We start from the raw sequence: 55,963 nt of genomic DNA, 5'->3' as shown, positions 1-55,963 counted from the left end.
GATCTTCGTGAAGGGCGAGGTCATCAAGACCGTCCCCGAGTCGAAGATCGTCGAGACCCTCATCGAGGAGGCCATGAAGCTGGCCGAGCAGATGGAGGCGGCGGGCCTTCCGTCCGGCGAACCGTCGGTGTCCGTCGCGGGCTGACGGGGGTCGTACCGGACGGGAACGCCCGGCCCGTCCGGTAGCACGCCCACGGGGGAGAGTTCCGAGGACGAGTCCCGTTCGGGCCCGGAGCGGCGGTCCGGGGCGGCAGCCCCCGCAAGCACGCCTCCGCCCGGCCCACGGAGCCCACGGTCACGGTGGACGAACGCCGAGCGAACGCAGGGCGGCATCGCAAAGCTTCCGAGGGTACAGTGCGGAGATCAGCAGACCTGAGTGTGAGGCCCCGCGCGTGTTGACCCAGACCACCTCCCGGGTCCTCGAACCGAGCGACCTGGACGCCGCGCTCGCCGTCCTCGACCGCGAGCCGGTCGCCAACGCCTTCGTGACCGCCCGCGTACAGGTCGCGGGCCTCGACCCGTGGCGGCTCGGCGGCGAGATGTGGGGCTGGTACGAGGACGGCATGCTGACCTCCCTGTGCTACGCGGGCGCCAACCTCGTCCCGATCTGCGCCACCCCGCGCGCGGTACGGGCCTTCGCCGACCGCGCCCGTCGTGCCGGCCGCCGCTGCTCCTCGATCGTCGGCCCCACCGAGCCGACGACCCGGCTGTGGCGCCTCCTCGAACCCCACTGGGGCCCGGCCCGCGAGGTCCGCGCCCACCAGCCCCTCATGATCACCGACCGTATGCCCGGCGACATCGCCCCGGACCCCTACGTCCGCCGCATCCGCAAGGACGAGATGGACACGATCATGCCGGCCTGCGTGGCGATGTTCACCGAGGAGGTCGGCGTCTCCCCGATGGCCGGCGACGGCGGACTCCTCTACCAGGCCCGGGTCGCCGAACTCGTCGGCTCCGGCCGCTCGTTCGCCCGTCTCGACGACCGGGGCAGGGTCGCCTTCAAGGCGGAGATCGGCGCGGCCACGTCCCGGGCCTGCCAGATCCAGGGCGTGTGGGTGGCCCCCGAATACCGCGGACAGGGCCTGGCGGCCCCCGGCATGGCGGCGGTCCTGCGCTACGCCCTGGCGGACGTGGCCCCCGTGGTGAGTCTCTATGTGAACGACTTCAACACCGCGGCGAGGCGGACGTACCGCAGGGTCGGCTTCCGGGAGGTCGGCGCCTTCACCAGCGTGCTCTTCTGACGCCCCTGTAGGCTCCCCGCCATGGACCTCGTCATCGGCCCCCTGGACCTTCCCGCCCACGTGGACGAGGCCCTGGCCGTCCAGGCCGTCGCCTTCGGGCTCGGCCCCGACGAGGTGGCCGTCAGACGCCAGATCGTGCTGCGCCACATGACGAACCCGGGCGCGCGCGCCTTCGGCGCGACGACGTCCGAGGGCCGGCTCATCGGCTTCGTCTACGGCATGCCCAACGACCGCGCCCACTGGTGGTCCACCGTCGTCCAGCCCTATCTGCGGGCCCAGCACCACGAGCACTGGCTGGACGACTCCTTCGTCATCACCGAGCTCCACGTCCATCCCGCGTACCAGAACCGCGGCGCGGGCCGGGCGCTGATCACCACGATCACCGACACCGCGACCGAGCCCCGCTCGATCCTCTCCGCGATCGACACGGAGAGCCCCGCCCGGGCCCTCTACCGCTCCCTCGGCTACCACGACCTGGCCCGCCGCGTCCTCTTCCCCAGCGCCCCCCGCCCCTATGCGGTGATGGGCGCCACGCTTCCCCTCCTGCGCCCGGAATAACGGATTTCCGGGCACGCCGCGCTCCCGGCTAACCTCCTAGCCATCACCTTCTCCCGCTCTCGGCCTCGTTCGAGCGGGGGTACCCCATCGGCAGGAGTACGACAACCATGGCCAACGCACCGGTCCAGCGCATGTCCCAGTTGATGGCGAAGACGCTGCGCGACGACCCGGCGGACGCCGAGGTCCTCAGCCACAAGCTCCTCGTCCGTGCCGGCTACGTCCGCCGCACCGCCGCCGGCATCTGGTCCTGGCTGCCCCTCGGCAAGAAGGTCCTCGCCAACGTCGAGCGCATCGTCCGCGAGGAGATGGACGCGATCGGCGCCCAGGAGGTGCTGCTCCCCGCCATCCTGCCCCGGGAGCCGTACGAGGCGACCGGCCGCTGGGAGGAGTACGGCGCCGAGCTGTTCCGCCTTCAGGACCGCAAGGGCGGCGACTACCTCCTCGGCCCGACCCACGAGGAGATCTTCACCCTGCTGGTGAAGGACCAGGCGTCCTCCTACAAGGACCTGCCGGTCATCCTCTACCAGATCCAGAACAAGTACCGCGACGAGGCCCGCCCGCGCGCCGGCATCCTGCGCGGCCGCGAGTTCCTCATGAAGGACTCCTACTCCTTCGACACCGAGGACGAGGGCCTCGCCCACTCCTACGCCCTGCACCGCCAGGCCTACCAGCGCGTCTTCGAGCGTCTCGGCCTCGACTACCGCATCTGCGCCGCGACCGCGGGCGCGATGGGCGGCTCGAAGTCGGAGGAGTTCCTCGCCCCGGCGGAGGCCGGCGAGGACACCTTCGCGGACTGCCCGAACTGCGACTTCGCGGCGAACACCGAGGCGATCACGTACGAGCTGAAGCCGGTGGACGCCGACGGCGTCGCCGCGCTCGAGGAGATCCCCACCCCGGACACCCCGACCATCGAGACCCTCGCCGCCCACCTCGGCGTCCCGGCCTCCGCCACCCTCAAGAACCTGCTGGTCAAGGTCGACGGCGAGATCATGGCCGTCGGCGTGCCCGGCGACCGCGAGGTGGACCTCGGCAAGGTCGAGGCGCACTTCGCCCCCGCCGCCGTCGAACTGGTCACCGCCGAGGACTTCGTCGGCCGCCCCGACCTGGTGCGCGGCTACGTCGGTCCGCAGGGCCTCGGGGACAAGGTCGCCTACATCGCCGACCCGCGGGTGGCTCCCGGCACCTCCTGGATCACCGGCGCCAACAAGGCGGGCACGCACGCGAAGAACGTCGTCGCGGGCCGTGACTTCGAGGTCGGCGCGTACGTCGACGTCGTCGTCGTGCAGGAGGGCGACCCCTGCCCGAAGTGCGGCACCGGCCTGAAGCTGGACCGCGCCATCGAGATCGGCCACATCTTCCAGCTGGGCCGCAAGTACGCCGACGCCCTCAAGCTCGACGTCCTCGGCCAGAACGGCAAGCCGGTCCGCGTGACCATGGGCTCCTACGGCATCGGCGTCTCCCGCGCGGTCGCCGCCCTCGCCGAGCAGACCGCCGACGACAAGGGCCTGTGCTGGCCCGCCGAGGTCGCCCCGGCCGACGTGCACGTGGTCGCCGCCGGCAAGGCGCTGCAGACCGAGCTGGCGCTGGAGGTCTCCGAGAAGCTGCGCGCGGCCGGACTGCGCGTCCTGGTCGACGACCGGGCCGGCGTCTCCCCGGGCGTGAAGTTCACCGACTCCGAGCTGATCGGCGTGCCGCAGATCCTGGTGGCGGGCCGTCGCTCCGCCGAAGGCGTCCTGGAGCTGAAGGACCGCAGGACCGGCGAGCGCGAGGAGCTCACGGTGGACGAGGCGATCGCCCGCCTCACCGCCTGACGCAGGAGCCGTCCCGGAGGGGGCCGAGGGGGCGCACGGCCGCCGCACGGACCTCGCTCGGGCCGTTCCCCGACGGTGCGGCGTGGCAGTACGCCGCCGCGGAGGGGAACGGTCACGGCGACCGGCGGGTTCGCCCCGGCGCCCTCGGGCACGCGGACGACACCGCGACGGCGCCGTCCGCACGGCCCGCGGCGCCCCGGCGACCCGCGCCGTCGACGGTCCCGCCCCGGGCCGCGCATCGACGTCAGCCGGACGTCCCGCCGGGTGCCACGGGTGGCTCCGGGGGCTCGAAGCAGTCCCTCAGAGCCACCCGGCGAACTCCAGCAGCAACTCGGCGTCCCGGGGCCGTCCGACCCGCAGCGCCCGCACCCCCGACTCCACCGCCCGGAAGAGCGTCCACCCCCGCACCCGCTCGGCGTCCAGCTCCAGCGACTCGGCCAGCTTGCGCACCCGCCGCCGCGTGGTCGCCGCCCCCGAGGGGGAGCCGATCAGATCCTCCACCCGGTCACGCACCAGCCGCGCCAGATCGAACGCGCACTCACCGACCACCGGATCCGGACCCACCGCCAGCCACGGCGACCGCTCGGCCGCCAGCACCTTGCTCTGCCGGAACGTGCCGTGCAGCAACCGCACCTCCGGCGCCGTTCCCACCAGCTCCTCCCGGGCGGCGAGCGCCGCGTCCACCAGCCCGGCCGCCGCCACCTCGGAGCCGACGGCAGTGCTCCGCATCGCCTCGGCCTGACGGCCGGTCCGCTCGGCCACCGTCTCGAAGACCCGGCCGGCCGGCGGTTCCACCCACAGCCGCCGCAGCGTCCCCGCCGCCTCCAGCAACGCCTTCGCCTCCGGCAGCGAGCGCACGGACACATCGGGATGCAGCCGTTCCAGGAGCAGGGCCCCCGCCGTCTCCGGCCCGTCCAGCGGTTGCACGGCGCCCAGTCCGTCCCAGTGCACCAGCGCGGCCCGCTCCGCCTCGGGGCGGAACCGGGGCGGGGCCAGCTTCAGCACGGCCGGCGTCCCGTCCGCCCGGCGCACCAGCACGACGAGGCTGGACCGGCCGCCCGGCACCTGGATCCGGTCGACGGTCAACTCGCGCAGCGCGACGGCCTGTCGGAGCGTGTCCGGCAGTCTCTCCAACCAGCCGTCCCCGTCCGGCGCCGTCTCACCGAGCGCCTTGACCAGACGCTGCGGCGGTGCGAAAACCATGCGCGAGTCGTCCCCTTTCCGTGCTCCCGGCCGAACCGGCGGTCACCCCGTGGCCGTGGCGGACGGCGCTGCCGCCGGGGGCGCGGCGGGCGCCGCCGTCGTGGCGGGCGCCGAGCCCGTGGCCGGATCCGTACCGTCCCGCTCCGCGAGACCAGGGAAGGCTACGCTGCTGCCGCGCCAGCGCACCGCGCGCACCGCCGCTTCCCGCAGTGCCGCCGCCGCCTCCCGGCGTCGTGCGTCACCGGCTGCCCGCACCAGGTCCGAGTACACCCCGGCCACGCGTCCCTCGAGCTCGGCGGCGAGCCGCACCGCCGCGGCGGAGTCCGGCACCGGGAACGGCAGCGCGTATCCGGCGCTCGCCGCGACCGGCTCGGCGCCCAGGCCCCGCACCTCGCGCACCAGCGCGTCACGGCGGGCCCGGTGCGTGTCGTAGGCCGCCCGGGCCTCGACGAGCCGTTCCCCGCCGATGCGCCCGCCCACCACCCCGTAGCCGTAGACGGCGGCATGCTCGGCGGCCAGCGCCGCCTGCAGCGCCGTCAGCTCCGCGCTCGTCTCCTCGCTCATCGGGTCCCCTCCGTCAGCAGATAGGCGTGAGCCGCGCCGGCCGCCGCCACCGAGGCCAGCAGCCGGGCCGGTTCACCGGGCAGGCCCACCAGCTCCGCGGCCCTGCGGTCGGCCAGCGCCCGCTCGGCGGCGGCCAGCTGGGCCAGGGCGTCCTTCTCGAGCACCGGAGCCGGGGACGGCCCGGACGCGGGCGGCGGCGCCGAGGCGGAGCCCGAGGGCGGGCCGGCTGGTGAACCGGTGGGGGACGCGGATCGCGACGGGGGCGTCCCGCGGACGCCGCCGAACGCGTCCACGTGCCGGACGACCTCCGCCCGCAGCGGTCCCAGCAGCCCCGCCAGCCCCGGATGCACGGCCAGGACGGCGTCGTACCTCGCCACCAGCCCGCCGCTGTCCGCGGCCGCACGCGCGCGTGCCCGCTCGGCGGCCGCCGGGCTGCCGCTCGCATCCGCGCCGCCCTCCCCGCCGCCGTCGGCGCCCGGGGAGCAGCCGGCCAGGAGCGCCGCTCCCGCGGCGGACGCGAGCAGGGATCTTCTGCGCGGTCCCGACGGGGTGCGCGAGGGGAGGGGGAACGGCACGGCAGACGTCCTCGGAAACTCGTACGAAGGAACACCAAGAAGGGCGACGGGCCCGTGATCACCGTACCCGCGCGTACGCCGCCCACCACTCAGCGGCACCGTGCGCGCGATGCCCGGCCACCCTCCGTGCGCAGGTGGACGGCAACACTCCCTGCGACCGGATACCCTTTGACCAGACACGCGCACCGTCCCACAACAGCACACGCGGCCGAGGAGTCACCCGGATGAGCACCACCCAGAGCGAGAGGCTGCGAGAGCTCCTGGAACCGCTCGTCGCCTCCCAGGGACTGGATCTCGAAGAGATCACCGTGGACTCCGTCGGACGCAAGCGGGTGCTGAGCGTGGTCGTCGACTCCGACACCGGAGCGGACCTGGACAGAATCGCCGATGTGAGCCGCGCGCTCTCGGCGAAGCTCGACGAGACGGACGCGATGGGCGAGGGCGAGTACACCCTCGAGGTCGGCACCCCGGGCGCGGAGCGCGCCCTCACCGAGCACCGGCACTACGTGCGCGCCACGGACCGGCTGGTGAGGTTCCAGCTGACCGAGGGCGGCGAACTGGTCGCCCGGATCGTCGGGGTCGACGACGAGGGGCTCGACGTCGAGGTGCCGGGCGTGAAGGGCCGCAGGGCCACCGCCCGCAGACTCGCCTTCGGCGACGTCGACAAGGCGCGCGTGCAGGTCGAGTTCAACCGCAAGGACAAGAACGACAACAACGAGAAGGAAGAGGAGGCGTAGCCGTGGACATCGACATGAGCGCCCTGCGGGGCTTGGTACGGGAGAAGGAGATCTCCTTCGACCTGCTGGTCGAGGCGATCGAGTCGGCCCTCCTCATCGCCTACCACCGCACCGAGGGAAGCCGCCGTCACGCGCGCGTGGAGCTCGACCGGCAGAGCGGGCATGTGACCGTGTGGGCGAAGGAGGACCCCGACGACCTCGAGGAGGGGCAGGAGCCCCGCACGTTCGACGACACCCCGTCGGACTTCGGCCGCATCGCCGCGACCACGGCCAAGCAGGTCATCCTGCAGCGCCTGCGCGACGCCGAGGACGACGCGACGCTCGGCGAGTACGCAGGCCGTGAGGGCGACATCGTCACCGGCGTGGTCCAGCAGGGCCGCGACCCGAAGAACGTGCTCGTGGACATCGGCAAGCTCGAGGCCATCCTGCCGGTGCAGGAGCAGGTCCCCGGTGAGACGTACACGCACGGCCTGCGCCTGCGGTCGTACGTCGTCCGGGTGGCGAAGGGCGTGCGCGGCCCCTCCGTGACGCTCTCGCGGACCCACCCCGCTCTGGTGAAGAAGCTCTTCGCCCTGGAGGTGCCGGAGATCGCCGACGGCTCGGTCGAGATCGCCGCCATCGCACGCGAGGCCGGTCATCGTACGAAGATCGCCGTCAGGTCCACCCGTTCGGGTCTGAACGCCAAGGGCGCCTGCATCGGCCCCATGGGCGGCCGGGTGCGCAACGTGATGGGCGAGCTGAACGGTGAGAAGATCGACATCGTCGACTGGTCCGACGACCCGGCCGAGATGGTGGCCAACGCGCTCTCCCCGGCCCGGGTCTCCAAGGTCGAGGTCGTCGACCTCGCGGCCCGCTCGGCGCGCGTGACCGTGCCGGACTACCAGCTGTCCCTGGCGATCGGCAAGGAAGGGCAGAACGCCCGGCTCGCCGCCCGTCTGACCGGCTGGCGGATCGACATCCGTCCGGACACCGAGCAGCCGGAGGAATAGATCTCGGCCTGTGGTGGCTGAGATCACGTCAGAGTTCTGCGCGGCAACTGTTCGATTCTGGCCCCAAAGGGGTGAGGTCGGTGCGGGGAGGTAGACTTAGCTGTGTCTGGCCGGACGCCAACCGGAGCATGCCCTGAACGCACCTGTGTGGGGTGCCGGAAGCGAGCGGCCAAGACGGAGCTGCTGCGCATCGTGGCGATCAAGGACGCATGCGTCCCCGATCCACGCGGTACGCTGCCCGGCCGGGGTGCGTATGTGCACCCCGCCCCGGTCTGTCTCGACCAGGCGGTACGCCGCCGGGCGTTCACGAGGGCGTTGCGAGCCCCGGGAGCGCTCGACACGAACGCGTTGCGCCAGTACGTCGAGCAGACGAACGTCGCCGAACAGGCGACACCGTAAGAAGGCGTCGCACGGAACCTCCGTGCGGCTCTGGTACCCCGCGAGTTGGAAGTAGGTCGAGATTGCGATGAGCACTCGATGAGCACGCGATGAGTACGCCCATGAAGTAGCGACGGTCCGGACACACCCGGACCTAAAAGGAGCGAAGTGGCTAAGGTCCGGGTATACGAACTCGCCAAGGAGTTCGGGGTGGAGAGCAAGGTCGTCATGGCCAAGCTCCAGGAACTCGGTGAATTCGTCCGTTCGGCGTCTTCGACCATCGAAGCGCCCGTTGTCCGCAAACTGACTGACGCCTTCCAGGGCGGTGGCAGCGGCAGGTCCGCGAAGCCCGCCCCGCGCAAGGCTGCCCCCAGGCCCGGTGCGCCCTCTCCGGCGCAGGCGGCCCGTCCGGGCCCGGCCGCTCCGCGGCCGCCCGCCCCCAAGCCCGCCGCGGCGCAGACGCCCGCGGCTCCGGCCGCGCCGGCCGCCTCGTCGGCCCCCGCGCCGGCCGCCTCCGGCCCGCGTCCGATGCCGGGCCCCAAGCCCGCACCGCGTCCGGCCCCGGCCGCCCCGGAGTTCACCGCTCCGCCGGCCGCTCCGGCCCAGTCGGCCCCGGCCCCGTCGGGTCCGGCGCAGTCCGCCCCCCGCCCGGCCTCCCAGGGTCCGCGCCCCGGCGCGCCCCGTCCCGGCCGTCCCGCGCCCGGCCAGGACCGTGGCGACCGCGGTGACCGCGGTGACCGCGGTCAGCGTCCGGCCGCGGCCCAGGGTCCGCGTCCCGGCGGTTCCGGCGCCCCCCGTCCGGGCGGTGCCCGTCCGGCCGGTCCGCGTCCGGGCAACAACCCCTTCACGTCCGGCGGCAACGCCGGCATGGCGCGCCCGCAGGCGCCCCGTCCGCAGGGCGCCCCGCGTCCCGGCGGCCCGGGTGCTCCCGGCGCCGGTCCCCGTCCCCAGGCCCCCGGCGGCCAGGGCGGCGGTCCGCGTCCGCAGTCTCCGGGCGGCGCACGTCCGAGCCCGGGCGGCATGCCCCGTCCCCAGGGCGCAGGCCCCGGCGGTCCGCGTCCCGGCGGCGGTCCGCGTCCCAACCCCGGCATGATGCCGCAGCGTCCCGCTGCCGGCCCGCGTCCCGGCGGCGGCCCCGGCGGCCGCGGTCCCGGCGGTGCGGGTCGTCCCGGCGGCGGCGGTCGTCCCGGTGGTGGCGGCGGCTTCGCCGGCCGTCCCGCCGGTCCCGGCGCCGGCGGCGCCCGTCCGGGCGGTGGCGGCGGCTTCGCCGGTCGTCCCGGCGGTCCCGGCGGTGGCGGCGGCTTCGGCGGCGGCGGTGGCCGTCCCGGTTTCGGCGGTCGTCCCGGCGGCCCCGGTGGCCGTGGTGGCACGCAGGGCGCCTTCGGCCGTCCCGGCGGTCCCGCGCGTCGCGGTCGCAAGTCGAAGCGGCAGAGGCGCCAGGAGTACGAGGCCATGCAGGCCCCGTCGGTCGGCGGCGTGATGCTGCCTCGCGGCAACGGCGAGACCATTCGCCTGTCGCGCGGTGCCTCCCTCACCGACTTCGCCGAGAAGATCAACGCCAACCCGGCGTCACTCGTCGCGGTGATGATGAACCTCGGTGAGATGGTCACGGCCACGCAGTCCGTCTCCGACGAGACGCTGCACCTCCTCGCCGGCGAGATGAACTACACGGTTCAGATCGTCAGCCCCGAGGAGGAGGACCGCGAGCTGCTCGAGTCCTTCGACATCGAGTTCGGCGAGGACGAGGGCGACGACGAGGACCTGGTGGTCCGTCCGCCGGTCGTCACCGTCATGGGTCACGTCGACCACGGAAAGACCCGACTGCTCGACGCCATCCGCAAGACGAACGTCATCGCGGGCGAGGCAGGCGGCATCACCCAGCACATCGGTGCCTACCAGGTCTCGACCCAGGTCAACGACGAGGACCGCGCGATCACCTTCATCGACACCCCGGGTCACGAGGCGTTCACCGCCATGCGTGCCCGTGGTGCCCGGTCGACGGACATCGCGATCCTGGTCGTCGCGGCCAACGACGGCGTCATGCCGCAGACGGTCGAGGCGCTCAACCACGCCAAGGCGGCCGAGGTCCCGATCGTCGTCGCGGTCAACAAGATCGACGTCGAGGGCGCCGACCCGACCAAGGTGCGCGGTCAGCTCACCGAGTTCGGTCTGGTGGCCGAGGAGTACGGCGGCGACACGATGTTCGTCGACATCTCCGCGAAGCAGGGTCTGAACATCGACTCCCTGCTGGAGGCCGTGATCCTCACCGCCGACGCCTCGCTCGACCTGCGGGCCAACCCCGGCCAGGACGCGCAGGGCATCTCGATCGAGTCCCGTCTCGACCGCGGCCGCGGCGCCGTGGCGACGGTCCTCGTCCAGCGAGGCACCCTGCGGGTCGGCGACACGATGGTCGTGGGCGACGCCTACGGTCGTGTCCGCGCCATGCTCGACGACAACGGCAACAACGTCGCCGAGGCCGGCCCGTCGACGCCGGTCCAGGTCCTGGGCCTGACCAACGTCCCGGGTGCGGGCGACAACTTCCTCGTCGTCGACGAGGACCGCACCGCCCGCCAGATCGCCGAGAAGCGTGCCGCCCGCGAGCGGAACGCCGCCTTCGCCAAGCGCACGCGCAGGTTCTCCCTGGAGAACCTGGACGCCGCCCTGAAGGCCGGCGAGGTCCAGCAGCTGAACCTGATCATCAAGGGTGACGCTTCCGGTTCGGTGGAGGCCCTCGAGTCCTCCCTGCTCCAGCTGGACGTCGGCGAAGAGGTCGACATCCGCGTCCTGCACCGCGGCGTCGGTGCGGTCACGGAGTCCGACATCGACCTGGCGATGGGCTCGGACGCCATCGTGATCGGCTTCAACGTCCGCGCGGCCGGCCGCGCGGCGCAGATGGCCGAGCGCGAGGGCGTGGACGTCCGGTACTACTCGGTCATCTACCAGGCGATCGAGGAGATCGAGGCGGCCCTGAAGGGCATGCTGAAGCCGGAGTACGAGGAGGTCGAGCTCGGCACGGCGGAGATCCGCGAGGTCTTCAAGTCGTCCAAGCTGGGCAACATCGCCGGTGTCCTGGTCCGCTCGGGCGAGGTCAAGCGCAACACCAAGGCGCGCCTCATCCGCGACGGCAAGGTCATCGCGGAGAACCTCAACATCGAGGGCCTGCGTCGCTTCAAGGACGACGTCACCGAGATCCGCGAAGGCTACGAGGGCGGTATCAACCTCGGAAACTTCAACGACATCAAGATCGACGACGTCATCGCGACGTACGAGATGCGGGAGAAGCCGCGGGTGTAGGCAACCGTGGTCCGCACCGGCCGGCGGGGATCGATCCCCGCCGGCCGGTGCGGCGTCCGGCGGACGCACGAGCGGGGAAAACCCCTTCGGGCGGCCGCCGTGAACGTTGTACCGTTCTCGATGTCCCTGTCCCATGGCGGCAGGGCCATCGATCCCGTACCGGCGGGTGAACCGGATACACATGTACGTGGGGACTCTGTCCTTCGACCTCCTCCTCGGCGACGTACATTCGCTGAAGGAGAAGCGCTCCGTCGTCCGTCCGATCGTCGCCGAGCTCCAGCGCAGGTTCGCGGTGAGCGTGGCCGAAGTGGACGACCAGGACCTTCACCGCAGGGCCAGGATCGGCCTCGCCGCGGTCTCGGGTGACGCGGAGCACCTGACCGGTGTACTGGACCGGTGCGAACGGCTGGTCGCCGGGCGCCCCGAGGTGGAGCTGCTGTCGGTCAGACGCCGCTTCCACGGCGAAGACGACTGACCGACCGACCGACCACGCAAACGCAAGAAGAAGAAAGAACGGGAGACGGACCAGTGGCCGACAACGCGCGCGCCAAGAGGCTGGCGGACCTCATCCAGCAGGTGGTGGCCCAGAAGCTGCAGCGCGGGATCAAGGACCCGCGGCTCGGCTCCCACGTCACCATCACGGACACCCGGGTCACGGGTGACCTCAGGGAGGCGACCGTCTTCTACACGGTGTACGGGGACGACGAGGAGCGGGCGGCCGCGGCCGCCGGCCTGGAGAGCGCCAAGGGCGTCCTGCGCTCCGAGGTGGGCCGCGCGGCCGGCGTGAAGTTCACGCCGACGCTGGCCTTCGTCGCCGACGCCCTGCCGGACAACGCCCGCACCATCGACGACCTCCTCGACAAGGCGCGCGCCGCCGACGAGAAGGTCCGCGAGGTGTCCGCGGGCGCCGGCTACGCGGGCGACGCCGACCCGTACAAGAAGCCCGGTGACGAGGACGAGACGGACGACTCCGCCTGATGAACCGCAAGCCGACCCCGCCCGACGGCCTTGTCATCGTCGACAAGCCGTCGGGCTTCACTTCGCACGACGTCGTGGCCAAGATGCGGGGCATCGCGGGGACCCGCCGCGTCGGCCACGCCGGCACGCTCGACCCGATGGCGACGGGCGTCCTCGTCCTCGGCATCGAGAAGGCGACCAAGCTCCTCGGGCACCTCGCGCTCACCGAGAAGGAGTACGTGGGCACGATCCGGCTCGGCCAGACGACCCTCACCGACGACGCCGAGGGCGAGATCACGGGGTCCACGGACGCCTCGAAGGTCACCCGGGACGCGATCGACGCGGGCGTCGCCAAGCTGAGCGGCCGCATCATGCAGGTGCCGTCCAAGGTCAGCGCCATCAAGATCAACGGCGTCCGCTCCTACAAGCGGGCCCGCGACGGCGAGGACTTCGAGATCCCGGCCCGCCCGGTCACCGTCTCGTCCTTCTCGGTGTACGACGTCCGCGACGCCGTCGCCGAGGGGTCCCCCGGGACGGAGTCCGGGGGAGGCACCCCCGTCCTGGACCTGGTCGTCTCCGTCGTCTGCTCCTCCGGCACTTACATCCGCGCCCTCGCCCGCGACCTGGGCGCCGATCTCGGCGTCGGCGGCCATCTCACCGCCCTGCGCCGCACCCGCGTCGGCCCCTACAAGCTGGACTCGGCGAAGACGCTCGACCAACTCCAGCAGGAGTTGAGCGTGATGCCGATCGCCGACGCGGCCGCCGCCGCGTTCCCCCGCTGGAACGTGGACGCCAAGAGGGCCCGGCTGCTCCTCAACGGCGTTCGGCTCGAGATGCCCGACGAGTACGCGGGCGCGGGCGCCGTGGCCGTCTTCGACCCCGAGGGCCGCTTCCTGGCGCTGGTGGAGGAACAGAAGGGCAAGGCGAAGAGCCTCGCCGTACTCGGCTGAGGCGCTCCCGTCCGGCCCGTGGAGCGGCGAACACGGGGTGCTGCTGCGCCGCCGCTCCACGGTCCCCCCACCGTTCCCCCACTTCCAGGGTGTATCCGGCGACCGCCCTTCATTCACCCGTCCGGGCGGGCGCTCGGAGTGAACCGAGGGGGCGCAGGGGGGCGCTTTCGCTCAGCGATCTGTCCCGCTGATCACCTCGCCCGTACCGTCGGACGCAGCACACAAGCGGGTGCGGCGGGAGGTACGACGATGGCGGGACGGGGCCCGCGGGCACCGTGGCACGACTCCTTGCGGAGCGCGCCGCAGGACCCCCCGGCGGACGCCTTCCGCGCCGCCCCGGACGCCGACCCCCGTCTCGTCCGCATCCGGGACCTCGCCGGGCGGCCACGGGGCGCCGGCTTCGTCGCCGACCACCACGGCACGGTGGTCACCAGCCATGAGGCGGTCGACGGCCTGCACCGGCTCGTGCTGTACGCCGCCGGCGACCGCAGCTGCGTCGTGACGGCGGACGCGGTCACCCCGCTGCCCGAACTCGACCTGGCGCTCGTGCGCACCGAGGGCCTCGGCGCGGAGCCGCTGCCGGTGACCGTGCGGGAGGGCGTCGAGCCCGGCAGATACGTGCGGCTGGCCGCCGGCTGCTGGCGCGAGGCGCGGGTGCTGGCCGGGACGACGGCGACGTACACGGCCACGGACCGTACCCACCTCCTCGACGGCGTTCTGGAGCTGGCGATCGGCACGGCGGGCCGGGACGCGCTGCGGCCGGGCGGAGGCGCGGCGGGCGGACCTGTCCTCGACGCCAGGACCGGCGCGGTCGTCGCCGTCCTCGGCACCGCGCTCCACCGCGATCAGCGCGACACCGGCTTCGCCGTGCCACTGCGCCCCCGCACCCTCACCGCGACGACCGGTGAGCGGCCGGGCGAGCACGCGGACCGGGCGACCGCGGGTTTCCCGACGGCGGCGACGGTCCGGGGCGACGGCCGGGCGGCGGAGCAGTTCCTCGTGCCGCCGGGGGGCGCGGCTCCTGCCGACCGCGCAGGAGCTGCGGGGGCGGCGGGCACGGAGAGGGTGCCGGGCCTGGTGGCCTCGGCGGGCTCCGGGGCGACGAGGGGAACCGCGACGGCGGTGGGGGCGACGGGCCGCCCCGTAGTGATGGCGGGCCGTGTGGGGATGGCGGGGCCGGTGGGGATCGCGGGGCCGGTAGGCATGGCGGGCCGTGTGGGGATGGCGGGGCCGGTGGGGATCACCACGAGTGCGGGGGCGCGGGAAACCGGCGGGGCTGCGGGGACGGGGGCCGAAGGGCCCCTCGGCGAGCTGCTCGCCCGCAACGCGGCCACCGTGCCCGCCTACGGCGCCGACCTCAACCTGGCGGCGGTCCTGGAGCTCACGGCCACGTCCGTCGGCTCGGACGGCCCGCCGGGCGCGCTGCACCACTCCCTCGACCGCGCCGGGAACGGGTCCAGGACCGCCGCTTCGGAACCCGTCGAACGGGCTCTCCCCGCCAGGGAGTTCGCACGGTTCGCGGCGAGCCGGGCGGCGGTTCTCGGCCTGGTCGGCGCTCCGGGCAGCGGCCGCACGACGGAACTCGCGGCCCTCGCCGCCCGCCGCACCCGGGGAGAGCGGCCCGCTCCCACCCTGTGGCTGCGCGGCGCCGACCTGGAGGACGAGGACGAGTCGCTCGCCGACGCCGCGCGCCGCACCCTGGCCAGGGCCGCTCGCATCGTGGCGGCTTCGCGGCCGGGCCGGGCGACGGCCCCCGTCCCGGCAGACGGCCCCGCCGGCTCCGGCCTCGGCGACGTCACCCCCGAGCGGCTCGCCCGGCTCGCACTAACCGTCGGACGCCCGCTGCTGCTCCTCCTGGACGGCCCCGAGGAGATGCCCCCGGTCCTCGCGCACCGGCTCGCCGCGTGGACCGAGGGCACGGCGCGCTGGCTGCGGGAGACGGGAGCGCGGCTCGTCGTGGCGTGCCGGAGCGAGTACTGGGAGCACGCCGGAGCCCGGTTCCCGCCGGAGATGCTGTACGGAGCCGTCGCCGCGGGGGACCCCCTCCCGCCCTGCGTCCGCCTGGGCGACTTCACCCCCGACGAGGCGCGCGAGGCCCGCGCCCGCTACGGCCTGCCCGAGACCGCGCTCTCCTCCCCGGACGCCCGTCACCCCCTCACCCTGCGCCTTCTCTCGGAGGTCCGCGCCGCCCTCCCCGGTCCGCCCGAGCAGGTCCCCGTCGACCGGGACGACGTCCTCGCCGCCCACCTCGACCTGATGTGCCTGCGCGTCGCGGTCCGCCTCGCCGCCGGGAACGGGCTGCGCGGCGCCGCCGTACGACGCCTCGCGGCGAAGGTCGCCGGCCAGGTGCACGAAGCCGCCCGGCGCAGTCTCGGGCCCGGACAGGGCGGCCTCGACCGGGCGTCGTTCGAGGCGGTCTTCCCGTGGGGGCCCGCGCCCGCCCGTCTCGGCGGCGGAGCCGGCTGGGCGTCCGCCGTCCTCGCCGAGGGCCTCCTCGTGCCGGCCGGCAGCGGCTACCGCTTCGCCCACGAGGAACTCGCCGACTGGATCCAGGGCGCGCACCTCGACCTGGACGAGGCCCTGAACACCCTCGTCCACCGCCCCGGCGTCCTCGAGGACGGCCGTCCGCTGCCCGTCCCGCACCACCGCATCGGCCCCGTCGTCCAGGCCCTGCTGCTCCTCGCCCGCCAGCAGGGCGCGCACCGACTCGCCGCCCGGCTGCGCGAGTTGGCGCACGCCCTCGAAGCCGACCCAGACTCGTGGTGGGCCGCCCGCCTGCTCGCCGAGACCCTGCTGCGCGTGCCGGACGCCACGCCCTACACGGCCGTCCTGCGCCTGATCGCGGACCGGATCGCCGCCGGCACCGCGGGCGCCGACCGGATCGTGGACCTCGGCCCCGGCTTCTGGACGCGGCTCGCCCTCCCGCCCGACGCCCGGCTCGACCTGCTGCGCCGGCTCGTCCTCGCCGACGGCGCCCCGCACGACGCGGACGCCCCCCGCTACCTCGACGCCGTCGCCGGGATCCTCGCCGCCGACCCCTCTGCCGTCCAGCCGTACCTCACGCACTGGTTCGACGACGAGCGACCGCTGCCCGCGACCCCGCACGCCACCGTGGCGACGGCGGCGCAGGCGCTGCTGCACACCCACCGCCACCGGGCGCCCGACGACCTCACCGAGGCGCTCGTCGACTGTGCCCATGTGCGCGGCGACGAACTGCTCGCGGTGCTGGCGGAGGAGGAACCGTCGGCGCTGTGCCGGGCCGTCGAGCGATGGGCGCACGACGAACGGCCCGACCGGCGGGCGGCGGCGGTGACGCACGGGCTGCGCGCCGCACCGCACGTCCGGACGGAGGCCGACCGCCTGCTGCTGCGCCAGGCCGCCCGCACCCTCCTCGCCCGTCCGGCCGACCGCACCCTGCACGGCGGCGCCCTCGCCCTCCTCCTCCGGGACCCCGAGACCCGCTCCCGCCACCTCGACCAGGCCCTGGAGCACTTCGCGGCGGGCGACCGGCAACTGCCGCCGGAGGCCCTGCTCACCGCCCTGAGCACCCACCCCGAGCCGGTCCTGAACGCCTTCCGAACCCGGCTGCACGGCCCCGGCAGGACGGTCCCCGATCGGAGAGACCCCGATCGGAGAGACCCCGATCGGAGAGACCCCGATCGGAGAGACCCCGATCGGGGAGACCGCGGCCGGGTGGATCTCGATCGGGTGGATCTCGATCGGAGGGAGCTCGGCCGGGTGGATCTCGATCGGGTGGACCCTGGCCGGGAGGACACGGACGACGTCCTGCACGCTCTCGCCGACGCCGCCACCCCTGCCCTCGCCCACCGGATCGCAGCCCTCCTGCGGGAGGCGCTGCAACGGCGGCCGGAGGGCGCCGGTCGCCTGGCCGCGTCCGTCGGCCGTCGCCTGGACGACGGGTCCACCGCGCATGCCGCCGTCCTCCCACTGGTCAGGGGCCTGTTGGACGACGACTGCCCGGAGCAGGCACGGGCCGCCCTGGCCGGCGTGCTGGCCGCTCCCGGGGCTCCGGAGTCCGCCCCCCTCCGTCGCGAACTCCTGGACCACCTCCTCGCACACGAACGCGCCCCCGCGGTCCTGGCCGCCGTCCTGTACGGAGCCGCCGGACGCGGCGGTGAGGACCTGCGTGCACTCGTCCACCGTGTCGGCCTGCTCCTCGTCCGCACCACGGACGGCGCGACCCGCTTCGACCGCGGGCTGGTCGACCTCGGGCGTCATGTGCCGGGGTTCGCCGCGCAGGTGCTGGACTGGCTCGCCCGGAGTCCGGGGGAGTGGGCCGCGGTCGTCGGCCCCAGCGCCCGCCGGACGCTCGAGACCCTGGCGGGAGTGCGCGTGCCCGTATGACGTACACGGTTCGGTGTGGGTCCGGTGTGGGTCTGCCGCCGGTCCGCTGCCGTCTCCCGCGAGTCTCTTCCGGCTCGGCTCAGTGGGCCGGGTCACAGCCTCCATGCCGATGCGGGCCCGAAGCACCCGGCATGGCACCCTTAGACCTGCGTGAGAGACAACAGTGGATACGGACACGGGTTCGAGGAGCGGTCACAGTGCAGCGCTGGCGTGGCTTGGAGGACATCCCCGAGGACTGGGGACGCAGCGTCGTCACCATCGGGTCCTACGACGGGGTCCACCGCGGGCACCAGCTGATCATCCAGCATGCCGTGGACCGCGCCCGCGAGCTGGACGTTCCCGCGGTCGTCGTCACCTTCGACCCGCACCCCAGCGAGGTCGTCCGCCCCGGCAGCCACCCCCCGCTGCTCGCCCCGCACCACCGCCGCGCCGAACTGATGGCGGAACTGGGGGTGGACGCGGTCCTGGTCCTGCCCTTCACGCCGGAGTTCTCGAAGCTCTCGCCCGCCGACTTCGTGGTGAAGGTCCTGGTCGACAGGCTGCACGCGAGGGCGGTCGTCGAGGGCCCGAACTTCCGCTTCGGCCACAAGGCGGCCGGGAACGTCGACTTCCTCGCGGAGCAGGGCAAGGTCTACGACTTCGACGTCGAGGTCGTCGACCTGGTGCTGTGCGGTGCGGCGGGCGGCGGTCAGCCGTTCTCCTCGACGCTGACCCGGCGACTGGTCGCCGAGGGCGATCTCGCGGGCGCCGGTGAGATCCTCGGCCGCCCGCACCGGGTCGAGGGCGTCGTGGTGCGCGGAGCCCAGCGGGGCCGGGAACTCGGCTTCCCCACCGCGAACGTCGAGACGCTCCCGCACACCGCGATCCCGGCGGACGGCGTGTACGCGGGCTGGCTGCACGCGGCCGGCGAGGCGATGCCCGCCGCGATCTCCGTCGGCACGAACCCGCAGTTCGACGGCACGGAGCGCACGGTGGAGGCGTACGCCATCGACCGCGTCGGCCTCGACCTCTACGGTCTGCACGTCGCCGTCGACTTCCTCGCCTTCGTGCGAGGCCAGGCCAAGTTCGATTCGCTGGAAGGCCTGCTGGAGCAGATGGCGCGGGACGTGACGCGCTGCCGGGAGCTGGTGGCGGCGCAGCGGTAACCGCGCCACGGGCCCGGCCGTGAACGGCCGAAGGGCGGCCGGTGTCCCACGACACCGGCCGCCCTTCGGCGTTCGTCACTGCTGCGGAGGCTGCCCGGGCTGCGGGGCCTGAGGTTGGTGAGGGTGCTGGGGGTGCTGGGGATAGCCGTAGCCGGGCGGGGGGTACTCCGGGTGCGGCTGCTGGGGTTGCGGCTGCTGTTGCGGATAGGGCTGACCAGGGGACTGCGGATAGGGCCCGCCCTGCGGGGGGTACGGCCGGCCAGGGCCGGGCTGGGGAGCCTGCGGGTACGGTTGGCCGGTCTGCGGCGGATACGGCTGACCCACCGGCTGACCCGGCATCGGCTGACCCGGCATCGGCTGACCCACCGGCTGACCCGGCATCGGCGGGGCGGCCACCGGGGGCGGGTTGCCGTCGCTGGTCCACAGCCCCTGCCGCTGCTGGTGACGGATGAAGTCCTCCGCGACCAGAGCCGTGAGGTTGAAGTACGCCTCGCGCACCTTGGGCCGCATCATGTCGAGGTCGACCTCGGCGCCTGCCGCCAGGTGCTCGTCGAACGGCACGACGACGACACCGCGGCAACGGGTCTCGAAGTGCGCCACGATGTCGTCGACCTTGATCATCTTGCCGGTCTCACGCACCCCGGAGATGACGGTGAGGGACCGCGAGACCAGCTCGGCGTACCCGTGCGCGGACAGCCAGTCCAGCGTCGTGCTGGCGCTGCTCGCACCGTCCACGGACGGGGTGGAGATGATGATGAGCTGGTCGGCGAGGTCGAGCACCCCGCGCATGGCGCTGTAGAGCAGACCGGTGCCCGAGTCGGTGAGGATGATCGGGTACTGGTTGCCGAGCACCTCGATCGCGCGCCGGTAGTCCTCGTCGTTGAACGCCGTCGACACGGCCGGGTCGACGTCGTTGGCGATGATCTCCAGGCCGGAAGGCGCCTGGGAGGTGAACCGCCGGATGTCCATGTACGAGTTGAGGTACGGGATCGCCTGGACGAGGTCCCGGATCGTCGCCCCGGTCTCGCGACGCACCCGCCGGCCGAGCGTGCCGGCGTCCGGGTTGGCGTCGATGGCGAGGATCTTGTCCTGCCGCTCGGTGGCCAGCGTCGCTCCGAGGGCGGTGGTGGTCGTCGTCTTTCCCACGCCGCCCTTGAGGCTGATGACGGCGATCCGGTAGCACGACAGCACCGGCGTGCGGATCAACTCCAGCTTGCGCTGCCGCTCGGCCTCCTCCTTCTTCCCGCCGAGCCTGAAACGGGAGGAACCGACGGTGGGCCGGCCGCTCTTGGCCTTCTGCTTCTTGTTGTTGAGCAGCCGGTCCGACGACAGCTCCACGGCGGCCGTGTAACCCAGGGGCGCCGCACCGGGATTGACCGGCTGCCGCTGGTCGTGCTGGATCGGCTGCGGCCACGCGGCCCCGGACCGGGGGTCGACGGGCTGCTGGGGAAACTGCGGGGCCGTCTGGTGAAATGATGACGGAGCGTCAGGAACGTTACCGGGAGCGGGACCTGGTGCGGGTGCGGGTGTGGGTGTGGGTGCCTGAGGCGTGTACGCGGCCGGCTGCGGGGGCTGCTGCGGGACCTGTCCGGGGAAACCCTGTGGGTGACCGTGAGGATCAGCCGCCGGGAAGGGTCCGTCCGACTGCTGCGGAATGGCGGCCTGGACGCCCGGCTGGGGGAACCCGGCCTGCGGCAGCGGCTGCGCAGTCTGAGGAGCCTGGGGCTCGGCCTGGGGCTGGGGCGCGGGCGGTTGGGGGAAGCCGTAGCCGTGCGGGGCGGGCGGCACGGGCGGTTGGGGGAAGCCGTAACCGTGCGGGGCGGGCGGCACGGGCGGTTGGGGGAAGCCGTAACCGTGCGGGGCGGGCGGCACGGGCGGTTGAGGGAAGCCGTAACCGCCGGGCGCGGCCGGTGGGGTGGGCGCCGGGGCCCCGCCGGGCTGGGGGAAGCCGTAGCCCGGCTGTGGGGCCGGGGGCTGTTGAGCCGCGGGCCCGGGCGCGGGGGCCGGGGCCGGGGCCGGGGGCGGCGGGAAGCCGTAGCCCGGCTGCGGTGCGGACGGCGAGGGCTCCGGGACAGGAGGGTTCCAGCCGGCCGGCGCGGGCGGAGGCGCCTGCGGCTGGACCGGGGGCTGCGGTGCGGGCGAGGACTCGGGAGCCGCGGCACCGGCCGGCTGCGGCTGGGCAGGCCACTGAGCGGCCGGAGCCGGAGCGGCGGGCTGGTACGACGGCGGCAGCGGCGGCAGGCCGCCCTGTTGCACGGGCGGGGGAGTCCAGACCGGTTGTCCCGTGGGCGGAGCCTCCTGCGCGCTCTCCTGGGAGCCGGGGGTGTGCGGGGGAGTGGCGTCCGACGGAGCCTCGGCGGCGGCCTGCTCGGGAGCCGCGTCCCCGACCGCGGGCTGCCCCTCGAGCTCCGGCTGCTCCGAGGCCGCCCCGGCCTCGGCGTGCTGAGCCGCCGCGTCCTCGGAGAGGCCGGGCCCGGCCTCACCTGCCTTCGCCTCCGCCTCCGCCTTTGCCTCCGCCTCCATCTCGCCGGCCAGGGCCGGCTCCGTCTCCGCGACGGCGGGCTCAGCTACGGCGGGGACTGGGCCGTCGGCGGTCCCCGAACCGTCCGCCGGGCTCTCCGCCCCGTCCTCGGACTCGTCGGCTGCGGCGACGGCCCCGTCACCCTCCCGGGCGACGGGGGCAGCTTCCTCCGGCGGGCCCTCCGGCTCTGCCGCGGCGGCGTTCTCCGCGATCTCCCGCTTGACGGCGACCGCCGAGAAACGCATGGTGGCGCCGCTCTCCAGGTCCCCGTTTCTGGAACCGCCGTCCTCCTCGGCCGCCTGCGCGGCCTGGGCGGCCGGAGCCGTCGCAGGACCCGGTACGGGTGCTGGGGCCGGTGCCGGTGTCGGTGCTTGAGCCGGAGCCAGCGGGCGCTGGAGCTCGAATCCGCTGTCCGCCGGAAGGCCGGGCACGGCACCCTGCTGCGGGGTGGACGCGACGGGAGCCACGGGAGCCACCGGAGCCGTCGGCGGCGCGGGCGGCGCCTCGGCCGTCGGGGCGGGCGGCGTCACCGGCATGCCTGGAGCGGAAGTCGGAGCGGAGGGTGCGGGAGCAGCGGCGGTGGGAGCAGCGGGCGCCTCAGGCACGGGTGCGAACGGCGCGGGCGGCGCCGGCGGGGCGACAGGAGTCTCCGGCGCGAAAGGCGCCGGCGGAGCGGCCGGAACGAACGGCGCACCGGTCGCACCGGTCGCACTCGGCACACCTGCCGCGCCGGGCATGCCAGGTGCCGCGGGCGCACGGGGCGCAGGGCCCGTAGCTCCGGCTGCGGGTCCGGCCGCACCGGCAGGACCGACGGGCGGCCCCGCAGCCGGCCCCGCGGGAGCCGGCGCGCCCGGGTTCGCGCCTGTCGGCCCTGCCGCACCCCCGCCCGTGTTCTGCGTGTACCAGGCCGGCGGCGCGTAGTCGATGGTGAACTCGCCCGTCGCCTCGACGGAGGACTCCGCGTCGGGCTGGTCATCGCCGGGTGTGGCCCAGCCCCCGCGGATCCCGTCCCGATCGCTGCTCACAATTCCTCCTGATGTGGTCGAACACCCTCATGCCGTGGCGGGGCGACCGTTCTTCTCGTCGTCCGAAGTGATGCGAGGCGGTCTGAGGTCGTCCGATGCGCCGGCCCTCCCCCAGAGGCGTGGACACCCTTCCCACGGTTTCCGGTACCGCGCCCCCGCACCAGCCTAATCATCGGAAGCACGGCGCAGGCAGGCCCGCCCGCCCCACGGCACCAGTCCATCACGTCGCCGACTCCGCGACCACGCCGGTGACTCCACGACGAAGCGGTCCTCGTACTTCGCGTCGCTCGACCAACCGGGCAAATGACCCCAAGTGTCGCACGAGGAGCGGGAAGCCCCGACGAAGCCTGCGGGGAAGCCTCCGCGGAAGCTCCTGAGGACGCTGCGAGGGAAGCCCGCGAGGAGGCCCACGAAGCGCCGGTGACGCCTCGGTTCAGTCCATGCGACTCAGTCCATGCGACGGGGCGTGCCCAGCAACCCGATCTCCGCATCCGTGGGTTGCGTCATCACGTACTGCCGGTCACGGTCGCCGCACCACAGGGTGAAGCCGTCGGCGAGGGTGGGAAGGGCATCCACGTCCCCCTGCGACAGTGTCAACGCGCGGCCCAGTTCCGCGGCTTCGTCCGGCGAGATGCGCTGCACGCCGACCAGCCGGGCCTGCCGGACCAGACGCGGGGCGACCGGGCTGAGATACGGCAGCAGTGTCAGCACGGCCTGCCAGGGCCCGGAGGCGACGCGTCCGCGCGGCGGGCGCATCCCGCAGTCCCGCACCACCAGCACCGGCGTTCCCGCCGAAGCGCCCTGCGGAGGCACCCGGCCGACTTCGTGCACCGCCAGCCCGTTCTGCCCGCCCCCCATCGCGTGCAGCATCTGCGCCCAGGCCTGCGGACGGCCCGTCTCCACGGCGACCCGCGCACCGGTCGCCGCCGCCCTGAGCGCCAGTACCTGCGCCGTCCACAACCCCCCGATCAGGACGACGTCGTACGCCGTGGGCCGGTTGAGCCCCAGCACGGCCGGCCGGCCCTCGGCGTCGACGCCGATGACGACGCCGTCGTCCCCGATGGGCAGTGCGAGCGCCGCCAGTTGGTCGACCGACACCGAGTGCCGTCCGTGCCGCGGTCCGATCAGACCGAATCCGCTGCGCGGCGAGCGGCGTCCGGACCGTCGGGCGGACGGCTCCGGTTCGTCGGAAGCGGTGGCGCCGTGCGCCGTCGTCGCCGTCATCGGGCGCCTCCGAGGGGCAGCGTCGCGAGCATGCCCGGCACCTGCTCCCGGTCGAGACGGGCGAGCCCCGCACCGGTGTGCCGGGCCGCACCCTGCAACGCCCGCCGGGCCGCCACGAGTTCGTCGTCGCTGCGCCCCGTCACCCGGACGTGTGCCGACAGGGAGACCTCCTGGCGGTCACCGCGCGCGAGGGCGACACTGAACGTGGTGGCGAGGGCGGGCACCGCCGTGACCAGGGCGACGAACTGCGGCAGGGACGGGCCGTCGTCGCCCAACGCGGGCCACCGGTGCAACCAGTACGTGGTGTGGCGCCGGTTGTCGCACCGCCAGCTCCTGCCGGTCTCCTCGGTGCGCCGGCCCACCTGCCCGGTCCGCCCGGCCTCCGCCGTCACCAGCGGGTTGGCACAGGCCGACGTGGCGATGGCAGCCGTCAGCTCCTCCTCGTCCAGGACGGTCGCCCGAAACCCGGCGCCGGTCAGCCGGCTCGCGAGGTGGTCCGCCGCCCGCACGGCGCACCTCTGCGCCCCGATCAGACCGCCCCCGCGGACGGCCACGGCCTCCGGGCACCGTTCCGGATCCAGTTTCAGCGCGATCCAGGTGATGCGTACCGCCGGGGCTCCGGTCTGCTCCTGCAGCGGCTGGTAGTTGGCCACGGCCACGGACTGCGGAGGCAGATGCAGCGCGGGCGCGGGCTGGGTGTGCAGCACGATCTGCGCGGACTCCAGACGGATGCCGTCCACCTCGAGGGCGTCCCGCACCAGGGCGAGCGGCAGCGGCTGTCTGTCGCGTTCCGCCCGCAACGCCGTAGCGTCCGCCTCCACCTGGAGCACGGCCGTGACGAAGGTCCCGTCCCCCACGAGCCCGACGGGCCGCCGGTCGCGACCGCCGTACACGCAGGTCCGCAGCCCGGGATCGCACTCCACGGCCGGCCCGAACCCCGGTTCCGTCCCGGGCGGTATCTCCAGCCGGGCCGCAAGCCGCCGCCGGGCCTTCAACTCCCGTGCCGTGGCGAGCCACTCCGGCAGCGAGCGGCCCCGGCGACGAACGAAGGCGAGGGCCACCAGCGCGACGGCGAGGATCCCCGCCGCCGGCAGCGCCGCGGGACCGCTCACCCAGCCGACGAGCAGGACCGCGGCCGCGATCTCCACCAGCACGAGCCGTTGCAGGCGGAATGACCGGCCCCGCCCCGGGCCTGCCTTGAGCCGGAGCGTGCCCGGAGCCGACGGCCGCCCGGCCGGCAGCGGGCCGACGGCCGAGGAGCTCCTGGTCCGTGACCGGCCGGCGGAACGCACGCCTGTTCCCGAAGCCATCACCAGATCCCCGTTCCGTTCACGATTCCCCCGTGTTCCAGCACCGCACCGGGCACTTGACGGCCCGGGAACCCTACCCGCTCCGCACGACCCCTCGGTCACCAGGCATAGTAGGTGGCCGCTCTGACATCGAGGACGGGGTACCGGGGCACCGTGCCGAGGCTCGCGCGGATCGGCCGGAAAACGGGGAGAGACGGGCACAGATGGCATCTCGGCGGGACCAGCTCAACGCCTACACCTTCGCGAAGCGCCGGATGCTGGCGGCGTTCCTGCAGTCCTCGCCCGACGGATCGGAGGAGGGCGCGCCACGACCGCTGCGAGCGATCCTGCCGGGCATCGTCGTCGGGGTCGTCGTCATGGCCGTCTTCGGGGCATGGGGCATGTTCAAGCCGACCGCCCCCAAGGGCTGGGACGTGCCCAACGCCAAGGTGATCGTGGCGAGCAAGTCGACCACCCGGTACGTCGTCCTGAAGACCGGCACGCAGGTCCAGCTGCACCCCGTCCTGAACATGGCCTCCGCCAGACTCCTCCTCGACGAGGGGCAGGGCGAGGTGGTGACCGTCTCGGAGTCCGTCCTGGACAGCGGCACGATCCCGCACGGGGTCACCGTCGGCATCCCGTACGCACCCGACCGGCTGCCGCCGGCCTCCGAGGCGGGCACCGCGAAGCGCTGGGCGGTCTGCGAGCGGCCGGGCGCGGGCGGCGCCTCCGTGCAGCGGGCCGCGCTGGTCCTGGCCTCCCGTGAGAAGGACGCGACCGAGGGCGCGAACCGCCTGCACGGCGGCCAGCTGCTCTACGTGGAGGACCCGGCCGGCACACGCTACGTCGTGGACGCGGCCGGCACGGCGTACCAGGTCGACAAGCGCGACGAGTTGCTGCTGCGGGCCGTGGTCGGGTCCGGCCGGGAGCCCCAGCGGGTGTCCACGCAATGGCTGGCGACCCTGCACCGGGGCGACCCGATCACCTTCCCGGACATCCCCGGCCGGCCGGGCACGACCGCCGGCGCGCCGGGCCAACTGGACGGGTCGGCCGACAAGATCGGCACGGTCCTCAAGGCGTTCGACAACAACACCCAGCAGCACTACGTCGTGTTGGCCGACCGTGTCGCTCCCGTGTCCGCCTTCGTCGCCCAACTCCTGCTGTTCAGCAAGGAACTGGCGACTCTCGGTCAGGCCGGTCACGCCCGCGAGATCAGTCCCGGCGCGATCGTGCCGGGCCGGGCGTTCGGCACCGAGCACCGCTGGCCCACGGGGGACCCCGTGCCGGTCAACGAGGCGTCGCGAGACGCCGGCGGCCGCAGCACGGTCTGCAACGTCCTGCGCGGCGTGGACGCCCGGTCGGGCGCCACGACCCTGAGCACCTGGGCGGGCTCCGACTTCCCGGCCAAGCTGCCGACCGGTTCCTCCAGCGCCTACGTCACGCCGGGTTCCGGTCAGCTCTACCGTCAGTTCCAGGGCGGGGAGACCACGGTCGGCCCGGTCTTCCTCGTCACGGACACGGGCCTGCGGTACGTCCTGCAGTCCAACGGCGACAGCGCGACGGACGACGCGGGCATCGGCACGACCGCGAAGAAGCGTGAGCAGCTCCAGCAGGAGGCCAGGCAGGCCCAGACTCTGCTGGGTTACAAGGACGTCGACGCGGCGCCGATCCCGGTCGCCTGGTCGGAGTTCCTGCCCACCGGCCCACGTCTGTCGACGGCGGCGGCCCGCCAGCCCCAGGGCTCCTGAGTGGAAGGGACGACGGTGCCGCGTACGCCGATGCCGCGTCGTGCGGTCATGACGCCAGGCCGGACCGGGACGCCGCGGATCACGCTCGCCGCGGCCGCCACCCTTCTCACGGCCGCCACATTTCTCACGACGGCCACGGTCCTCGCGCCCCCGGCTGCAGCGGCGGGCAAGCCGCCCTACTCGGACCGGTGCACGTTCCCCAACGGCGCGTACCCCGGCCGCCCCTGGGCCCTGCAACGCGTCCTCCTCGACGAACTGTGGAGCCGCTCCAAGGGCGAGGGCGTCCGCGTGGCCGTCATCGACACGGGCGTGGACGTGAAGAACCCGCAGCTCACCGCAGCGGTCGACGTCAAGGCCGGCCGCAACCTCCTGCCGAAGAACCTCAAGGACGACCGGGGCGACCCCGTCGAGCGGGGCGACGAGAACGGCACGACGGACACCGTCGGCCACGGCACCAAGGTCGCCGGCATCATCGCGGCCCGCCCCCTCGACGGCACCGGCTTCGTGGGGCTGGCCCCCGAGGCGACCGTCATCCCGATCCAGCAGAACGACGCGGAGGGCCACGGCGACACCAAGTCGCTGGCCGGGGCGATCCGTTACGCCGTACAGGCCGGGGCCGGCGTCATCAACATCTCCCAGGACACGTCCAACGCGGTCAGGCCCTCCGACGACCTGGAGCGGGCCGTCGACGAGGCGCTGGCCCGCAACGTCGTGGTCGTGGCGTCGGCGGGCAACGACGGCGTCGGCGGCAACGTCAAGAAGACCTACCCCGCGTCCTACGCCGGCGTCCTGGCCGTCGCGGCCTCGGACCGGAACAACGAGCGCGCCTCCTTCTCCCAGTCCGGCGACTTCGTCGGCGTGGCGGCCCCGGGCGTCGACATCGTCTCCACGGTGCCCGGGGGCGGCCACTGCTCCGACAACGGGACGAGCTTCTCGGCACCGTACGTGGCGGGCGTGGCGGCACTGCTCAAGGCGCGGCACCCGGACTGGACCGCACGCGAGATCGTCGCCCAGATCGAACAGACCGCGGAACGCACGATCGCGGGCCGCGACCGCCTGGTCGGCTGGGGCGTCGTCGACCCGGTCCAGGCCCTCACGGACGACGACCGGCCCGTCGAGTCCCCGAGCCCGCAAGGCGGCCCGGGCGAGGCCGAGGCGCCGTCCCCCGCGAAGTTCCGGACCGGCGAGACCCCCGACGAGCGCAACGCCCGCCTCGCCACCTACGTGGTGGTGGCGGCCGCGGCCCTGGTCGCGGGCCTCGGCGGCACGGCGGTGGCGGTCAGGGACGCACGGAGGCGGGCGCGGCGGATCGCCGGGGCGCGATAGGGCGACCCGTGCCGGCCTCGCACTCGTGCGCTGAGATCGGCAGCAAGGTTGTTGCACAGTGCAGTTGGGACTGTCGGTGGGAGTCACTACAGTGGTCGTGTCGCAATCATGAACACTTGAAAGGCGCGGTTGAGCTGCTCGGGACGGGCAGCAGAAAACGGGGAGATGGACTGCTGTGATTCCTGCGGACCTGGGTGGGGGTGCCGCCGACGTTCGGCGTGGCTACATGGCGCTCTCGACGTTCAAGAAGCGGGTGGACGACCTGCTCACGGCCTTCGAGAAGTCCGCGGGCGGCTCGGCGAAGGTCGGGGACCACGAGCTGTCGGAGGCCACGTTCGCCGCGGGGCACTTCCCGGAGGCAAAGGCGCTTCACCTCCAGTACGCGCGTGTGCATGAGCGCATCACGGCGCTCTCCAAGTCGCTGGGTCTCCAGCTGGAGGCGATGCAGATCGCCGTGCACGGCGTGGACGTCACCTTCGACAACCTCGAAGAGGACCTCCGGTACCGGTTCCACGAGATCCGCACCGAGGTGAACCGGGACCGGGAGGAGACGCTGAACAAGCAGATCCAGCGGACCAACGACGCCGACCACACCGACGCGGGGTACTGATGAGCGGCGACAAGAAGAAGCCGGACCACTACCAGGCGGAACGCCGGGACGCCGCCCAGCAGAACACGGGCGTGGACGACGCCGTGAACAAGGCCGCGGTGGTCAGTCCCCCGCCGGCCGGCAGCCCCGGTGGCTTCGGCAGCACCAGCTTCGAGGGCTACGACCTCAACACCATGATCGACATGGTCGAGTCGGCGAGCCCGGAGACACTGGAGAGCGCTGCCAAGGCCCTCGTCGACGCCCGGGACGCCATCAGCGACGCCGCCGACGAACTCAGCCGCAACCTGGGCGAGGTCGACTGGGAGGGCGAGGCCCACACCGCCTTCTACACCTGGGGCATGAACCTGACCACCACGGCCCTGGCGCTCGCCGGCTACACCGACGAGGTCGGCACCCAGGTCCTGGCGGCAAGCTCCGGCCTGGCCTCCGTACGCAAGTCGATGCCGCCGCGTGACGGACGCGTCGTCCCCAAGAAGGTCGACGACATTCCGACGCCCCAACGGGTGGCAGGCAACGAGGAGTACATGGCGGCCGTCACGGCGGAGAAACACCGTCAGGAAGCCATCAACCAGATGTACCGGCTGGCGTCGTTCTACACGGTGTCGAGCGGAATGATGGAACTGGCGGAGGAACCGGTGTTCCCGGAGATGCCCAGCGTGGGGGTGCCGGCGCCGACCGGTGGCATGGAGGTAGAACCTCCTCCGGGGCAGACACCTGACGGTGCTGGCGCGGACGGCTCGAACAGTGTGCGTCATCATTCGGTCAGTGCTTCCATCGAGCGGCCGCAGTCACATGCCTCTATGCCGTCCGCGAGAGGGCTGGAGGATGTCCGCCGGGACCACCCCATCGGTACGGAGATCGACAGCGTCAGCGCTTTGCCATTGCAGGACTCCGCGAAGCCGACGACCGTTGTGCCGCCTTCGACGACAAGTCCCACCGCAACGCCATCGGGGCTTCCTACCTTTGCCCCCACTGGCGTTCCGCCCACATTTCGAGGGCCGGCCGGACGCGCCTCAGGGTCCGGCGGCGTACCGGGAAGCAGAGTTCCCAGCTCAGCGCAGGGGCGCGTCGGCGGTGTGCCCGGTGGCACTGCAGCGGGGCGTACGGGAACCGGCCCGACGGGTGGTACCGCTGGGACGGGGAGGACGAGCGGCCGCACCAATGGTCCCATGGGGCGAGGCGTGGTTGCCGGAGCACCGAAGGCCAGTGAGCAGGCGGTGGGACGTAGTGGCGGTGTCCCACGAGGTCCCGTCACCGGCGCGGGCGCACAGAACGCTGGACGTCTGGGTGCTGGACGTACTGGTGCCGCACGTACGGGCGATGGCGTTGTCGGCGGGAGGCCTGTCACCGGAGGCGCCCCCGGATCCAACGGTTCCAGGTTGCCGCGCGGCACGGTCGTCGGTGGTGAGGGTGCACCCACGTCGCGCGCAACGGGCGAAAGGCCCGGGCAGCGTGGGGCGGTCGGGGTGCCGCGTTCGACGGCGGGTCCGGCCGCAGCACAGGTGGCTCGCCGGTCCGGCGGCATTCATGACGGTGTGGTCGGAACGCCGAAGGGACGAGTCTCCGGAAGCAGTAACAACGGAAACACCCCCGGCGTCCCGGGTGCAGCGCGCGGGTCTGGGCGCAACCAGGTTTCAGACAAGAAACGTTCGCGCCGTGAAGAGCGGCGCGATGACGCGTCGGCGACCGACTGACCGGACAAGAGCGAGGGCAGACAGAGCATGGTGGCAAGGATCAGCCGACGTGTCGGGCGGAGCGCGGCTTTCGCGGGACGAAACAGGAGACGGGCTTCCACGGTCTGTTCAGCGCTCGGTGCCTTGGTCATTCTTTCGGTTGGTCTGGCTCCGAGTTTGGCAGCAGCTGACGTGCAATCCCAACAGTGGTACCTGTCGGCCATGAAAGCCGACGAGATGTGGAAAGTGAGTACGGGCAAGGGAGTCAAAGTTGCTGTCATTGACTCAGGCGTCAACCCTGCAACTTCCTCTCTGAAGGGGCAGGTACTTCTCGACGAGGTTCCCGCAGCCGTCGCCTACGGCGCCACAAAGGACTACACGGGCCACGGGACGACCATGGCGGAACTGATCGTTGGTACGGGTGCTGACGGCGACCTGAAAGGTCTTGCCCCCGGAGCGAAGATCGTCCCGTACCGGATCGCGTACGACGATCTCAAAGACAAGGCTGAGAGGAAGAAGACCGCGAGTTCGGCGCAAGCGATCAGGGCCGCCGCTGACAGTGACGCCAAAATCATCAACATGTCCTACGGCAGTCCTGGTGACAATGCGGAGGAGGAGGCGGCGATCAATTACGCCCAATCCAAGGGTAAGTTGATGTTTGCTGCCGTTGGCAACAACGGGGAGAATAAGGGCGAAATCGGTTATCCAGCCGCATACCCCTATGTCGTCGGCGTGGCGGCCTCGGACGAGAACGGAACCGTCGCGAAGTTCTCTGATCACGGCAATTACGTTGACCTGGCTTCTCCCGGACTTGACGTACCAGGTTGGTGCGACAAGACCTTTCATTCGTACTGTACTCGCAAGGGAACCAGCCAAGCCGCAGCCATCGCGTCCGCCTCCGCCGCCCTCATCTGGTCCGCCCACCCCAAGTGGACGGCCAATCAGGTCCTCGCCAGCCTGATCGACACCGCCGGGCGCGACTGGGCGAAGGACAACCCGAGCACGTATCTGGGCTACGGGCTGATCCGCCCCCGTAAGGTGCTGGAGAAGAGCGATTTCAACCCCGGGCCGGCAAACACGGACCCCCTCGCGAAGGAAAACGCCGCGGGCGTCACGGGCGACGAATCGGCCTCAGCAGCTCCTTCCGCATCGACTTCGTCGCAGCCTCCGAAAAATGCGGTGGAAACAAGCGCGAACTCTTCCTCCGAGAACGACACCCAGTTGTACAGCATCCTCGGCGCAGTCCTCGTCGCGGCGATCGGCGGCGGTGTGTTCGCGGTGGTACGCAGGAGGCGCGCCGCCTGACCGCCGACTGGGCGACGATATGAGAAGACCTGATCAGCAGCGAATATCACGAAGGGACGTCCCGACATGGCAGATGGGCAGCGACTCAATGACGGCCAGGTAATCAAGCTCGAGAAGGAGATCGTCGAGCGGTACGAGTCCATCAAGAGCCAACTCAGCAGCCTCCAGGGCACTCTGGACACGATGGAGACGCACTGGAAGGGCGTCGGCGCCGGTGCCTTCAACGCGAAGCAGACCGAGATCAACGAGCGGGTCAGGCACATCGGCGGGCTGCTGGCCTGGTTCCTGGAGAACATCAACGAGACCCGCAAGCTCTCGTCGCACACCGATGACGAGGTGCTCGCCACCATGAAGAGCATCGACGTCCAGTACGGCGGGGCGCATTCGGCTCTCAACAGCTACTGATCCGCGTCGTCGGTCAACTGGGCCGTCACGGCCCGCACTCCAACGAAGAGATGAGTAATCATGGTCAACGTGCACTATGACGAGCTCGCCGTGAAGTACGGCGGTCTCGACGCGATCACCACCGAGCTGGGCAACCAGGCCAAGAAGCTCGAAGACGACCTGGCGGCCCTGAAGGCCGCCGTGCAGCAGGTCGCTGCGGGCTGGGAAGGCGAAGCCGCGGGCGCCTTCCAGACCAAGATGGCCGAGTGGGACAAGGACGCCGCGGCCATCCATGCCGCGCTCCTCGCCATCGGCCACCGGGTCACCGAGGCCAGCGGTGACTACCGCGGCGGCGACCTCAAGGCGGCCGGCTACTTCCTCTGAGGCCGCACGGGGGCGACAACACAGCACAGGGTGGGCACGCACGGGAGGTGCCCACCCTGTGCTGTGCCGCGTCGCCAGGGACGCGTGCAATCGCGAGCGCCCCCGCTTGAAATGGTCACCTGCTCGTCAGCCGTCAGCCGTCAGCCGTCAGCCGTCAGCCGTCGGTCTTGTCGTTCTCGGGCGGGTCTGCAGGCACGGCGATGACGAACACGCCCTTGCCCTGGACCCCTTGAACGATTCCCTCGGCCTGCAGAGCCTCGATGGCGGACTGCCGGACGAGTTGTGGGAGCTGTTCCAGCGGGTGGTGCCGGAGGCGCCCTCGCGGCCTCAGGGCGGTGGCCGGCGTCGGCACGGCGACCGCGAAGTGCTGGCCGCGATCGTGTTCGTGGCGACCTCTGGCTGCACGTGGCAGCAGTTGCCGACGGCGTCATTCGGGCCGTCCGGCGCGACAGCTCACCGACGATTCACCGAGTGGACGAAGGCCCGTGTGTGGGCCAAGCTCCACCGCCTGGTCCTCGATGAACTGGGATCCCGCGGCGAGCTGGACTGGTCCCGGTGCGCGATCGACTCGGTCAACATGCGGGCCTTGAAAAGGGAGAGCTGACAGGCCCGAATCCTGTAGACCGGGGTAAGTACGGGTCAAAGATCCACTTGATCACGGAGTGGACCGGCCTGCCCCTGTCCATCGGCATTTCGGGCGCCAACACGCACGACAGCCAGGCACTGATCCCCCTGGTGAAAGGCATACCGCCGATCCGCTCCCGCCGAGGACGCCGACGGCGCAGGCCCCACAAACTCCACGCCGACAAAGGCTACGACTACAACCACCTGCGGCGTTGGCTGTCCAGCGGGGGCATCGAGACCTCGCAGCGACTCGGCCGACACCGTTGGACCATCGAACGCACCATGGCCTGGCTCGCCGGATGCCGACGTCTGCACCGCCGCTACGAGCGCAAAGCCGACCACTTCCTCGCCTTCACCAGCATCGCCTGCACCCTGATCTGCTACCGCAGACTCACCAAATGAGATGACTTCTAAGCGGCTTGAGGGCGAGACTGTCTTGCATGCTCGCACCTGACACGGCGACGGCGAGCGGGACGCCCTGGACATCGGACAGCACGTGCAGTCTGCTGCCCTTCATGCCGCGATCGACCGGGTTCGGCCCCGTCAGCGAACCCCCTTTTTTTTTGGCGCGAATGGAGGCGGCGTCGACGATCGCCGAGGTCCAGTCCACCTCACCCCGGGCCCCGAGTTCGTCCAACATCGCCCGATGCAGCCGACGGGCCGACCCCGGTCCATACCGTGAGCGGCGATGCGCGGTGGCGGAGGACGTGCCGAACGTCGGCGGCAGATGCCGCCAAGCACAGCCGCTGGTCAGCACGTACACCACTGCGGTGAACACGGCCCGCTCGTCACGCGGAGCGGTCCCGCCACCTTGCGGTCGAGCCGCGAACGACGGCAGTAACGGGGCGACCAGCTCCCAGAGCTCATCAGGAACCAGACGCTTCGACAGATCAGCACTCACGGCCGGCATCATGCCGCTCGAACATCAAGTCACGTGGGACACCCTCAGCCCTTGCCTGATGCGGCCAATCTGGCGGCCTGCTCGATCTTCGCGCGGTAGGCGGCGCGGGCTTCTTCATCGATCTGCATCTCGTGTTCGGGGCGCATCCCGGTTCGGCCGTCGATGCCTTCGCGCAGAATGTCGGCGTGCCCGGCATGCCGGTTGGTCTCGCCGAGGACGTGGACCAGGATGGCGAACAGGTTCGTGTTGGGATAAGGCTCCGGCCACCACGGCACGTGGCCGGGGGCATCAAGAGCAAGCTCGTCGATCGTCGCGTCTGAGTGCTCCCACGTGCGCCGGTAGGACTCGATGATCTGATCGCGCGCCTCGTCCTCAGTCGCCCACAGATCGCTGCCGTCGTGGTCCTGCCACCGGGGCAGCGGGTCCGGGGACGGCCGATCCAAGACTTCACCGAAGTACCTGGCCTCGACGCTGGCCACGTGTTTGACCAGGCCGAGGAGGTTGGTCCCGGTCGCCGTCAAAGGTCGGCGGGCGTCGTATTCGGACAGGCCGTCGAGTTTCCAGAGCAGCGCCTTGCGGTCCCGCCGCAGTCTCCCGTGCAGGTTGCCCTTCGCGAAGTCATCGATCATGCGGCATAAGCCTGCCATGGGCTACTCGTGGCCTCAAGATCCCGTACGTGAACCGCAGCGACCGGCAAAGCCGAAGCCCGGCCAAGGCCACCGCCCTGAGCTGCTACAAGTAACTCGCGGAACTTGCCACGTGAGACAACCTTAAGCCTGCGACGCCTCATCTGTCTTGCTTCCGCTGGGAACGAATGGAAGGTAGAAGCTGGCGAAATCCCCCCTGGGAAGGGCGTGAATCCCACTTGAAGGAGTCTGCTCCATTGTTCTCTTTGATTTCACATTTCACACGCCGGGGTGAGATGGAACTCCAGGGATGAAACTCTTGAAAAAATCCGACTGTCCCCGCCGCCGGACCCGGAGGCCAGCGGTGGGACGTACCAGTAGCTCAGCCCTGCTCTGAGTCATTCGTCGACCGGAAGCACCTTGAGTACAGGCTTACCTCAATCAGCGGCTCGTGGCCGTCAAGTCCCTTGAGCCAGGTGATTTCAGCCTGGCTGAGCGTCTTTTCGTGGACAGCCAAGATTTGCATATTCTTGTTGCTGCTGCCATCGTTACCGACTTTCTCGATCTTCCAGCCCTGCTTCGGGAGTCCCTGGCGCAGATTGGCCATGCCTTTCTCCATGGCGTCGTTCCCCGCCCCGTATGCCGACCAGGGGTGCCGGATCCTGTACACCTTCCCCGAGTTGGCGTCATCAGAGTCACAGGGCTGCACATCGGGCCCCGGTTTCGTGACCTTGCTCTTGATGCTCATGACATCGAAGAGTCGACTGGACAGCTCCGAGATTTCGGCCTGTACCGTCTCGGTAGACCGGGACTTCGGCTCGTAGTCCAACGGATTTTCACTCCCTTGAGTAGATGAACAGCCCGTGGTCAGTACGAGAGTAGACAGAACGATCAGTGATCCCGTACCGATGGAAATCCTCTTGCGGAGCTGGGGGCTCTTAGTCCTCCAGAACGACATCTCCGTACCTTCCTGTGATCACTCGGGCCTGGTTCTCCAGGCTGAGCGATGCCTTGTGGCCGTCCGAATCCCAAAATCCGCTGTGCCCGTCCGAGTCGCTCTTCATGATGTTGCCGCCAAACGATTCATCGGTGGGAATGGTCAGGTTGTCGCCGAGTCCCATCACACGACCGCCCTGGCGTACGACCTGGTCGTCCCCGGGGCCGCCCATCGCCCAGACATGATCAGCGCCGACGCCCAGGTCGGCCGCATGATCTGCCTGGACGCCCGGGCTGCCTGCGAACATGTAGTCGTCGACGGCTTCAGAGTCGTTCCAACTCCCGGACTGCGCGGAGACACCGACAACCGTGCTTCCATAGCTGTGCCCGATGACCGTTGTGTGGGCGGCGTTCCCGGAGGCATCCTCATGAGCTGCCCTACTTCCCTGGAGAAAGTCGTACAGGCGCGGACCGCCCTCCTCCGCGCGGGACCCGCTGGTCGCCTCGGGAACGAGGTGGTCAGGAGTGTTGTAGTCGAGCCAGGTGATGGTGGACACCTTCTGGCTCGGAGCCAGCTTGGAGCTTTCCGCCCACAACGTCTCCCCACGGCCGAGGTCTCCGTGGGTGTCGTTCTCCCCGATTTTCTCGAGGCCGGCGTACGTGCCGGGGACATACACGGCCACGTGATCTGCAAAATCCGGATTTCCGTTGGCCATGATGATTTTTCCGTCGTCCAGTCCCACGGGGTCGAAACCGAGCAGGTAGGCCTCGGGTAGACCGCCTTCACCAGTCCGGTCGAAGCGGTCCTGGATGTACTGCATGCCTTTGAGGTGCTGTGTCAGCTGCTCGGAGCGATCCCCGTATTCTCTGCTCCAGTCCATCCACTCATCGGTGTGAACTTTGGACGGGTAGCCACCGACAGTGATCCAGGTCCACTCATTTGCCGGCGGCTTCGGGATCGAGTCCAACTCCGTCTGCATTGTGGCTCGCGTTTCATCGAACACGATGCGGTTGGCCTCGTCCCGGACCGCGGCGGGCAGTCCATCGAGCGCGCCCACGGAATCAGGGCGCATGGAGATCCACGCCGCCTGCTGCTCCGCGTCGAGCCCCATCCACCACTCCGCGTTCTCCTCAGGACTGCCGTCCTTGGGCGGGTGCGGCAGCGAGTCGAGGTACTTCTTGCCCGCCTCCTTCACTCCGCTCGTGTCCGAAGACGTGTCGGCCCAGTCCTCGTCGGAGACTGTCAGGTCGTCGTCAGCCTTCAGCGCACGCAGTTTCGGCGCCCACTTCTCGTCGGCCTCCGTGGCCTCCTTGAGCGCCGCGGCGATCTGGTCGGCGTAGTCCTGGGCCAGGCGGTGGTTGGGGTTGGGGTCGAAGTTGGCCGACTGGCGGCCGATCGCGGCGGCCGTGCCGTCCGTCAGGCCGCTCACCGTTCCGCCGTCAGGGATCTTGCCGTCCTCGGCCTTCTCACCCCCTGCCGGATAGGTGATCGAGCCGTCGGCGTTCACGGTGAGCTGTGCGGCCCGTGCGCCCCCCAGCGCCGCGTCGAGCTTGCTCTTGGCGGCTCCCACCTCGTAGGAGAAGGCTTCGAGAGCCGTGCTGACCAGACCGCATTCCACCTGGATGTAGTGAAAGTTCTTGCTCAGTTCCGTCAGTTGGTTGATCGCGGCGGTCGCGGCTTCGCCCTTCAACGAGTTCCGCATCGCTACGGCGATCTGGTTCTCGATGCGGTCCTTGGCCGCGCTCGCCATGTCAGAGGTGCTGCGGTATCCGTCGGCTGCTTCCGAGTACTCGGTGGGCTTGAGGGCCTTGAGCGTCGCGAGGTCCATGATGTCTGGCTACCGCCCCTCAGCCCTTGCCACCGACGGCCGGAGTATCCCCGTACTCCACCTGCAGGTTGCCGATCTCCACCTCGATGGCCTCATCGGTCTTCAGCTGGTCGTTGCCTGCCTTCTCCAGCAGAGCCGAGAGTTTCCCGCAGCGTCCGCTCACGCTCTTCACGTAGCGCTCCCACGACGCGTGGACGTCCTTCTGCGCACCCGCGGTCAGGCAGCCGGTGTCCTCGCCGAGCCCGGTCTGGCCGTCCGACAGCTTCCCCAACGCCTTGCCGACATCCTCGCGGAGCGAGACGACGTCCTGACCGGCCTTGGACCAGGCCGACTTGTTCGACACCAGCGTGCCGGAACCACCACCAGGATCGAGTGGCACGTGGTTCAGTTGCATCTGGGCTGCATGCTGCTCCGCCGCCGCACTCTTGAGCTGCTCCCACTCTGCCCACGCCATGCGCGAATACCTTCCCCGTGTCCCCGTGTCCCCGTGTCCCCGTGGAGCCCGTCCGTCGGACGGACCGTTCCGCCGAACTACTAACAGGCCGTCGTGAGCTCACTTCAAGTGAATTCACGGACGTCACCATACTTTCCGCCGTTCACCCCGCAAGGCTTGACGGCGGTGACGCAGGGTCCTCCGACTCCGCCGCACAGGCGTTCCTGACGACGCCGAGTACACGGGCTCATCACACCCCCTCCGGCACCCACCCCACCTGAACCAACGGCTTCCCCCGCCGGCGCGAGACGAAGACCCCCCGCCCCGCGGGCATCGGCCGTGGCCGTACGCCCCCCAGGAGGTCGCCCTCGCCCGGGTCGCCGGCCAACACCACACCCTGCGCGCCGAGTTCCTTGATCCGCTGCATGAACGTCTCGTACGACGCCCGTCCCGCGCCCGCCGTCGACCGCGCGACGATGAACCGCACGCCCACGTCCCGGGCGAACGGCAGCAGTTCCGTCAGGCCGGCCAGCGGATTGCCGCTCGACGTCGCCACGAGGTCGTAGTCGTCGATGACCACGTACACCGTCGGGCCACGCCACCAGCTCCGGTCCCGGAGTTGCTGTGCCGTCACGTCGGCCGTCGGCGTCCGGCGCTTCATCAGGTCGGCCAGCGCGGCCATGTGATGGTCCATGGCGTTGGACATCGGGATGTACTCGGCCAGATGGGAGGACGGGGTCACGTCCAGCAGGGAGCGCCTGTTGTCGACCACGAACAGCTTGCACTCGTCGCCCGGATAACGCTCCGTCAGTTGCTTGATCAGCAGCCGCAGCAGGTTGGACTTGCCGGATTCGCTCTCGCCGAAGACGAGGAAGAACGGGTCCTGCTCGAAGTCGACGTAGACCGGCTCGAGGTTGTTCTCGTCAAGGGCGAAGGCGACCCCACGGCGCGGGAAGCGGCTCCCCGGCGGCAGCTGGCTCGCCGGGAACTCGCGCGGCAGCAGCCGCACTTCGGGGGCCGCGGGCGCCTGCCAGTGCCGCGCGACCTCGACGGCCAGCGCCTGCGTGGCGTCGGAGAGGTCGGTGTCGGAGGTGAGGCCGTCGATCCGCGGCACCGCCGCCATGAAGTGCAGCTTCTGCGGGGACTGGCCCCGGCCCGGAACGCCCGCCGGGACGTTGGCTGCGACCTTGCGGTCGATCTCGGAGTCCATCGTGTCGCCGAGCCGCAGCTCCAGCCGGTTCATCAGGTGGTCCTTGAGGGCGGACCGGACCTCCATCGACCGTGACGCGGTCAGCACCAGGTGGATGCCGTAGCCGAGCCCGCGCGCCGCGATCTCGTGGACGATCTGGTCCATCGCCTCGTAGTCCGCGCGGAAGTTGCCCCACCCGTCGATGACCAGGAAGACGTCGCCCCACGGCTGGTCCGTCACCGAGATGTCGCCCCTCGCCCGCCGGACCCGGAAGTCCGCGATCGAGGAGATCCCGGCCGAGCGGAAGTACTCCTCGCGGCGGGTCAGCACGCCGTAGACCTCGGCCACCGTGCGCCGCACCCGCTCCGGGTCCAGCCGCGAGGCGATCCCGCCCACGTGCGGCAGGCCGGCCACCGCCGCCATGCCGCCGCCGCCGAAGTCGAGGCCGTAGAACTGGACCTCGTGGGGGGTGTGGGTGAGGGCGAACGCCGAGATCAGCGTGCGCACCAGCGTCGACTTGCCGGACTGCGGGCCGCCGACGATCTGCATGTGGCCGGCCGCGCCGGAGAAGTCCGCCCAGAGGGGGTCGCGGCGCTGCTCGAACGGCTTGTCCACCAGACCGACCGGAACCACCAGCCGGCCCGCGCCCTCGTAGCCGGGCTGTGTGAGACCGCGGCCCGGCACGGCCGTGAGCCCCGGGAGGAGCGCGTCGAGCGACGGCGGGCTGTCCAGCGGCGGCAGCCACACCTGGTGGGCCGCCGGCCCCTGCGCCTCCAGTCGGCGCACGATCACGTCGAGGACGGTGTCGGCGAGCGCCTCGTCGACCTCGGGACCGTCCCCGGAACGCGGCCGCGGCACGGCCGCGTAGCGCACCGGCACCTCGGCCGAGGTGAACAGCACCGGCCGCCGGTCCACCGGCGGCGCCCCGCCGGCCGAGGCCACCCGCTGACCGCCGGAACGGTAGACCCCGGACACGTACGCCGCCTTGAACCGCACCATCTCGTCCGTGCCGAACTTCAGGAACCCGGAACCCGGCACGTTCGGCAGCGAGTACGCGTCGGGCACGCCCAGCGCCGCCCGCGACTCCGCCGCGGAGAACGTGCGCAGACCGACGCGGTACGACAGGTACGTCTCCAGGCCACGCAGCCGGCCTTCCTCCAGGCGCTGCGAGGCCAGCAGCAGGTGCACGCCGAGCGAGCGGCCGATCCGGCCGATCTGCACGAACATCTCGATGAAGTCCGGCTTCGCCGTCAGCAGTTCGCTGAACTCGTCGATCACCAGGACCAGGGAGGGGACCGGTTGCAGGGCGGCCCCCGCGGCCCGCGCCTTCTCGTAGTCGTGGATGTTGGCGTAGTTGCCCGCGTCCCGCAGCAGCTCCTGGCGGCGGTTGAGCTCGCCCCGGATGGAGTCGCCCATCCGGTCGACCAGCGTCAGGTCGTCCGCGAGGTTGGTGATGACGGCCGCCACGTGCGGCATCTGCGCCATGCCGGCGAAGGTCGCGCCGCCCTTGAAGTCGGCGAGGACGAAGTTCAGCGTCTCGGAGGAGTGGGTGACCGCCAGGCCCAGCACCAGGGTGCGCAGGAGCTCCGACTTGCCGGAGCCCGTCGCGCCCACACACAGGCCGTGCGGGCCCATGCCCTCCTGCGCCGCCTCCTTGAGGTCCAGCATCACCGGACGGCCGTCCTCGCCCACCCCGATCGGCACCCGCAGCCGCTCGGCGAGCGAACGCGGCCGCCAGGTGCGCGACGGGTCCACGGACGCCGCGTCGCCGAGGTTCAGCAGGTCGGTGAACTCCAGGTTGGCCAGCAGCGGTTCGTCGTCGTCCCCGCCGGAGGCCATGCGCAGCGGCGCGAGCTGCCGGGCGAGAGCCTCGGCGGACTCCGGCGAAAGGCCGTCGGGCGTCCCCTCGTAGACGGCGCCGTGCGCCGACTCCAGCCGCAGCGAGCCGGGTTGTACGACGATGTCCAGCTCGCCGCCCGTCCCGGTGAGCTCACCGGCGACGATCTCCAGCACCGTCACGCCCTGCAGTCCCTCGGCGTTGGCCAGGACCGAGTCCGCGGGCAGGGAGACGCCGTCCAGGACGACGACGATGTGCGGTTCGTCGGGCAGCGGCCCCGCGTTCGGGTGGAACCGGGGACGGCCGGCGAGCCGCTCCCCGAGCAACTGCTCCAGCTCGCGGACGTCGGCGCCGATCAGCCTGCGGCTGCCCGCCCCGTCCACGGCACTGGACGTCTGGACGTGTGGCAGCCACTTGACCCAGTCCCAGTGCGGCAGTTCCTCCCGGCCCGACGCGACGACGAGGACCAGGTCCTCGGACGAGTGCAGCGCGGCCAGCGAGCCGGCCAGGGCCCGCACGCAGGAGCGCACCGACTGCGGTTCGCCGCTGACCGTGACGTGGTAGAAGGCGCGCAGGGACACGGCCATCGGCAGGTCGTCCAGGCTGTCGTGGACGGCGATGAAGCGCTGCAGCGCGCCCGCCGTCAGCGGCTCCAGCTGCTCCACCGGCCCGGTCTCGGGGGCGAGCAGCGGCGTGGCCAGCGCCTGGGCGCCGAGCCCGACCCGGACCTGGGCGAAGTCCTCGTCCCCGGGCCGCCGTTCCCACACCCGGCTGCCCTCGGCGACCAGGGCCCACAGCTGCTCGGGCGAGGGGTGCAGGTAGTACTGGGCGTCGCGCTGGGCCCGGGCCGTGTCCAGCGCGGTGCGCCGGGTCTGGGCCAGATAACTCAGGTAGTCCCGGCGCATGTCCGCCAACTGCCCCTGGGAGCCGCGGCGGAAGCGCACCACCATCGCGACCGACATCGCCACCGTCGAGGCGATCATGACCATGCCCATGATCTTCATGAACGGCTGCCCGCTCGTGAAGAAGAAGACCACCGAGCCGCCCATGCCGAGCGTCGGCAGCAGTTGCATCAGCACGCTTTCCTGATGCCCCCGCGGCAGCTCCGGCGGAGGTTGCAGGACGACCTCGCCCGTGGGCACCTCGGACGGCAGCGCCCGCGGCGGGCGCTTCACGACGATATGGCTCACTGCTCACCAATCCTCTTGCGAGGCCCCCGAAATACCGTCCGTCACCCCGTGTCAGCCGGACGCAGGCCGCCGCGTGATCCTACTGACTGTCCCCGCGACCGGAGGGCGGTAGGGTGCCGGATGTTCGCGTGAGCACACCCGCGGGCCGCCCGGCGCACGCACCGGAGCGGGACGGCGCACCGCACCGTCACCTCGTCGACGCGGGACCATCACTGAACCATCGCTGAACCATCACTGAGGGGGAGCAGCAGGTGAGTATCGCGGCCTCCGCGGCAGCCACCGGAGAAGGGCGCGGCGCAGGAGCCGTCCCCGCGGCGGCGGGGACGGGGCTCGGCTTCTGCCGGGTCACCATCGTCGCCCCCGACAGCCGGATCGACGTGGCGCTGCCCGACGACATCCCCGTCGCCGACATCTACCCGGAGATCCTCCGGCTCTCCCGGCAGAGCCCGGCCGAGGGCGCCCCGGTCGGCTACCACCTCGTCCGCCGGGACGGAGCCGTCCTCGACAGCTCTCGGTCGTTCGCGGCCCAGCACATCCTCGACGGCGAACTCCTCGCCCTGCGCCCCTTCGCCGAGTCCCTGCCGCCCGCCGTCTTCGACGACGTCTCCGAGGCGGTCGCCGCCGCCGTGACGCGCGAGCACACCCTGTGGAGCGGCGACCTGACCCGCGCCGCGGGACTCGTCGGCGGAGGCGTCCTGCCGGCCCTGCTGGCCTTCGTGGCCTGGTCCGGCGACCCGCGCCACGACATGAACAGCCTGCCCGGCGTCCTCGCCGCCGTCGTCGGCGTCCTGCTGATCGCCCTCGCCTGTGTCCGGGCCCGCGTCTATGACGACCACGGCTCCGCCGTCGCCCTGGGACTCGGCGCACTGCCCAACGTGGCGGTCGCGGGCTCCGGGCTCCTCCCGCTCGCCGACGGCCAGGGCATCGGCAGACTGCAGTTCCTGCTGGCCTGCGCCGCGGTCCTGCTGGCCTCGGTGCTGCTCACCCTGTGCTCCCCCCGCGGGGACGGCCCCTTCGTCGCCTTCGCGGTCGCCTCCGGCGCGGGGCTGGCGGCGGTCTTCGCGGCGATCCTCGCGCACTGGACCCCGGCGGAGACGGCCGCCCTGTGCACCCCCGTCGCCGTGGGCGCCCAGGCCTTCCTGCCCGGCCTGTCCATGCGCTTCGCCCGCCTGCCGATCGGCTTCGACACCCCGGACGCCGGCGCGCGCAGCGCATACGGCGCCGACCCCGCCCCCCGGGAACCGGTCGACGCCGAGCGGATCGCCGCCCAGGCCCGTCGCGGCCACGAACTCCTGGTGGGCCTGGTCGGCGGTTGCGCGGTGATCACCGTCGGCGCCTGCGCGGTCCTCGGATTCTCCGGCGACGTCTGGGCGCAGCTCCTCGCGCTGGCCACGGGCATCGCCCTGTCGATGCGCGCCCACCTCTTCCGCTACACCGCCCAGGTCGCCCCCGTGCTGGCCGCGGGCCTCGGCTCCCTCGTCCTGCTCGGCCTCGGTCTTGCACTCGACCCGCCCCACCCGGCGGTCCGCGCGGCCCTCGCGGGCGACCGCACCGACCTGGACCTCCGCACGATCTGGCTCGTCGCCGCGATCGCCGCCGCCTCCGCGATCGTCACCGCGATCGGCCTGATCACCTCACGCGGCGGTCTCACGCCGTTCTGGGGCCGGTTCACGGAGATCGCCGAGGGCTTCGTCCTGCTGACGTTGGTGCCGCTGGCGCTGGCCGTCTTCGACGTGTACGCGAGCGCCCGCTCGATGACCGGCTGACCCGCGGCCGAACCACAGGAAAGCGGCCGTGACGATCGCCGTCACGGCCGCTCCACCGCTCCACGGACCCGATTGCTCCACGGGCCCGGGTGTTCCCGCAGCGCGCTACTCCGCCGCCGCCCCGTCGTGCGGCGCCGGCTCCAGATCGAACTCGCCGTCGCGGGCGCCCAGCACGAAGGCCCGCCACTCCGCCTCGGTGTAGCGCAGCACCGTCTCCGGGTCGAGCGACGACCGCATCGCCACAGCGCCCCCGGGCAGAGAGGCGATCTCGACGCGCTCCTCGTGCTCCTCCGCGCCGGGCGCGCACCGCCACTCGACGCCGGAGATGTCCAGCGCGTAGAGCTCGTCCCGCTCCCGGTCCTTGCGTGCCCGCACGGCCGCGCCCTCGGGGTGCTCGACGTTCCCGGCCTGCTCGGTCTTCACGGCATCGGCCATGTCATCGGCCATGATCGGCTCCGACCCTTCCCTCTGTTCCGCTGGTTCCGCTGGTTCCGCGGTTCCGCTGCTCCACTGTGCCAACGAGCTGTGGCGTCACCCTACTTGCCGCAGTTCGCCCAGCTCAGAGCTTCCTCCTTTACGTTCCGGCCCGGCGCCGTGCCCCCTACACTGCCCCCACCCGGCGGGACGCGGTCCGTCCGCCCGTACCCGGCCGGCCGAGCGTGGCCCGGCCGCCCGCCGTGCATCCCGGACAAGCCCGGCGCACCGGCCTGATACCCTGGCCCTCGGCCGTTTGTGTACGCACCCCCGGAAGCACACCCTCAGGCAGCGCCTGAAGGTTCTGGAGGTCGCGCTCAGCGGATCCCCGCCTCCCGAGTATCGGAAGCTCCCCCGAGACACAGACCGGGGGCACTCGGTGGCCACTGAAAAGACTACGAGGAGTACGCGTGCCGCTCGACGCCGCTACGAAGAAGCAGATCATCACCGAGTTCGGCCAGAAGGAGGGCGACACCGGCTCCCCCGAGGTCCAGGTCGCCATGCTGTCGCGCCGGATCTCGGACCTGACCGAGCACCTCAAGACGCACAAGCACGACCACCACTCCCGTCGTGGTCTGCTGATCCTGGTCGGTCAGCGTCGCCGCCTGCTGCAGTACCTCGCCAAGAAGGACATCCAGCGCTTCCGTGCGCTGGTCGACCGCCTCGGCATCCGCCGCGGTGCGGCGGGCGCCAAGTAGGACGCCGTGAGGGGAGCGGTTCCCGGCAGCATCGGGGCCGCTCCCTTTTGCTGTACAGAGCGTGTGCTCCACGGAGCGACACGCACCCCGGCAGGGTCCGTCGTACGCCCTGCCGGTCGCGGAAACGTGCGGAGTGTCACCCACGCTTTGTAGTGTGGTAGCACAACGCAAGACGTACGACACAGCTCATGACGTGCACTCGCTGCGGGTGAACGTCACGTGCACACCGAACGAGGAGAAGCGCACCGCACCGCCGCCGGTCCTCGGTAGTGGCTCCCGGGAAAGAGAACCCCGGGTGCTTCGATCGAAGACCGGCCCGCACCGAACGGAGCGCTTCTCCGCAACCGTCCCCCTGCCACACGGGCAGCGAGGGACGAAGACGAGGAGAATTCACTAGTGGAGAACGAGACCCACTACGCCGAGGCCGTCATCGACAACGGCTCCTTCGGCACCCGCACCATCCGCTTCGAGACGGGCCGCCTGGCCAAGCAGGCCGCCGGCTCCGCCGTGGCGTACCTGGACGACGACACCATGGTGCTGTCGGCCACCACCGCCTCCAAGAACCCCAAGGACCAGCTCGACTTCTTCCCCCTCACGGTGGACGTCGAGGAGCGGATGTACGCCGCCGGCAAGATCCCCGGCAGCTTCTTCCGCCGTGAGGGCCGCCCCTCCGAGGACGCCATCCTCACCTGCCGGCTGATCGACCGCCCGCTGCGCCCGTCCTTCAAGAAGGGCCTGCGCAACGAGATCCAGGTCGTCGCCACGATCATGGCGCTCAACCCCGACCACCTGTACGACGTCGTGGCGATCAACGCCGCCTCCGCGTCCACGCAGCTGGCCGGTCTGCCCTTCTCCGGCCCGATCGGCGGCGTCCGCGTCGCGCTGATCAACGGCCAGTGGGTCGCGTTCCCGACGCACACCGAGCTCGAGAACGCGGTCTTCGACATGGTCGTCGCCGGTCGCGTCCTGGAGGACGGCGACGTCGCGATCATGATGGTCGAGGCCGAGGCCACCGAGAAGACCATCCAGCTGGTCGCGGGCGGCGCCGAGGCGCCGACCGAGGAGGTCGTCGCCTCCGGTCTGGACGCCGCGAAGCCCTTCATCAAGGTGCTCTGCAAGGCCCAGGCCGACCTCGCCGCCAAGGCCGCCAAGCCGACCGGCGAGTTCCCCGTCTTCCTCGACCACCAGGACGACGTCCTGGAGGCGCTGTCCGCCGCCGTCCGCCCGGAGCTCGCCTCCGCGCTGACCATCGCGGGCAAGCAGGACCGCGAGGCCGAGCTGGACCGCGTCAAGGCGCTCGCCGCCGAGAAGCTCCTGCCGGAGTTCGAGGGCCGCGAGAAGGAGATCTCCGCCGCTTACCGCTCGCTCACCAAGCAGCTGGTCCGCGAGCGCGTGATCAAGGAGAAGAAGCGCATCGACGGCCGCGGCGTCACGGACATCCGTACGCTCGCCGCCGAGGTCGAGGCCATCCCGCGCGTGCACGGCTCGGCGCTGTTCGAGCGTGGCGAGACCCAGATCCTGGGCGTCACCACCCTCAACATGCTCCGCATGGAGCAGCAGCTGGACACCCTCTCCCCGGTGACCCGCAAGCGCTACATGCACAACTACAACTTCCCGCCGTACTCCGTCGGCGAGACCGGCCGCGTCGGCTCCCCGAAGCGCCGCGAGATCGGCCACGGCGCGCTCGCCGAGCGCGCCATCGTGCCGGTCCTGCCGACGCGCGAGGAGTTCCCCTACGCGATCCGTCAGGTGTCCGAGGCCCTCGGCTCCAACGGCTCGACGTCCATGGGCTCGGTCTGCGCCTCCACCATGTCGCTGCTGAACGCCGGCGTGCCCCTCAAGGCCCCCGTCGCCGGCATCGCCATGGGCCTGATCTCCCAGGAGATCAACGGCGAGACGCACTACGTCGCCCTCACCGACATCCTCGGTGCGGAGGACGCCTTCGGCGACATGGACTTCAAGGTCGCCGGCACCAAGGAGTTCGTCACCGCCCTCCAGCTCGACACCAAGCTGGACGGCATCCCGGCCTCCGTCCTGGCCGCGGCCCTCAAGCAGGCCCGCGACGCCCGCCTCCACATCCTCGACGTGATGATGGAAGCGATCGACACGCCGGACGAGATGTCCCCCAACGCCCCGCGGATCATCACCGTCAAGATCCCCGTGGACAAGATCGGCGAGGTCATCGGCCCGAAGGGCAAGATGATCAACCAGATCCAGGAGGACACCGGCGCCGAGATCACGATCGAGGACGACGGCACCATCTACATCGGCGCCCAGGTCGGCTCGCAGGCCGAGGCCGCCCGCGCCACGATCAACGGCATCGCCAACCCGACCATGCCGGAGGTCGGCGAGCGCTACCTGGGCACGGTCGTCAAGACCACCACCTTCGGTGCGTTCGTCTCGCTGCTCCCGGGCAAGGACGGTCTGCTGCACATCTCGCAGATCCGCAAGCTGGCCGGCGGCAAGCGCGTGGAGAACGTCGAGGACGTGCTCGGTGTGGGCTCCAAGGTCCAGGTCGAGATCGCCGAGATCGACTCGCGCGGCAAGCTCTCCCTGATCCCCGTGATCGAGGGCGAGGAAGCGGCCGAGGACACGAAGGACGACTCCGACAAGTGACGTCGAGCAGCTCCCAGGCGACGGCCCGCACCTCTTCGGAGGCGCGGGCCGTCGCCCGTACCCAAACCCTGATCAAGGGCACGGCCGGCATCGGCGTCGTCCGAAAGACCACCCTCCCGGGCGGCCTGCGCATCGTCACCGAGACCCTCCCCTCCGTCCGCTCCGCCACCTTCGGCATCTGGGCGCACGTCGGCTCCCGCGACGAGACGCCATCCCTGAACGGCGCCACGCACTACCTGGAGCACCTGCTCTTCAAGGGCACGACGCGCAGGTCCGCGCTGGACATCTCCTCCGCCATAGACGCGGTCGGCGGCGAGATGAACGCGTTCACGGCGAAGGAGTACACGTGCTACTACGCGCGCGTGCTCGACACCGACCTGCCGCTCGCCATCGACGTCGTCTGCGACATGCTCACGGGCTCCCTGATCCGCGAGGAGGACGTCGACGTCGAGCGCGGCGCGATCCTCGAAGAGATCGCGATGACCGAGGACGACCCCGGTGACTGCGTGCACGATCTGTTCGCGCAGACCATGTTCGGCGACAACCCCCTGGGCCGTCCGGTCCTCGGCACCGTCGACACGGTCAACGCCCTCACCGCCGACCGCATCCGCCGCTTCTACAAGAAGCACTACGACCCCACCCACCTGGTGGTCGCGGCCGCGGGCAACATCGACCACCACAAGGTCGTACGCCAGGTCCGCGCGGCCTTCGAGAAGGCGGGCGCCTTCAAGAGCGCCGACGCCGCGCCCATCGCCCCACGCGACGGCCGGCGTGCGATCCGCACCGCGGGCCGTGTCGAACTGATCGGCCGCAGGACGGAACAGGCGCACGTCGTCCTCGGCATGCCCGGTCTGGCCCGCACGGACGACCGCCGCTGGGCGCTCGGCGTGCTGAACACGGCCCTGGGCGGCGGCATGTCCTCACGGCTGTTCCAGGAGGTCCGCGAGAAACGCGGCCTGGCCTACAGCGTGTACTCGTACACCTCGGGCTTCGCCGACTGCGGTCTCTTCGGTGTGTACGCGGGCTGCAGGCCCTCGCAGGTGCACGACGTCCTGAAGATCTGCCGCGACGAACTCGACCAGGTCGCCGAGCACGGTCTGTCCGACGACGAGATCGGCCGCGCCATCGGCCAGCTGAGGGGCTCCACGGTTCTCGGCCTGGAGGACACCGGCGCGCTGATGAACCGCATCGGCAAGAGCGAGCTGTGCTGGGGCGACCAGATGTCGGTCGACGACATGCTCGCCCGGATAGCCGCCGTGACCCCGGACGAAGTCCGTTCGGTGGCCCGCGACATCCTGGGACGACGACCGTCGCTGTCGGTCATCGGCCCGCTCAAGGACAAACAGGCCGCCCGCCTGCACGACGCGGTCGCCTGACCGGGCCGGATCCTCGGGAAGCACCCACACCTCCGGTAAGCACCTCCGGTAGGCACCTTCGGCAAGCATCTTCGGTAAGGAAGCACAGAGATGAGCAAGCTGCGCGTGGCCGTCCTCGGCGCCAACGGCCGGATCGGCTCCGAGGCGGTACGGGCGGTCGAGGCCGCCGAGGACATGGAACTGGTGGCCGCCCTCGGCCGCGGCGACAAGCTGGAGACGCTCACGGAGACCGGCGCCCAGGTCGCCGTCGAGCTGACCACTCCCGCCTCGGTCATGGACAACCTCGAGTTCTGCGTGGGGCACGGCATCCACGCCGTGGTCGGCACCACCGGCTGGACCGACGAACGCCTCGCGCGGCTGAACGGCTGGCTGGCCGCGTCCCCCGGGACGGGCGTGCTCATCGCCCCCAACTTCTCCATCGGGGCCGTCCTCACCATGAAGTTCGCGCAGATCGCCGCGCCCTACTTCGAGTCCGTCGAGGTCGTGGAGCTGCACCACCCGAAGAAGGTGGACGCCCCCTCCGGCACCGCCACCCGCACCGCCCAGCTCATCGCCGAGGCCCGCCGCAACGCCGGCACCGCCCCGGCGCCGGACGCCACCGAGACGGGACTGGACGGCGCGCGCGGCGCGAACGTGGACGGTATCCCCGTCCACGCCGTCCGGCTGCGCGGACTGCTGGCCCACCAGGAGGTCCTGCTGGGCGGCGAGGGCGAGACCCTCACCGTCCGCCACGATTCCCTCCACCACAGCAGCTTCATGCCGGGCATCCTGCTCGGCGCCCGCAAGGTGGTCTCGACGCCCGGCCTCACCTTCGGGCTGGAACACTTCCTCGACCTGAACTGAGCCCCCTACGTCATGCGCGCGAAGATCTCCTACGCCCTCACGGCCGCCGTCCTCGTCTTCTACTTCGTCCTGGTCGGCAGCCGCGGCGTCATGCTCATCCAGTCCGGCACGCTCCTGACCGTCACCTTCGGTGTGGCGGTGCTGATCCTGCCGGTCATCGGCGTCTGGTTCCTGTGGAAGAACACCCAGTTCGTGCGCAGGGCCAACGCCCTGGCCGCCGAACTGGACGCCGAGGGCGGCCTGCCCGTCGACGAGCTGAAGCGCACCCCCGGCGGCCGCGTGGACCGCGACTCGGCCGACGAGGTCTTCGCCAGACGCAAGGCGGAGACCGAGGCCGCTCCCGCGGACTGGCGGACCTGGTTCCGTCTCGCCGTCGCCTACCACGACGCCCGCGACACCCCACGGGCCCGCAAGGCGATGCAGCGCGCGATCGCCCTCCACGACGGCAAGCCGGTCCAGGCCGCCTGAGCCGGCCGGGCACACGGAGCCGCCACGAACGGCGGGGCGCAAGCGCAAGCACAGGCTCGGGCATACGGAAGGGGCCTGCCCGCGACACCGCGGGCAGGCCCCTTCCGTATGCCTGCGGACTCAGCCGCGCCGGTTCTCCGACGCCCACGCCTCGACGGCGTCGGCCGCCCGGTCGAACGCCTCGGGGCGCGCCAGGAAGTCCGCCCCGTGCGTGGTCAGCAGCGGCGTCGCCTCGGCGGGCCGCTCCCTCCGGACCAGGGTCAGCGCCTCGCCCTGGACCGTGCGCGGCAGCCCGAGCCAGCGCACCGGCTGCTGGGCGGTCCGCACGGCGAGGACCCGCTCCCACGGCAGCGTGCGCGTACGGAGGAAGCTCACATGGCGCAGCCCGCGGTCGCTCACCCACACTCCCACCCGCAGCAGCCGCAGGGCGGCGGCGATCACGACCAGCGAGCAGCCGAAGACCGCGCCCGCCTCGGACACCGATCCGGTCAACGCGATGATGACGGCCGCGAACAGCACGTACGAGGCGAGCAGCAGCGCCAACGCGGCCGCACCGACCCGCCAGGGCCCGGGCCGGTAGGGGCGTCGCCAGCGCTCGCGATCGTCGAAGGGCAGGGCGACGTCGTCCGCCGCCTCGAATGCGCGGTCGGCCGTCAGGAAGGGCAGGGGCACGGCTGGTCCTCACTCGTCCATGCGTGGGCTGTGCCCGGTGAGGCTATCCGGCTGTGTCCCGGCTCACCACATTCGGGGGCCGGATGGCGTCGGCGTGGTGCTCAGCGTCCCTGGGAGGCCTGTGACTGCGGTCCCTGCGGGGGCTGGTTCTGGCTGAGCGCCGGCATCCCGATGACCAGCGAGCCCACCAGCGCGGCCACGATGGTGAGCCCCAGCAGCCAGCGCCCGGCTATCTGGCTCACCGAGGACCGTTCGGGGGGCGGGGGAGTGACGTTGCTACGGAACCTGTCGGCTTCGGCGAGAAAGGCGAAGGGTACGGGCTCGCGCCGGCGGAACATGGTGGGTACTTCCTCCTGAGAGAAGTCGCGAGGACGCTGCGAGGTGGACCTCGTCACTGGTTCAGACGAGCGGGTGCCCGAAAACGTGCCCAATATCGGCAGACGTCCCGCACGGATCTTCGCGGCACGCCGACGGAAGCCCGGCCCGGCGGCCCCCGTAGAGTTGTCGCCGCTCCGAAGACGCGATGGAAGGACCCCCGCACGTGACCGACAGCCCCGCCGACGACGACCTCGAGCCCGCCTTCCGCAGCGACGTCACCGTCGAGCTGGTCAAGCACGCCGCGTCCGACGCGGACGTGCTCTTCGCCGCCCGCGTCTCGACCCTCGGCGAACAGTCCCTGGAGGAGCTGGGCAAGGACCCGGAACGCTCCAAGGGCCTGATCAACTACCTGATGCGGGACCGGCACGGCAGCCCGTTCGAGCACAACTCGATGACCTTCCTCATCAGCGCCCCGATCTTCGTCTTCCGCGAGTTCATGCGGCACCGCGTGGGCTGGTGCCTTCCGGGTGACGCCATGATCAGCGTGGGCACCGGTGAGAACGCCGAGGCCAGACGCATCGCGGACATCCATCGCGACTGGAAGACCGGCGTGCCCGACTCCACGGGAGGTACGCGCAGGCTGAAGTCCTGCCAGAACCTGCTGGCCGACACCGTCGACCTGGAGACCGGGCTGGTGGAGAAGGCGGCGATGGTCGATGTGTTCCAGTCCGGCGTGAAGCCGATCCTGAAGTTGTCGACAACGGACGACAGGGCGCTGCGGTGCACGGCGGACCACCGGGTGTGGACGCCCGACGGCTGGGTTCGCGCCGGCGACCTGCGCACCGGCGACCGGATCGGACGACCGGTCCGCGTGGAGGCCGGCGAGCGGGCGGGCATCCCGAACCGTCTGCGCGAGGGAATCCGGATCTGGACCGCCGAGCAGCGCGCCGATCTCATCGCGCCCATGGACCTCTGCTACCTCTGCGACGAGAAGTTCGAGGCCGAGGAGCTCGAACTGGTTCACGTCGTCCCGGTGGAAGCCGACCTGACCAAGGCGCTCGACGTCTCCAATCTGCGGCCGGCGTGCATGTCGTGTCACCAGCGGAAGACCAACGGTGAGGGCGCGCCGGACGGGGAGCGCCGCCGGGCTCCGCGGAACGGCCTGCGCTGGGAGAGCGTCGTCTCCGTCGTCCCCGACGGGGAGGAAATGACCTACGACATCTCCATGCCGCCGCCGCACCACAACTTCGTCGCGGACGGTTTCGTCGTGCACAACTCGTACAACGAGGAGTCCGGCCGCTACCGGGAGCTCCAGCCCGTCTTCTACGTTCCCGGCGAGGACCGCAAGCTGGTCCAGCAGGGGCGTCCCGGCCGGTACGAGTTCGTTCACGGCACTGTCGAACAGCAGGAGGCCGTCACCACGGCCATGGAGGAGTCCTACCGGCAGTCCTATGCGGCGTACCAGAAGATGCTGGCGGCCGGTGTGGCCCGCGAGGTCGCCCGCGCCACTCTCCCCGTCGGCCTCTTCTCCTCGATGTACGCCACCTGCAACGCCCGATCCCTGATGCACTTCCTCGGCCTGCGCACCCAGCACGAGCTGGCGAAGGTGCCCTCGTTCCCGCAGCGGGAGATCGAGATGGTGGGCGAGAAGATGGAGGCCGAATGGGCCAGGCTCATGCCCCTCACCCACGCCGCCTTCAACGCCAACGGCCGCATCGCCCCGTAGGGGACGCGGCGCGGAAGACGTATGTACGGATCATCCGTGCGAAGTGTCCGTATTGCGGCATTTAGAGAAGTTCATCTAGCCTGATCAAACGGACCCGGCACTGCTTGAACCCCCGAGCAGGCAGTGCCGGGCTCCTCTTTTGTCATGACGTTCCGCACCCCCGTGGGCAGACCCCGCGGTGAGCAACGAGTAGCGTGTTACCCATGGCTCCGACCTCCACTCCGCAGACCCCCTTCGGGCGGGTCCTCACCGCCATGGTCACGCCGTTCACGGCGGACGGCGCACTCGACCTCGACGGCGCACAGCGGCTCGCCACCCATCTGGTGGACGCAGGCAACGACGGCCTGATCGTCAACGGCACCACCGGCGAGTCCCCCACCACCAGTGACGCGGAGAAATCGGACCTGGTACGAGCCGTCCTGGAGGCCGTCGGAGACCGCGCCCACGTCGTCGCGGGAGTCGGCACCAACGACACCCGCCACAGCGTCGAGCTGGCCCGAGCGGCGGAGAAGACGGGCGCACACGGCCTCCTGGTCGTCACCCCGTACTACAACAAGCCCCCGCAGGAGGGCCTGTACCGGCACTTCACGACCGTCGCGGACGCCACCGGACTCCCGGCGATGCTCTACGACATCCCGGGCCGCAGCGGCGTCCCGATCAGCACCGAGACACTGGTCCGCCTCGCCGCGCACCCGCGGATCGTCGCCAACAAGGACGCCAAGGGCGACCTGGGCCGCGCGAGCTGGGCCATCGCGCGCTCCGGCCTCGCCTGGTACTCCGGCGACGACATGCTGAACCTGCCGCTGCTCTCCGTGGGCGCGGTCGGCTTCGTCTCGGTGGTCGGCCATGTGGTCACCCCGGACCTGCGCGCCCTCGTCGAGGCGTTCACCGCCGGCGACGTGCAGAAGGCCACCGAGATCCACCAGAAGCTGCTGCCCGTCTACACGGGTATGTTCCGCACCCAGGGCGTCATGACGACCAAGGCGGCGCTCACGCTCCAGGGCCTGCCCGCCGGACCGCTGCGCTCGCCCATGGTCGAGTGCTCGCCCGAAGAGATCGAGCAGCTCAAGATCGATCTTGCTGCGGGCGGGGTACAGCTCTGACAACGGACTTCACAACTGAATAGGCAGGCCACCGGTGCCTGCAACCCACAACGACAACTGCTTCTGCACGAACGTCATGCGCGCCACGTGCCCACCGGTACGTGGCGCGCGTGTTTGAGGAGAGTCTTTTGAGCCATCCGCATCCGCAACTCGCCCCGCCCCCGCCGCTCCCGGAGGGCGGCCTGCGGGTCACCCCGCTCGGCGGTCTCGGTGAGATCGGCCGGAACATGACGGTCTTCGAATACGGCGGCCGCCTGTTGATCGTCGACTGCGGAGTGCTCTTCCCCGAGGAGGAGCAGCCCGGAATCGACCTGATCCTGCCGGACTTCACGTCCATCAGGAACCGCCTCGACGACATCGAGGGCATCGTCCTCACTCATGGCCACGAGGACCACATCGGCGCCGTCCCCTACCTCCTGCGGGAGAAGCCGGACATCCCGCTGATCGGTTCCAAGCTGACCCTCGCGCTGATCGAGGCCAAGCTTCAGGAGCACCGGATCCGTCCCTACACCCTTGAGGTGGCGGAGGGACACCGAGAGCGCATCGGCCCGTTCGACTGCGAGTTCATCGCCGTCAACCACTCCATCCCGGACGCGCTGGCGGTCGCCATCCGCACACCGGCCGGCATGGCGGTCCACACGGGCGACTTCAAGATGGACCAGCTCCCGCTGGACGGCCGTCTCACCGACCTGCACGCGTTCGCACGGCTGAGCGAGGAGGGCATCGACCTCCTCCTCTCCGACTCGACGAACGCCGAGGTTCCCGGCTTCGTGCCCCCCGAGCGGGACATCTCCAACGTCCTGCGCACGGTCTTCGGCAACGCCCGCAAGCGGATCATCGTGGCCAGCTTCGCCAGCCACGTCCACCGCATCCAGCAGATCCTCGACACCGCGCACGAGTACGGCCGACGCGTCGCCTTCGTGGGCCGCTCGATGGTCCGCAACATGGGCATCGCCCGCGACCTCGGCTATCTGAAGGTGCCTCCGGGCCTGGTCGTGGACGTCAAGACGCTCGACGACCTCCCCGACCACGAGGTGGTCCTCGTCTGTACGGGGTCCCAGGGCGAACCGATGGCGGCCCTGTCCCGCATGGCCAACCGCGACCACCAGATCCGCATCGTCCCCGGCGACACGGTGATCCTGGCGTCCTCGCTCATCCCCGGCAACGAGAACGCGGTCTACCGCGTGATCAACGGCCTGACCCGCTGGGGCGCGAACGTCGTCCACAAGGGCAACGCCAAGGTGCACGTCTCGGGCCACGCGTCGGCGGGCGAGCTCCTGTACTTCTACAACATCTGCCGCCCGAAGAACCTGATGCCGGTCCACGGCGAATGGCGTCATCTGCGCGCCAACGCCGAGCTGGGAGCCCTGACGGGCGTCCCGCACGACCGCATCGTCATCGCCGAGGACGGCGTGGTCGTCGACCTCGTCGAGGGCAAGGCCAAGATCTCCGGCAAGGTCCAGGCGGGCTACGTCTACGTCGACGGCCTCTCGGTCGGCGACGTGGGCGAGCCGGCCCTGAAGGACCGGAAGATCCTGGGCGACGAGGGCATCATCTCGGTCTTCGTCGTCGTGGACTCCTCCACCGGAAAGATCACCGGAGGTCCGCACATCCAGGCCCGCGGCTCGGGCATCGAGGACTCGGCCTTCTCCGCGGTCACCCCGAAGATCGCAGAGGTCCTGGAACGCTCGGCGCAGGACGGTGTCGTGGAGCCACATCAGATGCAGCAGCTCATCCGCCGCACACTGGGCAAGTGGGTCTCCGACACGTATCGCCGCAGGCCGATGATCCTGCCGGTCGTGGTCGAGGTCTGACCGCCGCACGGCCCGCCGTACGCGTGAACCCGGAGCGGGGCTCCCCGATTTGCATCGGGGAGCCCCGCTCCAGTACGTTTACGGCTCCGCCCGAGCGGGAAGGCCGGACGCCTCGTGCGTCGGGACTGCTCCCAGGAGGGGCCGGGAAATCCGACTCAGAACTTCTGATAAAGTCGGAACCGCCGGAAAGGGAAACCGCGAAGCAAAAGCGGGAACCTGGAAAGCACCGAGGAAATCGGATCGGAAAAAGATCTGATAGAGTCGGAAA

Annotated in this window: 44 protein-coding genes and 3 pseudogenes; 31 read left to right on the top strand and 16 right to left on the bottom strand. The window is 71.3% G+C overall.

What is annotated here, in order from left to right:
- From IE239_RS37230 to IE239_RS37215, 4 genes and pseudogenes are all read left to right on the top strand, one after another.
- Positions 1–145, top strand: a pseudogene (locus IE239_RS37230) (flavodoxin-dependent (E)-4-hydroxy-3-methylbut-2-enyl-diphosphate synthase); the annotation flags it as partial.
- Positions 146–392: 247 nt separating this feature from the next.
- Positions 393–1,241, top strand: coding sequence for a GNAT family N-acetyltransferase (locus IE239_RS37225; protein WP_190153883.1), 849 nt, complete (start codon positions 393–395; stop codon positions 1,239–1,241).
- A 21-nt stretch (positions 1,242–1,262) separates the two neighbouring features.
- Positions 1,263–1,799 carry a GNAT family N-acetyltransferase gene (locus IE239_RS43180; RefSeq protein WP_190153882.1) on the top strand — a complete coding sequence of 179 codons (537 nt, stop codon included), beginning with the start codon at positions 1,263–1,265 and terminating at the stop codon, positions 1,797–1,799.
- Positions 1,800–1,906: 107 nt separating this feature from the next.
- Positions 1,907–3,610 carry a proline--tRNA ligase gene (locus tag IE239_RS37215; protein ID WP_190153881.1) on the top strand — a complete coding sequence of 568 codons (1,704 nt, stop codon included), beginning with the start codon at positions 1,907–1,909 and terminating at the stop codon, positions 3,608–3,610.
- Positions 3,611–3,910: 300 nt separating this feature from the next.
- On the opposite strand, the gene IE239_RS37210 is transcribed toward IE239_RS37215, so the two are convergent.
- The 3 genes from IE239_RS37210 to IE239_RS37200 are packed head-to-tail and all read right to left on the bottom strand — an operon-like array spanning position 3,911 to position 5,952.
- The gene (locus tag IE239_RS37210; protein ID WP_190153880.1) at positions 3,911–4,813 is read right to left on the bottom strand and encodes an aminoglycoside phosphotransferase family protein; all 903 of its coding nucleotides are present in this window, start codon (positions 4,811–4,813) and stop codon (positions 3,911–3,913) included.
- A gap of 42 nt (positions 4,814–4,855) precedes the next feature.
- Complete coding sequence (locus IE239_RS37205; RefSeq protein WP_190153879.1) at positions 4,856–5,377, bottom strand: ferritin-like domain-containing protein; 522 nt, start codon at positions 5,375–5,377, stop codon at positions 4,856–4,858.
- Positions 5,374–5,952, bottom strand: a complete 579-nt coding sequence (locus IE239_RS37200) for a hypothetical protein (RefSeq protein WP_190153878.1) — start codon at positions 5,950–5,952, stop codon at positions 5,374–5,376. Before IE239_RS37200 ends, IE239_RS37205 begins: the two co-directional genes overlap by 4 nt.
- Before the next feature lie 224 nt (positions 5,953–6,176).
- On the opposite strand from IE239_RS37200, the gene rimP reads away from it, so the two are divergent.
- From rimP to IE239_RS37155, 9 genes are all read left to right on the top strand, one after another.
- Positions 6,177–6,689, top strand: a complete 513-nt coding sequence (gene rimP / locus IE239_RS37195; protein ID WP_190153877.1) for a ribosome maturation factor RimP — start codon at positions 6,177–6,179, stop codon at positions 6,687–6,689.
- Between the two features lie 2 nt (positions 6,690–6,691).
- Complete coding sequence (nusA, locus tag IE239_RS37190) at positions 6,692–7,678, top strand: transcription termination factor NusA (RefSeq protein WP_190153876.1); 987 nt, start codon at positions 6,692–6,694, stop codon at positions 7,676–7,678.
- Between the two features lie 102 nt (positions 7,679–7,780).
- A complete protein-coding gene (locus IE239_RS37185; RefSeq protein WP_190153875.1) occupies positions 7,781–8,077 on the top strand; it encodes a YlxR family protein in 297 nt (98 codons plus the stop codon).
- A gap of 147 nt (positions 8,078–8,224) precedes the next feature.
- Positions 8,225–11,350 (top strand): translation initiation factor IF-2, encoded by a 3,126-nt coding sequence (infB, locus tag IE239_RS37180; protein ID WP_190153874.1) that lies wholly within the window; start codon positions 8,225–8,227, stop codon positions 11,348–11,350.
- 181 nt (positions 11,351–11,531) lie between these two features.
- Positions 11,532–11,825 carry a DUF503 domain-containing protein gene (locus IE239_RS37175; protein ID WP_190153888.1) on the top strand — a complete coding sequence of 98 codons (294 nt, stop codon included), beginning with the start codon at positions 11,532–11,534 and terminating at the stop codon, positions 11,823–11,825.
- A gap of 53 nt (positions 11,826–11,878) precedes the next feature.
- The gene (rbfA, locus tag IE239_RS37170; RefSeq protein WP_054239652.1) at positions 11,879–12,328 is read left to right on the top strand and encodes a 30S ribosome-binding factor RbfA; all 450 of its coding nucleotides are present in this window, start codon (positions 11,879–11,881) and stop codon (positions 12,326–12,328) included.
- On the top strand, positions 12,328–13,257 hold the full coding sequence (gene truB / locus IE239_RS37165) for a tRNA pseudouridine(55) synthase TruB (RefSeq protein ID WP_190153873.1): 930 nt from the start codon (positions 12,328–12,330) through the stop codon (positions 13,255–13,257). The genes rbfA and truB overlap by 1 nt, the downstream gene beginning before the upstream one ends.
- A gap of 249 nt (positions 13,258–13,506) precedes the next feature.
- The gene (locus IE239_RS37160; protein ID WP_229878631.1) at positions 13,507–17,622 is read left to right on the top strand and encodes a trypsin-like peptidase domain-containing protein; all 4,116 of its coding nucleotides are present in this window, start codon (positions 13,507–13,509) and stop codon (positions 17,620–17,622) included.
- Between the two features lie 197 nt (positions 17,623–17,819).
- Positions 17,820–18,767 (top strand): bifunctional riboflavin kinase/FAD synthetase, encoded by a 948-nt coding sequence (locus tag IE239_RS37155; RefSeq protein ID WP_190153872.1) that lies wholly within the window; start codon positions 17,820–17,822, stop codon positions 18,765–18,767.
- A gap of 75 nt (positions 18,768–18,842) precedes the next feature.
- On the opposite strand, the gene IE239_RS37150 is transcribed toward IE239_RS37155, so the two are convergent.
- The 4 genes and pseudogenes from IE239_RS37150 to eccE all read right to left on the bottom strand — a co-directional run bounded on the left by IE239_RS37150 (position 18,843) and on the right by eccE (position 24,847).
- On the bottom strand, positions 18,843–21,824 hold the full coding sequence (locus IE239_RS37150; protein ID WP_444545011.1) for a MinD/ParA family ATP-binding protein: 2,982 nt from the start codon (positions 21,822–21,824) through the stop codon (positions 18,843–18,845).
- A gap of 360 nt (positions 21,825–22,184) precedes the next feature.
- A pseudogene (locus tag IE239_RS43515) lies at positions 22,185–22,313 on the bottom strand (SCO5717 family growth-regulating ATPase); the annotation flags it as partial.
- A 447-nt stretch (positions 22,314–22,760) separates the two neighbouring features.
- Positions 22,761–23,537, bottom strand: a complete 777-nt coding sequence (locus IE239_RS37145; protein ID WP_190153870.1) for a hypothetical protein — start codon at positions 23,535–23,537, stop codon at positions 22,761–22,763.
- Complete coding sequence (gene eccE / locus IE239_RS37140; RefSeq protein ID WP_190153869.1) at positions 23,534–24,847, bottom strand: type VII secretion protein EccE; 1,314 nt, start codon at positions 24,845–24,847, stop codon at positions 23,534–23,536. The genes IE239_RS37145 and eccE overlap by 4 nt, the downstream gene beginning before the upstream one ends.
- A gap of 203 nt (positions 24,848–25,050) precedes the next feature.
- Here eccE and eccB point away from each other — a divergent pair, with 203 nt between their 5' ends.
- The 8 genes from eccB (at position 25,051) to IE239_RS37100 (ending at position 33,282) form a co-directional block, all read left to right on the top strand.
- Positions 25,051–26,574, top strand: a complete 1,524-nt coding sequence (gene eccB / locus IE239_RS37135) for a type VII secretion protein EccB (RefSeq protein WP_190153868.1) — start codon at positions 25,051–25,053, stop codon at positions 26,572–26,574.
- A gap of 48 nt (positions 26,575–26,622) precedes the next feature.
- Positions 26,623–27,900 carry a type VII secretion-associated serine protease mycosin gene (gene mycP, locus IE239_RS37130; RefSeq protein ID WP_190153867.1) on the top strand — a complete coding sequence of 426 codons (1,278 nt, stop codon included), beginning with the start codon at positions 26,623–26,625 and terminating at the stop codon, positions 27,898–27,900.
- Positions 27,901–28,126: 226 nt separating this feature from the next.
- Entirely contained in the window at positions 28,127–28,510 is a 384-nt protein-coding gene (locus tag IE239_RS37125) for a DUF2563 family protein (RefSeq protein WP_229878627.1), read from the top strand.
- Positions 28,510–30,204 (top strand): WXG100 family type VII secretion target, encoded by a 1,695-nt coding sequence (locus IE239_RS37120; RefSeq protein WP_190153866.1) that lies wholly within the window; start codon positions 28,510–28,512, stop codon positions 30,202–30,204. The genes IE239_RS37125 and IE239_RS37120 overlap by 1 nt, the downstream gene beginning before the upstream one ends.
- Before the next feature lie 201 nt (positions 30,205–30,405).
- Entirely contained in the window at positions 30,406–31,488 is a 1,083-nt protein-coding gene (locus IE239_RS37115) for a S8 family serine peptidase (protein ID WP_229878625.1), read from the top strand.
- A gap of 66 nt (positions 31,489–31,554) precedes the next feature.
- Positions 31,555–31,893 (top strand): WXG100 family type VII secretion target, encoded by a 339-nt coding sequence (locus IE239_RS37110; protein WP_190153864.1) that lies wholly within the window; start codon positions 31,555–31,557, stop codon positions 31,891–31,893.
- A 60-nt stretch (positions 31,894–31,953) separates the two neighbouring features.
- Entirely contained in the window at positions 31,954–32,256 is a 303-nt protein-coding gene (locus IE239_RS37105) for a WXG100 family type VII secretion target (RefSeq protein ID WP_190153863.1), read from the top strand.
- 268 nt (positions 32,257–32,524) lie between these two features.
- Positions 32,525–33,282 (top strand): IS5 family transposase gene (locus tag IE239_RS37100; protein ID WP_434095672.1). Its coding sequence is split into 2 segments (ribosomal slippage): positions 32,525–32,849 and positions 32,849–33,282, totalling 759 coding nucleotides; the frame shifts between segments, so codons are not numbered across the junction.
- On the opposite strand, the gene IE239_RS37095 is transcribed toward IE239_RS37100, so the two are convergent.
- The 6 genes from IE239_RS37095 to eccCa all read right to left on the bottom strand — a co-directional run bounded on the left by IE239_RS37095 (position 33,272) and on the right by eccCa (position 41,821).
- Entirely contained in the window at positions 33,272–33,781 is a 510-nt protein-coding gene (locus IE239_RS37095) for a transposase (protein ID WP_190153862.1), read from the bottom strand. The genes IE239_RS37100 and IE239_RS37095 overlap by 11 nt on opposite strands.
- 44 nt (positions 33,782–33,825) lie before the next feature.
- Positions 33,826–34,410, bottom strand: a complete 585-nt coding sequence (locus tag IE239_RS37090; protein ID WP_190153861.1) for a DinB family protein — start codon at positions 34,408–34,410, stop codon at positions 33,826–33,828.
- A 379-nt stretch (positions 34,411–34,789) separates the two neighbouring features.
- Complete coding sequence (locus tag IE239_RS37085; protein WP_190153860.1) at positions 34,790–35,236, bottom strand: hypothetical protein; 447 nt, start codon at positions 35,234–35,236, stop codon at positions 34,790–34,792.
- A gap of 109 nt (positions 35,237–35,345) precedes the next feature.
- Positions 35,346–37,172, bottom strand: coding sequence for an alpha/beta hydrolase (locus IE239_RS37080; RefSeq protein WP_190153859.1), 1,827 nt, complete (start codon positions 37,170–37,172; stop codon positions 35,346–35,348).
- A 19-nt stretch (positions 37,173–37,191) separates the two neighbouring features.
- Positions 37,192–37,626: a hypothetical protein gene (locus IE239_RS37075; RefSeq protein WP_190153858.1), complete on the bottom strand. Its 435-nt coding sequence runs from the start codon at positions 37,624–37,626 to the stop codon at positions 37,192–37,194.
- A gap of 229 nt (positions 37,627–37,855) precedes the next feature.
- Entirely contained in the window at positions 37,856–41,821 is a 3,966-nt protein-coding gene (gene eccCa / locus IE239_RS37070) for a type VII secretion protein EccCa (RefSeq protein WP_190153857.1), read from the bottom strand.
- A gap of 251 nt (positions 41,822–42,072) precedes the next feature.
- On the opposite strand from eccCa, the gene eccD reads away from it, so the two are divergent.
- A complete protein-coding gene (eccD, locus tag IE239_RS37065; protein WP_190153856.1) occupies positions 42,073–43,587 on the top strand; it encodes a type VII secretion integral membrane protein EccD in 1,515 nt (504 codons plus the stop codon).
- Between the two features lie 105 nt (positions 43,588–43,692).
- Here the strand turns inward: eccD and IE239_RS37060 are convergent, their stop codons facing one another.
- Positions 43,693–44,022, bottom strand: a complete 330-nt coding sequence (locus tag IE239_RS37060; RefSeq protein WP_190153884.1) for a DUF397 domain-containing protein — start codon at positions 44,020–44,022, stop codon at positions 43,693–43,695.
- Positions 44,023–44,471: 449 nt separating this feature from the next.
- On the opposite strand from IE239_RS37060, the gene rpsO reads away from it, so the two are divergent.
- From rpsO to IE239_RS37035, 5 genes are all read left to right on the top strand, one after another.
- Positions 44,472–44,759 carry a 30S ribosomal protein S15 gene (rpsO, locus tag IE239_RS37055; protein ID WP_003993372.1) on the top strand — a complete coding sequence of 96 codons (288 nt, stop codon included), beginning with the start codon at positions 44,472–44,474 and terminating at the stop codon, positions 44,757–44,759.
- A gap of 396 nt (positions 44,760–45,155) precedes the next feature.
- A complete protein-coding gene (locus IE239_RS37050; RefSeq protein ID WP_190153855.1) occupies positions 45,156–47,375 on the top strand; it encodes a polyribonucleotide nucleotidyltransferase in 2,220 nt (739 codons plus the stop codon).
- A complete protein-coding gene (locus IE239_RS37045) occupies positions 47,372–48,751 on the top strand; it encodes a M16 family metallopeptidase (RefSeq protein WP_190153854.1) in 1,380 nt (459 codons plus the stop codon). Before IE239_RS37050 ends, IE239_RS37045 begins: the two co-directional genes overlap by 4 nt.
- 90 nt (positions 48,752–48,841) lie before the next feature.
- Positions 48,842–49,594 carry a 4-hydroxy-tetrahydrodipicolinate reductase gene (gene dapB, locus IE239_RS37040; RefSeq protein WP_190153853.1) on the top strand — a complete coding sequence of 251 codons (753 nt, stop codon included), beginning with the start codon at positions 48,842–48,844 and terminating at the stop codon, positions 49,592–49,594.
- A 12-nt stretch (positions 49,595–49,606) separates the two neighbouring features.
- Positions 49,607–50,062: a hypothetical protein gene (locus tag IE239_RS37035; RefSeq protein WP_190153852.1), complete on the top strand. Its 456-nt coding sequence runs from the start codon at positions 49,607–49,609 to the stop codon at positions 50,060–50,062.
- 120 nt (positions 50,063–50,182) lie between these two features.
- Here IE239_RS37035 and IE239_RS37030 read toward each other — a convergent pair whose 3' ends face one another.
- Positions 50,183–50,734, bottom strand: a complete 552-nt coding sequence (locus IE239_RS37030; RefSeq protein WP_190153851.1) for an SCO5741 family PH domain-containing membrane protein — start codon at positions 50,732–50,734, stop codon at positions 50,183–50,185.
- Positions 50,735–50,835: 101 nt separating this feature from the next.
- Positions 50,836–51,072, bottom strand: a complete 237-nt coding sequence (locus IE239_RS37025) for a hypothetical protein (RefSeq protein ID WP_190153850.1) — start codon at positions 51,070–51,072, stop codon at positions 50,836–50,838.
- A gap of 185 nt (positions 51,073–51,257) precedes the next feature.
- Here IE239_RS37025 and IE239_RS42660 point away from each other — a divergent pair.
- The 4 genes and pseudogenes from IE239_RS42660 to IE239_RS37010 form a co-directional block, all read left to right on the top strand.
- Positions 51,258–51,569: pseudogene (locus IE239_RS42660) on the top strand (FAD-dependent thymidylate synthase); the annotation flags it as partial.
- Positions 51,549–52,778 carry an FAD-dependent thymidylate synthase gene (gene thyX / locus IE239_RS43410; protein WP_373308204.1) on the top strand — a complete coding sequence of 410 codons (1,230 nt, stop codon included), beginning with the start codon at positions 51,549–51,551 and terminating at the stop codon, positions 52,776–52,778. The pseudogene IE239_RS42660 and the gene thyX, both read left to right, overlap by 21 nt.
- Positions 52,779–52,981: 203 nt before the next feature.
- Positions 52,982–53,881 carry a 4-hydroxy-tetrahydrodipicolinate synthase gene (dapA, locus tag IE239_RS37015; protein ID WP_190153848.1) on the top strand — a complete coding sequence of 300 codons (900 nt, stop codon included), beginning with the start codon at positions 52,982–52,984 and terminating at the stop codon, positions 53,879–53,881.
- 128 nt (positions 53,882–54,009) lie between these two features.
- The gene (locus IE239_RS37010) at positions 54,010–55,695 is read left to right on the top strand and encodes a ribonuclease J (protein WP_190153847.1); all 1,686 of its coding nucleotides are present in this window, start codon (positions 54,010–54,012) and stop codon (positions 55,693–55,695) included.
- Positions 55,696–55,963 lie beyond the last annotated feature (268 nt).

Origin of the sequence: Streptomyces humidus (genome assembly GCF_014649655.1) — a bacterium.
GTDB classification, from domain to species: Bacteria; Actinomycetota; Actinomycetes; order Streptomycetales; family Streptomycetaceae; genus Streptomyces; species Streptomyces humidus.
This window is presented reverse-complemented; position numbering and strand designations above follow the sequence as displayed.

What these genes read in the sequence shown, in the direction of transcription:
- IE239_RS37210 (WP_190153880.1), bottom strand. Translation starts at nt 4,813, where the DNA reads ATGGTTTTCGCACCGCCGCAGCGTCTGGTCAAGGCGCTCGGTGAGACG.
- IE239_RS37080 (WP_190153859.1), bottom strand. Translation starts at nt 37,172, where the DNA reads ATGGACCTCGCGACGCTCAAGGCCCTCAAGCCCACCGAGTACTCGGAA.
- truB (WP_190153873.1), top strand. Translation starts at nt 12,328, where the DNA reads ATGAACCGCAAGCCGACCCCGCCCGACGGCCTTGTCATCGTCGACAAG.
- IE239_RS37145 (WP_190153870.1), bottom strand. Translation starts at nt 23,537, where the DNA reads ATGACGGCGACGACGGCGCACGGCGCCACCGCTTCCGACGAACCGGAG.
- IE239_RS37105 (WP_190153863.1), top strand. Translation starts at nt 31,954, where the DNA reads ATGGTCAACGTGCACTATGACGAGCTCGCCGTGAAGTACGGCGGTCTC.
- IE239_RS37150 (WP_444545011.1), bottom strand. Translation starts at nt 21,824, where the DNA reads ATGCCGGTGACGCCGCCCGCCCCGACGGCCGAGGCGCCGCCCGCGCCG.
- IE239_RS37120 (WP_190153866.1), top strand. Translation starts at nt 28,510, where the DNA reads ATGAGCGGCGACAAGAAGAAGCCGGACCACTACCAGGCGGAACGCCGG.
- IE239_RS37035 (WP_190153852.1), top strand. Translation starts at nt 49,607, where the DNA reads ATGCGCGCGAAGATCTCCTACGCCCTCACGGCCGCCGTCCTCGTCTTC.
- thyX (WP_373308204.1), top strand. Translation starts at nt 51,549, where the DNA reads ATGCGGCACCGCGTGGGCTGGTGCCTTCCGGGTGACGCCATGATCAGC.
- IE239_RS37090 (WP_190153861.1), bottom strand. Translation starts at nt 34,410, where the DNA reads ATGATCGATGACTTCGCGAAGGGCAACCTGCACGGGAGACTGCGGCGG.
- rimP (WP_190153877.1), top strand. Translation starts at nt 6,177, where the DNA reads ATGAGCACCACCCAGAGCGAGAGGCTGCGAGAGCTCCTGGAACCGCTC.
- eccB (WP_190153868.1), top strand. Translation starts at nt 25,051, where the DNA reads ATGGCATCTCGGCGGGACCAGCTCAACGCCTACACCTTCGCGAAGCGC.
- IE239_RS37060 (WP_190153884.1), bottom strand. Translation starts at nt 44,022, where the DNA reads ATGGCCGATGCCGTGAAGACCGAGCAGGCCGGGAACGTCGAGCACCCC.
- IE239_RS37025 (WP_190153850.1), bottom strand. Translation starts at nt 51,072, where the DNA reads ATGTTCCGCCGGCGCGAGCCCGTACCCTTCGCCTTTCTCGCCGAAGCC.
- IE239_RS37175 (WP_190153888.1), top strand. Translation starts at nt 11,532, where the DNA reads ATGTACGTGGGGACTCTGTCCTTCGACCTCCTCCTCGGCGACGTACAT.
- IE239_RS37125 (WP_229878627.1), top strand. Translation starts at nt 28,127, where the DNA reads ATGGCGCTCTCGACGTTCAAGAAGCGGGTGGACGACCTGCTCACGGCC.
- IE239_RS43180 (WP_190153882.1), top strand. Translation starts at nt 1,263, where the DNA reads ATGGACCTCGTCATCGGCCCCCTGGACCTTCCCGCCCACGTGGACGAG.
- dapA (WP_190153848.1), top strand. Translation starts at nt 52,982, where the DNA reads ATGGCTCCGACCTCCACTCCGCAGACCCCCTTCGGGCGGGTCCTCACC.
- eccE (WP_190153869.1), bottom strand. Translation starts at nt 24,847, where the DNA reads ATGGCTTCGGGAACAGGCGTGCGTTCCGCCGGCCGGTCACGGACCAGG.
- IE239_RS37205 (WP_190153879.1), bottom strand. Translation starts at nt 5,377, where the DNA reads ATGAGCGAGGAGACGAGCGCGGAGCTGACGGCGCTGCAGGCGGCGCTG.
- mycP (WP_190153867.1), top strand. Translation starts at nt 26,623, where the DNA reads ATGACGCCAGGCCGGACCGGGACGCCGCGGATCACGCTCGCCGCGGCC.
- IE239_RS37160 (WP_229878631.1), top strand. Translation starts at nt 13,507, where the DNA reads ATGGCGGGACGGGGCCCGCGGGCACCGTGGCACGACTCCTTGCGGAGC.
- IE239_RS37215 (WP_190153881.1), top strand. Translation starts at nt 1,907, where the DNA reads ATGGCCAACGCACCGGTCCAGCGCATGTCCCAGTTGATGGCGAAGACG.
- dapB (WP_190153853.1), top strand. Translation starts at nt 48,842, where the DNA reads ATGAGCAAGCTGCGCGTGGCCGTCCTCGGCGCCAACGGCCGGATCGGC.
- IE239_RS37075 (WP_190153858.1), bottom strand. Translation starts at nt 37,626, where the DNA reads ATGGCGTGGGCAGAGTGGGAGCAGCTCAAGAGTGCGGCGGCGGAGCAG.
- IE239_RS37110 (WP_190153864.1), top strand. Translation starts at nt 31,555, where the DNA reads ATGGCAGATGGGCAGCGACTCAATGACGGCCAGGTAATCAAGCTCGAG.
- IE239_RS37115 (WP_229878625.1), top strand. Translation starts at nt 30,406, where the DNA reads ATGAAAGCCGACGAGATGTGGAAAGTGAGTACGGGCAAGGGAGTCAAA.